Annotated in this window: 45 protein-coding genes (2 of these 45 only partly in view); 27 read left to right on the top strand and 18 right to left on the bottom strand. The window is 74.6% G+C overall.

Annotated features, from left to right (window positions below; translation table 11 throughout):
- Window positions 1–1001, top strand: partial view of a xanthine dehydrogenase family protein molybdopterin-binding subunit gene (locus tag QRT03_RS26755; RefSeq protein WP_286056191.1) — the 3' portion only. 1081 nt of this gene lie to the left of the window's left edge; the window shows 1001 of its 2082 coding nt (coding positions 1082–2082); the start codon falls outside the window, past its left edge; it ends in the stop codon at window positions 999–1001.
- Here QRT03_RS26755 and QRT03_RS26750 read toward each other — a convergent pair.
- The 7 genes from QRT03_RS26750 to QRT03_RS26720 all read right to left on the bottom strand — a co-directional run bounded on the left by QRT03_RS26750 (window position 998) and on the right by QRT03_RS26720 (window position 8935).
- The gene (locus QRT03_RS26750) at window positions 998–1585 is read right to left on the bottom strand and encodes an Rv1733c family protein (RefSeq protein WP_286056190.1); all 588 of its coding nucleotides are present in this window, start codon (window positions 1583–1585) and stop codon (window positions 998–1000) included. The two genes, QRT03_RS26755 and QRT03_RS26750, sit on opposite strands and share 4 nt — an antisense overlap.
- A gap of 79 nt (window positions 1586–1664) precedes the next feature.
- Entirely contained in the window at window positions 1665–2423 is a 759-nt protein-coding gene (locus QRT03_RS26745; protein WP_286056189.1) for a hypothetical protein, read from the bottom strand.
- A gap of 47 nt (window positions 2424–2470) precedes the next feature.
- Window positions 2471–3301: a CBS domain-containing protein gene (locus QRT03_RS26740; protein WP_286056188.1), complete on the bottom strand. Its 831-nt coding sequence runs from the start codon at window positions 3299–3301 to the stop codon at window positions 2471–2473.
- 16 nt (window positions 3302–3317) lie between these two features.
- Window positions 3318–3902 (bottom strand): hypothetical protein, encoded by a 585-nt coding sequence (locus QRT03_RS26735; protein ID WP_286056187.1) that lies wholly within the window; start codon window positions 3900–3902, stop codon window positions 3318–3320.
- Window positions 3903–3932: 30 nt separating this feature from the next.
- Window positions 3933–5540 (bottom strand): hypothetical protein, encoded by a 1608-nt coding sequence (locus QRT03_RS26730; protein WP_286056186.1) that lies wholly within the window; start codon window positions 5538–5540, stop codon window positions 3933–3935.
- A gap of 9 nt (window positions 5541–5549) precedes the next feature.
- A complete protein-coding gene (locus QRT03_RS26725; protein WP_286056185.1) occupies window positions 5550–6992 on the bottom strand; it encodes a sugar transferase in 1443 nt (480 codons plus the stop codon).
- A gap of 122 nt (window positions 6993–7114) precedes the next feature.
- Window positions 7115–8935, bottom strand: coding sequence for an ABC transporter ATP-binding protein/permease (locus QRT03_RS26720; RefSeq protein ID WP_286056184.1), 1821 nt, complete (start codon window positions 8933–8935; stop codon window positions 7115–7117).
- 126 nt (window positions 8936–9061) lie between these two features.
- Here QRT03_RS26720 and QRT03_RS26715 point away from each other — a divergent pair, with 126 nt between their 5' ends.
- Complete coding sequence (locus QRT03_RS26715; RefSeq protein WP_286056183.1) at window positions 9062–9754, top strand: hypothetical protein; 693 nt, start codon at window positions 9062–9064, stop codon at window positions 9752–9754.
- Between the two features lie 631 nt (window positions 9755–10385).
- Here QRT03_RS26715 and QRT03_RS26710 read toward each other — a convergent pair.
- On the bottom strand, window positions 10386–11087 hold the full coding sequence (locus QRT03_RS26710; RefSeq protein ID WP_286056182.1) for a hypothetical protein: 702 nt from the start codon (window positions 11085–11087) through the stop codon (window positions 10386–10388).
- A gap of 375 nt (window positions 11088–11462) precedes the next feature.
- Window positions 11463–14606: an ATP-binding protein gene (locus QRT03_RS26705; RefSeq protein ID WP_286056181.1), complete on the bottom strand. Its 3144-nt coding sequence runs from the start codon at window positions 14604–14606 to the stop codon at window positions 11463–11465.
- A 98-nt stretch (window positions 14607–14704) separates the two neighbouring features.
- On the opposite strand from QRT03_RS26705, the gene QRT03_RS26700 reads away from it, so the two are divergent.
- From QRT03_RS26700 to QRT03_RS26690, 3 genes are all read left to right on the top strand, one after another.
- Entirely contained in the window at window positions 14705–15586 is an 882-nt protein-coding gene (locus QRT03_RS26700; RefSeq protein ID WP_286056180.1) for a hypothetical protein, read from the top strand.
- Between the two features lie 153 nt (window positions 15587–15739).
- A complete protein-coding gene (locus QRT03_RS26695) occupies window positions 15740–16789 on the top strand; it encodes a cellulase family glycosylhydrolase (RefSeq protein WP_286056179.1) in 1050 nt (349 codons plus the stop codon).
- 268 nt (window positions 16790–17057) lie between these two features.
- A complete protein-coding gene (locus tag QRT03_RS26690; RefSeq protein ID WP_286056178.1) occupies window positions 17058–17942 on the top strand; it encodes a helix-turn-helix domain-containing protein in 885 nt (294 codons plus the stop codon).
- Here the strand turns inward: QRT03_RS26690 and QRT03_RS26685 are convergent.
- Window positions 17922–19205, bottom strand: coding sequence for a glycosyltransferase family 4 protein (locus tag QRT03_RS26685; protein ID WP_286056177.1), 1284 nt, complete (start codon window positions 19203–19205; stop codon window positions 17922–17924). The two genes, QRT03_RS26690 and QRT03_RS26685, sit on opposite strands and share 21 nt — an antisense overlap.
- Before the next feature lie 214 nt (window positions 19206–19419).
- Here QRT03_RS26685 and QRT03_RS26680 point away from each other — a divergent pair, with 214 nt between their 5' ends.
- Window positions 19420–20367 carry a glycosyltransferase family 2 protein gene (locus QRT03_RS26680; protein ID WP_286056176.1) on the top strand — a complete coding sequence of 316 codons (948 nt, stop codon included), beginning with the start codon at window positions 19420–19422 and terminating at the stop codon, window positions 20365–20367.
- On the opposite strand, the gene QRT03_RS26675 is transcribed toward QRT03_RS26680, so the two are convergent.
- On the bottom strand, window positions 20328–21854 hold the full coding sequence (locus tag QRT03_RS26675) for a DUF4397 domain-containing protein (RefSeq protein ID WP_286056175.1): 1527 nt from the start codon (window positions 21852–21854) through the stop codon (window positions 20328–20330). The two genes, QRT03_RS26680 and QRT03_RS26675, sit on opposite strands and share 40 nt — an antisense overlap.
- A 44-nt stretch (window positions 21855–21898) precedes the next feature.
- On the bottom strand, window positions 21899–24952 hold the full coding sequence (locus QRT03_RS26670) for a helix-turn-helix transcriptional regulator (protein ID WP_286056174.1): 3054 nt from the start codon (window positions 24950–24952) through the stop codon (window positions 21899–21901).
- A 252-nt stretch (window positions 24953–25204) separates the two neighbouring features.
- Between QRT03_RS26670 and QRT03_RS26665 the strand changes: the two genes are divergently transcribed.
- Together QRT03_RS26665 and QRT03_RS26660 are read left to right on the top strand one after the other, a co-directional pair.
- Entirely contained in the window at window positions 25205–26692 is a 1488-nt protein-coding gene (locus QRT03_RS26665; RefSeq protein ID WP_286056173.1) for a sugar transferase, read from the top strand.
- Window positions 26693–26709: 17 nt separating this feature from the next.
- Window positions 26710–27948 carry a glycosyl hydrolase family 28-related protein gene (locus QRT03_RS26660; RefSeq protein WP_286056172.1) on the top strand — a complete coding sequence of 413 codons (1239 nt, stop codon included), beginning with the start codon at window positions 26710–26712 and terminating at the stop codon, window positions 27946–27948.
- 3 nt (window positions 27949–27951) lie between these two features.
- Here the strand turns inward: QRT03_RS26660 and QRT03_RS26655 are convergent, their stop codons facing one another.
- The gene (locus QRT03_RS26655) at window positions 27952–29097 is read right to left on the bottom strand and encodes a glycosyltransferase (protein WP_286056171.1); all 1146 of its coding nucleotides are present in this window, start codon (window positions 29095–29097) and stop codon (window positions 27952–27954) included.
- Window positions 29098–29176: 79 nt separating this feature from the next.
- On the opposite strand from QRT03_RS26655, the gene QRT03_RS26650 reads away from it, so the two are divergent.
- The 8 genes from QRT03_RS26650 (at window position 29177) to QRT03_RS26615 (ending at window position 41475) form a co-directional block, all read left to right on the top strand.
- Window positions 29177–30226 carry a glycosyltransferase family protein gene (locus QRT03_RS26650; RefSeq protein ID WP_286056170.1) on the top strand — a complete coding sequence of 350 codons (1050 nt, stop codon included), beginning with the start codon at window positions 29177–29179 and terminating at the stop codon, window positions 30224–30226.
- A 102-nt stretch (window positions 30227–30328) separates the two neighbouring features.
- A complete protein-coding gene (locus tag QRT03_RS26645) occupies window positions 30329–31702 on the top strand; it encodes a hypothetical protein (RefSeq protein WP_286056169.1) in 1374 nt (457 codons plus the stop codon).
- On the top strand, window positions 31699–34044 hold the full coding sequence (locus tag QRT03_RS26640; protein WP_286056168.1) for a Wzz/FepE/Etk N-terminal domain-containing protein: 2346 nt from the start codon (window positions 31699–31701) through the stop codon (window positions 34042–34044). The genes QRT03_RS26645 and QRT03_RS26640 overlap by 4 nt, the downstream gene beginning before the upstream one ends.
- A 511-nt stretch (window positions 34045–34555) precedes the next feature.
- On the top strand, window positions 34556–35545 hold the full coding sequence (gene sbnA / locus QRT03_RS26635; protein WP_286056167.1) for a 2,3-diaminopropionate biosynthesis protein SbnA: 990 nt from the start codon (window positions 34556–34558) through the stop codon (window positions 35543–35545).
- Complete coding sequence (locus QRT03_RS26630) at window positions 35542–38067, top strand: Pls/PosA family non-ribosomal peptide synthetase (RefSeq protein ID WP_286056166.1); 2526 nt, start codon at window positions 35542–35544, stop codon at window positions 38065–38067. Before sbnA ends, QRT03_RS26630 begins: the two co-directional genes overlap by 4 nt.
- Window positions 38064–39728: an alpha/beta fold hydrolase gene (locus tag QRT03_RS26625; protein WP_286056165.1), complete on the top strand. Its 1665-nt coding sequence runs from the start codon at window positions 38064–38066 to the stop codon at window positions 39726–39728. The genes QRT03_RS26630 and QRT03_RS26625 overlap by 4 nt, the downstream gene beginning before the upstream one ends.
- A 44-nt stretch (window positions 39729–39772) precedes the next feature.
- Window positions 39773–40771 carry a TauD/TfdA family dioxygenase gene (locus tag QRT03_RS26620; RefSeq protein WP_286056164.1) on the top strand — a complete coding sequence of 333 codons (999 nt, stop codon included), beginning with the start codon at window positions 39773–39775 and terminating at the stop codon, window positions 40769–40771.
- On the top strand, window positions 40768–41475 hold the full coding sequence (locus QRT03_RS26615; RefSeq protein ID WP_286056163.1) for a hypothetical protein: 708 nt from the start codon (window positions 40768–40770) through the stop codon (window positions 41473–41475). Before QRT03_RS26620 ends, QRT03_RS26615 begins: the two co-directional genes overlap by 4 nt.
- Window positions 41476–41562: 87 nt before the next feature.
- Here the strand turns inward: QRT03_RS26615 and QRT03_RS26610 are convergent, their stop codons facing one another.
- From QRT03_RS26610 to QRT03_RS26600, 3 genes are read right to left on the bottom strand one after another with little or no spacing between them, the layout of a single operon-like run.
- Complete coding sequence (locus QRT03_RS26610) at window positions 41563–42843, bottom strand: lipopolysaccharide biosynthesis protein (protein ID WP_286056162.1); 1281 nt, start codon at window positions 42841–42843, stop codon at window positions 41563–41565.
- Window positions 42840–43814: a GDP-mannose 4,6-dehydratase gene (gene gmd, locus QRT03_RS26605; RefSeq protein WP_286056161.1), complete on the bottom strand. Its 975-nt coding sequence runs from the start codon at window positions 43812–43814 to the stop codon at window positions 42840–42842. Before gmd ends, QRT03_RS26610 begins: the two co-directional genes overlap by 4 nt.
- Window positions 43811–44761, bottom strand: coding sequence for a GDP-L-fucose synthase family protein (locus QRT03_RS26600; protein ID WP_286056160.1), 951 nt, complete (start codon window positions 44759–44761; stop codon window positions 43811–43813). The genes gmd and QRT03_RS26600 overlap by 4 nt, the downstream gene beginning before the upstream one ends.
- Window positions 44762–44994: 233 nt before the next feature.
- On the opposite strand from QRT03_RS26600, the gene QRT03_RS26595 reads away from it, so the two are divergent.
- The 8 genes from QRT03_RS26595 to QRT03_RS26560 all read left to right on the top strand — a co-directional run bounded on the left by QRT03_RS26595 (window position 44995) and on the right by QRT03_RS26560 (window position 52912).
- Window positions 44995–45756: an SGNH/GDSL hydrolase family protein gene (locus tag QRT03_RS26595; protein ID WP_286056159.1), complete on the top strand. Its 762-nt coding sequence runs from the start codon at window positions 44995–44997 to the stop codon at window positions 45754–45756.
- Window positions 45757–45835: 79 nt separating this feature from the next.
- Entirely contained in the window at window positions 45836–46423 is a 588-nt protein-coding gene (locus tag QRT03_RS26590; protein WP_286056158.1) for a hypothetical protein, read from the top strand.
- 123 nt (window positions 46424–46546) lie between these two features.
- On the top strand, window positions 46547–47029 hold the full coding sequence (locus QRT03_RS26585; RefSeq protein ID WP_286056157.1) for a hypothetical protein: 483 nt from the start codon (window positions 46547–46549) through the stop codon (window positions 47027–47029).
- Window positions 47026–48225 carry a glycosyltransferase family 4 protein gene (locus tag QRT03_RS26580; RefSeq protein WP_286056156.1) on the top strand — a complete coding sequence of 400 codons (1200 nt, stop codon included), beginning with the start codon at window positions 47026–47028 and terminating at the stop codon, window positions 48223–48225. The genes QRT03_RS26585 and QRT03_RS26580 overlap by 4 nt, the downstream gene beginning before the upstream one ends.
- On the top strand, window positions 48222–50552 hold the full coding sequence (locus QRT03_RS26575; protein ID WP_286056155.1) for a hypothetical protein: 2331 nt from the start codon (window positions 48222–48224) through the stop codon (window positions 50550–50552). The genes QRT03_RS26580 and QRT03_RS26575 overlap by 4 nt, the downstream gene beginning before the upstream one ends.
- On the top strand, window positions 50540–51421 hold the full coding sequence (locus QRT03_RS26570) for a lysophospholipid acyltransferase family protein (RefSeq protein WP_286056154.1): 882 nt from the start codon (window positions 50540–50542) through the stop codon (window positions 51419–51421). Before QRT03_RS26575 ends, QRT03_RS26570 begins: the two co-directional genes overlap by 13 nt.
- Window positions 51418–52236 carry a hypothetical protein gene (locus tag QRT03_RS26565; RefSeq protein WP_286056153.1) on the top strand — a complete coding sequence of 273 codons (819 nt, stop codon included), beginning with the start codon at window positions 51418–51420 and terminating at the stop codon, window positions 52234–52236. Before QRT03_RS26570 ends, QRT03_RS26565 begins: the two co-directional genes overlap by 4 nt.
- Before the next feature lie 10 nt (window positions 52237–52246).
- Window positions 52247–52912 (top strand): type 1 glutamine amidotransferase, encoded by a 666-nt coding sequence (locus QRT03_RS26560; RefSeq protein ID WP_286056152.1) that lies wholly within the window; start codon window positions 52247–52249, stop codon window positions 52910–52912.
- Window positions 52913–52916: 4 nt separating this feature from the next.
- Here the strand turns inward: QRT03_RS26560 and QRT03_RS26555 are convergent, their stop codons facing one another.
- Window positions 52917–53540 carry a maleylpyruvate isomerase family mycothiol-dependent enzyme gene (locus QRT03_RS26555; RefSeq protein WP_286056151.1) on the bottom strand — a complete coding sequence of 208 codons (624 nt, stop codon included), beginning with the start codon at window positions 53538–53540 and terminating at the stop codon, window positions 52917–52919.
- A gap of 128 nt (window positions 53541–53668) precedes the next feature.
- On the opposite strand from QRT03_RS26555, the gene QRT03_RS26550 reads away from it, so the two are divergent.
- From QRT03_RS26550 to QRT03_RS26540, 3 genes are all read left to right on the top strand, one after another.
- Window positions 53669–54073 (top strand): YciI family protein, encoded by a 405-nt coding sequence (locus QRT03_RS26550; protein ID WP_286056150.1) that lies wholly within the window; start codon window positions 53669–53671, stop codon window positions 54071–54073.
- A complete protein-coding gene (locus QRT03_RS26545; protein ID WP_286056149.1) occupies window positions 54070–55206 on the top strand; it encodes an RNA polymerase sigma factor in 1137 nt (378 codons plus the stop codon). Before QRT03_RS26550 ends, QRT03_RS26545 begins: the two co-directional genes overlap by 4 nt.
- A gap of 67 nt (window positions 55207–55273) precedes the next feature.
- The gene (locus QRT03_RS26540) at window positions 55274–56962 is read left to right on the top strand and encodes an HNH endonuclease signature motif containing protein (RefSeq protein ID WP_286056148.1); all 1689 of its coding nucleotides are present in this window, start codon (window positions 55274–55276) and stop codon (window positions 56960–56962) included.
- Window positions 56963–56970: 8 nt separating this feature from the next.
- Here the strand turns inward: QRT03_RS26540 and QRT03_RS26535 are convergent, their stop codons facing one another.
- Window positions 56971–57671, bottom strand: the 3' portion of a protein-coding gene (locus QRT03_RS26535) for an FAD-dependent monooxygenase (RefSeq protein WP_286056147.1). The gene runs 505 nt beyond the window's last position; only the last 701 of its 1206 coding nucleotides appear in the window; the start codon falls outside the window, past its right edge; it ends in the stop codon at window positions 56971–56973.

Here is a 57671-nt window from a genome sequence, read left to right as displayed (position 1 = left end):
TGGCGCTCGACATGGACCCGATCGAGCTGCGGGTGCGCAACGAGCCGTCCGTCCACCCGGAGAACGGGCTGCCGTTCTCCTCGCGCGGACTGGTGGAGTGCCTACGGACCGGGGCCGAGCGGTTCGGCTGGTCGACGTGGGACCGGGCGCCGCGCAGGCGGCTGGTCGACGGCTGGTGGCACGGGGTGGGCGTCGGCTGCGGCACCTTCCCGGCCTTCCGCATGCCGGGTTCGACGGCGGAGATCACCTTCACGGGCGGTCGGTACGTCGTCGCGATCGGGGCGGCCGACATCGGGCAGGGCGCCCGCACCGTGCTGACCCAGATCGCCGCGGACGCGCTGGGGGTCGACGTGGGCTCGATCGAGGTCGAGATCGGGTCGACGTCGCTGCCGGTCGGGTCGATCGCCGGTGGCTCGGCGGGGACGGCGTCGTGGGGCTCGACCGTCGTGGAGGCGGCCGACCGGTTCCGCGACAAGTACGGCGAGGACCCCGACGACGGCGACCACGCCGACGCCGCGACCCCGGACAACCCGTGGGCCGAGGAGTTCGCGATGGCCGCCTACGTCGCGCAGTTCGCCGAGGTCGCGGTGCACGCCGACACCGGCGAGATCCGCGTCCCGCGCCTGCTCGGGACGTTCGGGGTGGGGCGCATCCTCAACCCGACGCTCGGTCGGTCGCAGCTGCAGGGCGGCATGGTGTGGGGGCTGTCGATGGCCCTCCACGAGGAGAGCGTGGTCGACCCGCGGTTCGGCGAGGTGATCAACCACGACCTCGCCGGCTACCACATCGCGGCCAACGCCGACGTGCGCGAGATCGACGCGCAGTGGATCGACGAGGACGACGGCTACGTCAACCCGATGGGCGCGAAGGGCATCGGCGAGATCGGGATCGTCGGGGTGGCCGCGGCGATCGCGAACGCGACGTACCATGCGACGGGTGTCCGGGTGCGGTCGCTGCCGATCACCTGCGACGACCTCCTGACGGACCCGGCGTTCGGCTAACCCGTCGTCCCGCGGTCCCGACGGTGGACGAAGGTCCACCAGTCGGCGTCCCAGGCGCGCATCCGTGCGCGGTCCAGGACGAGCCGCAGCGTGATCAGCAGTCCCGCCAGCACGACGACCGCCGCGACCAGCGCACCGACCGCGTCGACGACCCCCTCGACGACCGCGTCGGTGTCGCTGGCCGGCGGGACCACGGGGCGGTCGCCGGCCGCGATCCACAGCTGCATGCGGTCGCCGGTGCGGACCGACGGGGCGGCGGTGATCTGCGTCGTGTGGCGGGTGAGGTCGGGCTCGACCCACGCGACGTCCACCGTGCTCAGGCCGCCGGTGTACCCCGCCGTCATGCCGGCCCCGGGTGGGGCCTCGAGGACGGTGGCGGTCACGGGATGAGCCTGGGCGCGCGTCGCGGCGGCGTCGGCCGCGGCGTCGTCGGCGCCGTGCCGGCCGAGGAGCACCAGAAAGGGCACCAGGAGCACGAGCAGGACGACGGCGCAGCGCAGCGCCGCGGTCTCGATGCCGTCGGACCGACGGCGGAGGACGCTGGGGCGCGGCAGGAGCGCCGCGCGCATCCGATCGAGTCGCACGATCCGATGATTCCCCGCCCCGGCACGCGGCACGCCGGGGTGTGACCGAACGCAACGAAGGAGCGCAGCGCCGTGACGCTCAGTCGCAGACCCGGACGGAGCGGGACGGGCTGAACTCCTCGTCGTGCTGCGGGAAGTACCACGTCACCCGGCGGTAGGCCTCCCGGCCGTCGCAGTCGCCGAGGTCGAACGCCACGACGGTCGCGCGTTCCTGCGTGACGCGGGTGTCGCCGCCCTCGCCGTCGTCGTCCGGTGTGTAGGGCGCGGTGCCCGTGCCGGTCGCGCGATCCTCGCCCCAGTCCTCCCAGCGCACCCCGACGACGACGGCGCCGTCGTCGCCGTCGATCTCGGTCGGCTGCGCGACGCCCCACCCGCGGGACCCGGCGGTCGTGCGGCCGAGGGCCGGGCCGTCGCTGGCGTTCGGGGTCGTCGACGGGATGATCGGCGGCCCGGCGACCGGGAGGGGCGGGACGGTGGTCGCCGTCGGGGTCGGGGCGGTGGTCGCGACCGGCGCGGCGACGGGGACGGGCTCCGAGACCAGCGTCCCCCGGGCGAACCATCCCCCGGCCGTGCCGAGGACGAGCAGCAGCACGCCCGTCAGCACCAGGGGCCACCGGGAACGCTTGGTCGCGACGACGGGTTGCGGTGCGGTCGCCGGATTGGACGGGGGCGTGACGGTGGTGGCGACGGTGGGAGTGGGGGTCGCCGTGACCGTCGGCTGCGGGCCGGTCGGCGGCATGCGGACGGTCGACTCCTCCTCCGACGGGCTCGGGACGGCGTCGGCCCGACCGCGTTGCTCGACCACCGGCACCTCCCCCGGCTCGTCCGACCGGCTCACGTGTGGCGCGGAGTATGCCGTTCGCGCCGATCCACGGTCGAGAGCCCTCACCGGCCCGGCGGCGCCACCGCCCGGAGCACGTCGCCGCGGCTGATCATCCCCACCACGCGGTCGTCGCGACCCAGCACCGGCAGCGAGCGGAACCGGCGGCGCACCATCGCCTTCGCGACCTTGGCCACCGACACGTTCGCCCGCACCGCCGTCGCCCCCGTCGTCATGGCCTGCCCGCACGTGCGCGGCGCCGGGCCGCGGCGCCCGGAGAGCCGGTCCGCCAGCAGGTCGGCCTCGCTGACCACGCCGAGCAGGCGGTCGTCCCGGTCCAGCACCGGCAGCGCGGTCAGGCGCTGCGCGGACAACCACGCGGCGGCCTCCGTGACCGGGGTGCTCTGGTCGGCGACCCAGCAGCGGTGGAGCGGCGTCATGACCTGACCCGCCGTCGAGCCGATCCGGGGCTCGTCGGGCGGCGGCGCGTCGAGGTCGACCTCCGGCGTCCCGAGGAGCCGGTCGACCAGCGAGCGGCGCTCGGGGGTGCGCAGCAGGTCGCCGCGGGTCACGATCCCGACCAGCACGCCGCCCTCGACGATCGGCATCACCCGCACCTCGCCGTAGCGACGCAGTCGATGGGCGAGCACGCTGACCGGCGAGTCGGGGGTCATCGTCATCGGGTCGCGGGTCATGACGTCGGCGACCCGTGCGCCCGACCGCCCCTCGACCTCCGCGCGCAGCAGGTCGAGCGTCGTCAGGATCCCGACCAGCCGGTGGCCCGTCGAGACCACCGGCAGCCCGGAGTACCGGTTGGCCGTGAGCAGGGCGCGGGCGTCCGCGAGCGGGGTGGACGGGCCGACCGTGACCACGCCGCTGGTCATCACCGCGCTCACCCGCACACGACGAGTTCTACCGGCCGTAGGTGATCGACGCACCCGTCGTCGTGAGCTGGTCGCGGGAGAACGGCACCGTGTTCGCGACGCTGGAGCCCACCCCGACGCGGTACATCCGGTCGTTCGCGGGGACGTCGGTGAACAGGACGTCGAAGCGGCACCCGTCGGCGAACGGCGTGCTCGAGCCCCATTGGTCGACCGCGTAGCCCAGCGACCCGAGCGGGGCGGCCGCCACGAGCCGGCCCCCGGCGTCCCACATCGACACCGACCGGCCGGACACCGGCGAGGAGAGGCACGGCGCCCCGGGGAGCTGGGCGCCCGACGAGACCACCACCACCGACCCCTGCACCGTCATCGTCCGGTTCGCGCGGGCCACCAGCGCCGCCACCAGCGCGATCACCGCCAGCAGCACGATCATCGCCCCCGCGATCCACCACGCCCGACGGGAGTGACGAGGCGACGCCGGGGCGGGCTCGGCCGGCGCCGGAGCGGCGTCCATCCACCGGATCCCGCTCGGCGGCGTCGGCGTCCACGGCTCCAGTGGCGACCGCGGCACCGGGATCTTCACGACGTCGGGTGTGGTGCGGTCGAGCTGCGTCATGGCGCCTCCCCCGAGCAGGTGGGGTCGACGTTAGGTCATGGTGTTGCGCAGGTGCCTGCCGAAGTAGACGACGTGCACCGTGCGGGTGCGTTCGACCCAGGTGAAGTAGATGCGCGGGGCCAGGCCGGCCGACGAGATCTTGATGTGCGACTCGACGATGCGGGGCTCGCCGTCGACGTCGAAGGTGCGGGTGTCGGGCCAGCGGTCCATCACCGACTTCGATTCCCGCATCGCGAGCTTGCGCGGGCTCGCCGGCCAGGCCATCGGGTGCCCGGAGTTCCAGCACCACTGGAAGAAGTCGGCCTCGACGCCGTCGCGGGAGCGCGCCCGGGCGTACCAGGCCAGGGCCCGCAGCGCCCGCCACGCCTGCTCGCCCCACGCCGCGCCGGCGGACTGGCGGTCGAGCAGCTCCAGGTCGACCCCGGCCGCCGTCGGGAAGGAGAGGTACTGCCCGAGGTGCTTGCGGGCGAGGGCCGCCGCGTCGCTGCAGTCGCGGGCGTGCACCGGGGCGACGTCGAGGTCCTCCAGCCCGGCGTCCGCACGCTCGCCGCGCAGGCGGGCGAGGTCGGTCGAGAGCGTGCGGAGCTGGTCGCGCAGGCTCGCGACCTCGTGCTCCAGGTCGCCGTACTCCTGGATCACGCCCTCGGACAGCGACCTCTCGGCCGCGAGGTCCTGCTCGAGGTCGGCGATCCGGGCGGTCGCCTTCTCCAGGGTGGCGCCGACCTCGGCCGGGGCCTGGGCGTCGAGGTGCGCGCGGGCGCGGTCGTAGGAGTCCGGCGGGCGGCGCGCGGTGGACAGCGGCGCGACGAGCCCCGCGACGAGCCGGCCGGCCAGCCCGGGCTTGGTCCAGTAGCGGTCGGCGCGGACGTCGAGGAGGCGGTCGGCGGTGTCGTCGCCGGCGGCCGGGTCGAAGCCCGGGAGGTAGACCCGCAGGCCGCCGGGGCCGATCGGGGCGTCCTCGCCGAGCGCGTCCGCGAGCGCGGACCCGCCGTCGGGATCGACGACCGCGACCGCCGCGAGCCCCGCGACGTCGCGCACGGTGCGCCGGACGACAGCGTCGAGGACCCGGCCCTCGTCGACCGGGACGTCCTCCCCGAGGTCGGCCAGGACGACGACGGGGACGTCGCGGTCGGCGTGCGTCACGAGGTCGGCGAGCTCCTCGGCACCGTCGGGGCCGCGGTAGCGCATCGGGGTCGGGCGCAGGACGACGCCGTGGCGCCCGGCCTTCGTGCTCGTGAGCAGCTCGCTGACGAAGATCGGCGGGCGCGGCACGATCGGCTCGTTGGGGTGGTGCGACGACGCGTCGACGTCGACCCACACCCACGCCCGGGCGCCCTCGTGCTCCGCGGTGCCGCCCGACCAGGTCCGCAGGGTGGTGGTCCACCGGATGCCGTCGCGACGGTTCGCGATGAACACCGCGCGCACGATCGCGGTGATCTTCGTGTCGGTCGGGTCGCGGTGGACGTCGCGGCGCAGCGTGTAGCGGTCCTGCTTGCTGGTGCGGATGCGCCCGGTGTCGGCGAGGGGGCGGTGGTCGCGCTCGGCGGCGCGCTCGGCCCAGCGGGTGAAGGCGTCGTCGGCGAGCTCGACGGCGGCCGGGTCGTCGGAGGCCCAGATCGCGCGGTAGAGCGTGCCCATGCCTCTCCCCTAGTAGGCGCCCCGGGATCCCAGGACCGCACCGACGGTCTTCCACAGGATCGTGGCATCCAGCGCCGGTGACCAGTTCTCCACGTACCGCAGATCGAGACGCACCGACTCCTCCCAGCTCAGGTCGCTGCGCCCGCTCACCTGCCACAGGCCCGTCATCCCCGGGCGGACCAGCAGCTTCCGCCGGGCGTCGTCGGCGTACTGGGCGACCTCGCGGGCCAGCGGCGGACGCGGCCCGACCAGCGACATCGACCCGCCGAGCACGTTGAACAGCTGGGGCAGCTCGTCGAGGGAGAGCCGCCGCAGGACCGCGCCGACCCGGGTGACCCGCGGGTCGCGACGCATCTTGAACAGGGGCCCGGCGCCCTCGTTCTGCCGGTCGGGGACGTGCCGGTCGGCGTCGACGACCATCGACCGGAACTTGACCATGCGGAACGTGCGCCCGTGGATGCCGACGCGTTCCTGCCGGTAGAACACCGGCCCGCCGTCCCGCTTCACGAGGGCGGCGATCACGGCCAGCGTCGGCGCGAGGACCAGCAGGAGCGCCGCGGCGCCGAGCTTGTCGACGACGACCTTGACCGCCCGCGTCGTCCCGGAGAACCGCGGCTCGGTGAGGCGGAGCATCGGCAGCCCGTCGACCGGTGCCACGTGCAGGCGCGGCCCGCCGACCTCCATCAGGCCCGGGTCGACGACGAGGTCGACCCCCGTGCCCTCGAGGTCCCACGCCAGGCGGTGCAGTCGCTTCGGCGTCCAGCCCGGGGCGGGGGCGACCGCGACGACGTCGATGCCGAGGGCCGCGACCTGCCGCGGGACGTCGTCGAGGTCCCCGACGACGGGCGCGTCCGCGGCGCCGTCGCCGGTTGGGGTGCAGGCCGCGACGACCCGCCAGCCGTGCCACGGGACCCGCCGGGTGCGGGCCACCAGGTCCGCCGCGGCCTCCGGGGTCCCGACGACGAGCACGCGGGCCATGCAGGCCCCGTCCCGCCGGGCGGCGTGCAGCACGCGCCGGACGAGCCAGCGGCCGACCAGCACGACGACCGCCGCCGCCGGCAGCACCCCGACGACCCACGGCCGGAGCCACTCGGCCTTGACCGCGAACCCGACGAAGGCGAGCACGAGGGTCGCGCGGACGAACGCGCGCGCGAGCCGGTTGAACTCCTCGCTGCCCTGCCCGACGACCTGGGGGTCCCAGCACCGCAGGCCGGCCAGGAACGCGACCGCGACACCGACGGCGACGGCGCTGCCGAGCGCGGCGTCGAGGGCCACCCACTCGCGGGCGAGCACCCCGACCAGCGCGACGGCGGCGGTGACGGTCACCAGGAGGACCAGGTCGGTCACGACGACGGCGCGGCGCAGGCGGGGACGCCAGCCGTCCCGCGTGGACCCGACCGGCGCGCCGACCGGCGCCGGTGCTCTCGTGTCGGTCCCCGGATCGATGGCCATGCGTGCAGGTCCCCTCGTCGCGGTCGCCCCCCGTAGCGACACCGGTCCACGTGCTCTCACCGTGGACTCCGACGATGCCCCGAACGGGCTATGACGCCGCGCGTGGAGATTGCTCGGTGTGACTACTGCGTGATCGCCTCCAGCTCCCACCGGCCCTCGCCCCGGAGGTCCAGCCTCCGGGCGTGGAACGCCTCCAGGCTCGACCGGTGTCCCACGCTGACCAGGACGAGGTCCGGCAGCTCCTCGCGGACGAGGGTGTACAGGTCGTGCTCCAGCCCCTCGTCCAGCGCGGCCGTGGCCTCGTCGAGGAACACGACGTCGGGCCGGGACAGCACGAGCCGGGCGAACCCGAGCCGCTGCTGCTCGCCGGGCGAGAGGGTGCGCCACCAGAGCTCGTCATCGTCGAGGCGGGTGGCGAGGTGCCCCAGCGCGACCGCCCGCAGGACCCGCGCCGCCTCGTCGTCGGGAACCTCCTCGGGCGGACGGGGGTAGGCGAGCGCCGTCCGGAGCGTGCCCAGCGGGAGGTACGGCTGCTGGGACAGGAACATCGACCGGGGCCCCTCCGGGCGCTCGACCGTACCCTCGGCGTAGGGCCAGAGGTCGGCGAGACTGCGCAGGAGCGTGGTCTTGCCATAGCCGGATCGGCCGGTGATCAGCAGGGTGTCCGCGCCGGCGAGGGTGAGGTCGAGGTCTTCGACGAGGACCGTGCCGTCCGGGGTGCGCACGGTGAGGTCGCGGACCGCGACGCCGTCGGCGCGGTCCTCCGCCGAGATCGTCGGGAGCTCTCGGGCCTGCTCGTCGGCGTCGAGGAGCCCGGTCAGACGGTCGAGGACGGCGCGGTAGCCGGCGAACGTGTCGTACGCGTTGCGGAAGAAGCTCAGCGAGTCGTGGACCTGACCGAAGGCCTGCGCGGTCTGCTGGATGTCGCCGAGGCTGATCTGCTGGGCGAAGAAGCGCGGCGCCTGCAGGATGATCGGGAACACCTGCGAGATCTGGGTGACGATCAGGTTGAAGCCGTTGAACTTCAGCGTCCGCACGACGATGCGGCGGTAGTTCGCGATGACGTCGCGGAACCGACCGTCGAGCGTGCGGCGCTCCACCGGCTCGCCGCGGTAGAAGGCGATGTTCTCGGCGTTGTCCCGCACCCGGACCAGCGCGTAGCGGTAGTACGCGCCGAGGCCCTCGTTGAGGAAGTTGAGCCGGATGAGGGGCTTGCCGATGCGGAAGGCGAAGACCGTGGCGACGATGACGTAGAGGAAGGCGATGAAGGTCATCGCGCGCGGGACCTCGACCCCGAACACCGTGAACGGGCCGGACAGCTCCCACAGGATGATCGTGAACGACGGCAGCGTGACCAGCGCCTGCACCGCCCCGCTCGGCCCGATCGACAGCGAGTAGGACGTCTGCGCGAAGGACGCGATGTCCTCCTGGATGCGCTGGTCGGGGTTGTCGACCTGGGTCTCGGAGAACCGGGAGCGCTGGTAGACGCGGTCGCCGAGCCAGTCGCCGAGGAACCGGTCGGTGAGGTTCTCCCAGAGGCGGATCAGGAAGCGCTGGCCGACGTAGTAGGTCACCAGCGCCTCGGCGACCGACAGCGCGGCGATCACCGAGAAGACGAGCAGCGACCGCCAGAAGGCCCCGGCGTCGAGGTTCTGCAACGCGGTGTACAGGTCGTTCGTCTGGTAGGTGTACAAGATCGTCAGGCGGACCTGGAACACCACGAGCGCCAGCAGGCCCAGCACGAAGAGCACCGGCCGGTACCCGTCGGGCCCCGTGCGCGGACTCATCCACGGGCCGGCCAGACGCCAGAACTGCCGGCCCCACGTCAGGAAGCGCACGATGAGCCCGGCGACGATCGCGAACCCGATGACGGTGGCGACCCAGACGGCCGCGATCCAGATCAGGCTCGAGAACCACTCCGTGCCCCAGTCGACGGACTCCATCGCATTCCCCCTGCAGATCACCTGACCGGTTGGCGCCGGACAGTAGCGAGGGGGTCCGACAGTGCTGCCGCGGGTTCCGGTGTGGGGCAGGCTGTCCCCCCGGGACCGAGCGGGGAGGAGCGAGGCGTGGCGCGATCTCCGTTCGGCGAGCTGCCGGCGCCCGACGACGACGGGTCCTGGGCCGGTGAGCCCACGACGTGGGGCGGGCGCGGCCGGATGTCCGTGGTCGTGGTGCTGGGCGTGCTCGCGGCGGTGCTGGTGGTCGTGCTGGCGCTGACGTTCCTGACCGACTCCGACGCCAGGTCCGGCACGGCCGCGGTCGGTGCGCCGCCGCCGGTGCCGGCCGCCGACGTCGCCGCGGGGACGCCGGTACAGCTGGGCGGGTACGGCTACGAGGTCGGCGTCGGACCGTTCGTGGCGAGCACGCGCGGGGCGCCGGCGGGGTCGCACCTGCTGCTGGCGACGCTGGTCGTGCGGAACTCCTCGGGCGCGCCGGCCCCGAACCCGCTGCGGTCGCTCCGGGTGCAGGTCGGGTTGGCGGCGCTCCCGGAGTCGGTGACGACGGGCCCCTCGGCCGTGCTCTGCCAGAACCGCCCGGCGGTGTCGCCGCTGGGTGCGGGCCCGGCGTCGTACCCGGGACTGGCGCCGGGCTCGTGCGTGCTGGAGGCGCGGACGTCCGGGGCCGGTCCGGCGATGCTGGCGCCCGACGAGGAGGCACGCGGGATGCTGCTGTCGACCCCGGTGCCGGACGCCGTCACCGACACGGCGGCCTCGGTCTGGACGGAGACGACGCCCGGGACGTGGCAGCGGGTGGGGTGAGGGGCCTGGGCGTCCGCATCGGCGACCTCTGGGGGCACCCTGCGCCCATGATCACCGGAACGAGGAGGATCCGAGGCCTGGGCGCCCGGATCCTCGTCGTTCCGGTGATCTTGCTCGGTCCGTGCCGGTGAGTGCGACGTCAGGCCGCTGCGCAGGCCGCGGGACCTGCGTGGCGCAGCTCGCCGACGGGGCCCTCGCGGGTTCCGGACGTCGGGGCGTGTCGGCACCGACATCGTGCGGCCGGCTCCGGGCGGTGAGTGCGACAGGGCGCAGGTTCGCGAGGCGTCGTTCCTGCGTGGTGTCGCACTCGCGCTCGTGGCCGGTCCGGAGGTGGTGCTCCACGCGTGGTGAATGGCGATCTACTGGCACAGGATGCGTGCAGGGCGCCATTCACGCTGGGGCGGTCGGCGCCCGTCGACGGTCGTCCGCGCGCGAGGTCGACGTGGTGGAGGTTCCGGTGCCGCGGGACCTGCGTGGTGTGTCGCACTCGGCGATCGTGCGGCGCCGCGACCGGCGGTCCTGGCGCAAGATCCGGACTTCTGGGGCGTGTCGCACGGTCTGTTGCGCGTGTCGCCACAGAAGTCCAGACCCTGCCCGGCGGGCCGTCCCCCTCGACCGGCCCGCCCATCCATCAGAAGACGACCATCTCCGGGGCCTTCTCCTTGCCGGGCTTCCCGCCCTTGTCGCCCTTGTCCTTGTCGCCCTTGTCCTTGTCGCCCTTGTCCTTGTCGCCCTTGTCCTTGTCGCCCTTGTCCTTGCCGCCCTCGGACTTGTCCTTGCCGTCCTCGGACTTCCCGCCCTTGTCCTTGTCGCCCTTGTCCTTCTCGGGCTCGACCGGGGTCACCGTCACGTCCTCGGGCGTCTCGGTCTCCGGGGTCTCGGCCTTCGGAGTCTCGGTCTCCGGAGTCTCGGTCTCCGGGGTCTCGGTCACCGGCTCCATGTCCTCGGGCGCCATGTCCTCGGAGTCCATGTCGTCCATGCCCGGGAGCACGTCACCGAGGCCGGGGAGCATGCCGCCCGGGTGGTCCGGCTTGCCGTGGTCCTTGCCCCCGTGGCCCCAGTCGTCCTTCTTGTGGTCGTCCTTCTTGTGACCGTCGTGCTTGTCGCCGTGCTCGTGCCCGCAGCCGCAGTCCTTGCCGTGCTCGTGGCCCTCGTCGTGCTTCGAGGACTCGTGCGAGTCGGTGACGTGCTCGGTCGCCGGCAGCTCGCCCGCGAACGCCATCGTGCTGCCCCCGCCGACCAGCGACAGGGCCGCGACGGCGGTGAAGGCACCGCGTCCGGCCAGGCCATTCAGCCGACCGTCGCGACGGCGGGGAGCGCTGTGTGCACCCATGGGAGTCCTCCTCGATGAGACGTGTGCATGGCACGGCAGGAGGACCCGGTGCCCCCCGAACCGGGAAGCGGCGGTCACCGACCGTCGCTGCCACAGATAACGAAGGCATCACGGACGAGTGACGACCCGATCATGGAAATGCACGAAGAAAGCTCTGACCAGCACGGACACTCGAAAGAATGAGTGGTCCGCGCGCTGACGAATCGTCACCACGAGAAGGCGGATCGAGTGGTACCCGAACTCGTTCGGACCCATGCACGATCGGGGGAAAACTTTCCCGACGAGCACGACGGCGGCCCGAGGACTCCGGAAAGGTTGCGGAAAGCCGACCCCGATCCAATGCGTCCGGTGGACACCGGTCGGGGCGGGGAGCTCTCAGAGCGCTCGCCGGAGTCCCAGGGGCAGGACCGGTCCCGGGGTGTCGGAGGGCCGCCCCGGGGCCGTGCCCCCCGTGGCCTCCGCGAAGCCCTCCGCCGCGTCCGCCCACGGGTACCAACCCAGCGCCGTCGCGGTCGCCTGGGCCGCACGGAAGCGTCGGTGGGCCCCGTCCTGCTCGCCACGGGCGGCCAGCGCGAGCCCGCGGTAGAGGTCCAGCGGCCCCAGGAACGCCGCGCCGATCCCGACGACGACCGTCGCGCCCGGATCGTCGGGCAGGGCGGTCAGGACGAGGTCGGCGGTCGCCCGGTCGTCGAGCGCGAAGGCGGCGCACGCGGCCAGGCAGAGTCCGACCCGGTCGAACAGCCCGCCCTCGCGCCCGTGGCGGCGTCGGTGGAACTCGGCGAGCTGCTCGGCGGCGGCGGCGAGGTCGTCCCCCTGCACCGCGTCCACGGCCGCGACCGCCGACCAGGCCGGCTCGCGCGGGTAGTCGGTGGCCGTCCGCGCCGGCAGGCCCCCGAGGACGGGGAGGCTGCCGGTGAGCAGGTGGCGGATCACCAGGTGCGCCCCGAAGGCGCCGAGCGCGTCGGCGATGCCCAGCTCGTGCGCGCGCCCGAACGCCTCCTGCGCCGCCTGGTCGGCCTCCTCGATCTTGCCGCCCGCGAGCAGCGCGGACGCCTCCACCAGGCGCGTCGCCCAGATCGTCCGCGGGCGGTGCCGCCGCTCGGCCTCCGGCCCCAGCTCGGCCGCCACGGCGAGCGCCTCGTCCAACGACCCGGCCCCGACGAGCGCCGCGACGAGCAGCTCGTCGGCCTCCAGGCGCAGCGTCACCGCGTCGGCGGCCCGCGCGAGGGCCGCGGCGCGGCGGGCGGTCGCGACCCGGTCCCTCGCGGGCACCGACACCCCCAGCTGCAGGTAGGCCCGCGTCACGGCGATCTCGGCGGCGAGCATCGGCTCGGCCCCGCCGTCGCCCATCGCGAGCAGCTCCCCGACCAGCGACGCCGTCCCGTCGCCGTCGATCTGCTGCTCCTCGACGACGAGACCGCGCAGCACCCGGGCCCGCTGCAGGTCGGTCAACGGCAGCGCGTGCACCCGGCGGAGCCGCTCCAGGCGCCGCGGCCGGCCCGCGACCGAGGGCCCCAGCGCGTCGTCGCCCAGGGCGGCGGAGACGGAGTCCTCGATCTCGGCGTCGGGGTCGGCGACGACGGCGTCGAACAGGTCCGCCGCCTCGTCCACCCGCCCCTGCACCTCGCGCACGAGGCCCCGCAGCAGGCGGACGTGCACCGGGCGCGACGTCGTCGGCGCCGCGGCGTCCAGCAGCTCCAGGGCCGTCGCGAGCGCCCCGTCACGGTAGGCGGCGAAGGCCGCGGGCAGGTGCGCGTCGGCGACCTCGACCGCCGGCAGGAGCGCCGCGGCCCCCACGGCGTGGCGCAGCACCGTGAACGGCTCCGCGTCGTGCCCGAGGGCGGCCAGGCGCGCCCGGTGCAGCTGGGCGCGCACCACGGCGGGCACCACGTCGAGCACCGCGGCCGCGGTGAGGTCGTGGCGGAACGCGAAGCCGTCGGCGGTCGGCTCGACCAGGGTCATCACGACGGCGGGTCGGACGTCCCGCGCGAGGGTGCGCTCGTCGGTGCCGACGGCGCCCGCGAGTTCGGCCAGCGGCAGCGGCCCGAGCACCGCCATCGCCTCCAGCGCGCTGCGGCACGGCTCGGGGAGCCCGCCGAGCTGGTGGTCGAGCAGCGGCCGCAACCGCGCCGGGACGCGCCGGGTCGCCGCCTCGCGCGACTCGTCGTCGGGAAGGTCCTTCAGCTCCGCGAGCAGCGCGGACAGGTGCAGCGGGTGGCCTCCGGTGCGGCTCCACAGCGCGGCGACGAGCCGCTGGGAGGCCTGGTCCCAGCCCATGGCGTCGACGACCATCGCGCGGGTGCCCGCCTCGTCGAGCTCGGTCAGGGGCAGGCGGACGACGTCGTCGAGCAGGCTGAGGTCGGCCGCCGCGTCGCTCCAGGCCGGGTGCGCGGTGGTGTCCGGCTCGCGCGCCGCGACGAGCACGACCACCCCACTGGGCAGCCCCGCCTGCCCGAGACCGCGCAGGACGTGCAACGACGCCGGGTCGGCGCGGTGGGCGTCGTCGAGGATCACGAGGACCAGGCCCTCAGCCGAGATCGCCGCGAGCCGGCGGCGCAGCGTGCGCCCGGGGGTGGGGTCGCGCAGCGACGGCGGCGCCACGCCCACCGCGTGCAGCGCCTGCACCCACGCGGCGAACGGCGCCTGGTCGTGCTCCCAGAGCCCGCGCCCGACGGTGCCCCCGCGACGGGCGGCCTCCTCGAGGGCGGCCCGCAGGAGGGTCGACTTCCCGATCCCGGCCTCGCCCGCGACCACGACGATCCGCCCGGAGCGGGTGTCGTCGAGCGCCTCCCGGATCGTCGCGAGCGGTGCGCCGCGGCCGACGACGTCCCGGCGACGCCGCTGCTCGGAGTCCAGGACGGCCCGCTCGGCCGAGCGCAGGGCCTCGCCCGGGTCCACGCCGTGCTCGGTCCGCAGGACGGCGCGCGTGGTGGCGAGGAGCTTCAGCGCCTCCCCGGTGCGTCCCTCGGCGTGCAGCGCGAGGGCGGCGACGGACGCGATGCCCTCGTGGTCGGGGTCGTCGTCGAGTACCCCCGCCGTCAGGGCCACGACCTCGCGCGACCGGCCGTCGGCGAGCAGGCACCGGGCGTGTTCCTCGACGACCTCCCGGTGCCGACGCCGTACCCGTTGGCCCTCGGCCGCCAGCCGGGGCCCGGGCCGGCACCCGGGGAACGCCTCGCCGCGGTACTCCGCCAGAGCCTCGGCCGGGTCGCGGCCCGCGGCGTCCAGGAAGCGGCTCAGGTCGACCGCCGACCGCGGGAGCTGCAGGACGTATCCGCCACCGGTGCTCTCCACGACGGCGGGGGCCACCCACTTGCGCAGCCGCGTCACCTGGACGTGGAGCGCGCTCGACGGGTGCTTCGGCAGCGCGGTGTCGTAGAGCTCGTCGATCAGGGTCGCCGTCGGCACCGCGCGGCCGGGATCCAGCGCCAGGTGGGCCAGCAACGACCGCAGGATCGTGCTGCGCACCGGCGGCGTCCCCACCACCTCGACCGCACCGAGCAGACGAACCTCTGTCACCACTCCCCCAGGAGTCACCGCCCGTGACCTCTTATGCCGACCATACGTCCGACGTGGTCATCGACCTAGACCAGGTGTCTGCCGGCGACATACTCCTCGTGACCCCGATCCCCGGCGAACCACTCGGGGACATGATCACCCGGCTGGACGGATCCGGGTTCTCGCACTCCGGGATCGCGACGGGGGACGGCGACGGGCAGATGGCCTCCGCCCACATGTCGTTCTGCCGCACCCGCCCGTTCGACCTCGGCGGGATCCGGGGCGACCACGTGTCGCACTTCTGGGAGCTCGGCCAGTCGGTCTACCGGCTCGCGGTGCGCCCGGAGGTCCCGCGCGACCCGGCCCTCGAGCGGCTGGCGTCGTTGCGCAGCCCGGACGACGACGGGACGTTCTCCGTCCCGAAGATCGTGATCGTCGCGATCGCCCTCGCGACGTTCGCCCGCGACCTCGCACCGGAGAGCGCGCTCGAGGTCCGCCGGCTCGCCTTCGAGGCCGCCCGGGCGTGGGAGGGCGTCCCGGACCGGCGCCAGTTCTACTGCGCCGAGCTCGTCGCCCGCCTCTACGACCGCCCGTTCGCCGTGTCCGCGCTCGAGCCGGTCGACCCGCAGCGGCCGGCGCCGGGCCCGCCGGCCCAGGAGGGGTTCCTGGACTCCCTGCTGGTCCGGACCCTCGGCTGGCTCACCGACGACGACCTGCAGGCGCCCTACGACCGGATGCTCGCCGCCGTCGAGAAGGCCATGCCGACGTTCCTCGACCAGGCCGCCGTCGACATCCTGCTCAGCCCGTTCCTGCACGACGGCGGGCCCGCGCTCGCGCAGGGACGGCGGACCCCGGTCGACCGCCCCGACGACCCGGCCGCGGAGCGGCTGCCGTACTCGCTGGTCACGCCACGGATGCTGCTCGACGCCCCGTGGACCGCCGACCACGTGGAGCGCATCGTCGGCCCCGACGCCCCGCTCGCCCCGCCGTCGGGACCCTGACCGGGCCCGCGAGCAGGGGATGTGACCCGCCGGAGGCGGGACCGTTACCTCGTTCGGCGCCCTCGCACCTGATGGGGTGGATTGACGCCGGTTCGTTCCGCCGCGCTCGTACGTTGGGACGCCCCGGCACTCCACCGAAAGGACGAGCGCACCGTGCGTCGCCTCCCCCTGCTGATCGCCGCCGTCGTCGCGATCGTGCTGGCCTCGCTCGTGCACGGCACCCCGGCCCCGACGCCCGCGACCGCCGCCCCCGCGGGGCGCGCCGGCTTCTCCCCCGGCGGGTCGTTCCTGTTCGCCGACGCGGCGACGCAGGCCTCCGACGTGCAGACGATGAAGGCCGCCGGCGCCCGCTGGATCCGCCTGGACATCGACTGGTCCGCGATCGAGACCTCGCGCGGCTCCTACTCGTGGACCCGGACCGACCAGGCGGTGCGGGCCGCCGTCACCGGGGGCCTGCAGGTGATCGGGCTGGTCGGCTACACCCCGGCGTGGGCCCGCCCGTCGGGCACCTCGAACCGCCGCCCACCGAGCAACCCGGCCGACATGGCCGCGTTCGCCTCCGTCGTGGCGAAGCGCTACGGGCCGTACCTCGACGTGTGGGAGGTGTGGAACGAGCCGAACCTCGCGAGCGCGTGGAACCCGTCCCCCGACCCGTACGCGTACATCAAGCTCCTCAAGCCGGTGTCCGCGTCCCTCAGGGCCGCCGACCCCGGCGCGACCGTCCTCACCGGAGGGATCTCCTCCGACGGCGACGACGGCGCCCCGGGCCACTACGCGACCGCCGCGTGGATCTACGCGCTCTACCAGGGCGGCGCACAGTCCGCCTTCGACGGGATCTCGTTCCACCCCTACTCGTTCCCGACGATGCCCTCGAAGACCGGGTCGACCGGGTTCGCCGCGGTCCCGACGTTGCGCAACTACATGGTCGGACGCGGCGACTCCGCCAAGGGCATCTGGATCACGGAGTTCGGGTCGCCGACCCTGCCCGCCCCCGGCGTCGTCACGAACGAGCAGCAGGCCGCGATCCTCGCCGACGCCTTCCGGCTCGTCGCGCAGTGGCCGTACGTCCGGACGTTCCTCGTCTACAACCTCCGCGACGGGCTCCCGACGTCGAGCCGCGAGCAGCACTTCGGGCTGCGCACGCTCACCGACCAGCCGAAGCCCGCGTGGACGACGTTCACGGGCAACGCGCCGAATCTGTAGGGGATACGCGGAGTTGTCCGGCGGCCGGACCCGGATAGGACGGCGGAACGGGCGGTTGTCCGGTTCTCTTCCCCCGAGATCATCCGCCCCGTATCCCTCTTCTCCGTGACCATCCCCGCGCCCGTGTCGGGGCCCGGGTTCCGGGGTCTCGAGGGGCATCCCGGAGCACGTGGCCGGGGGCGGGGGTGGTCACCCGGACGGGTAACGGTCAGGCCCGTGGATCTCGATGGTTGAAGAGACCACGTTCCCCGTCCCCCGGAGCCCGACCGTGCCGCGACCCCAGCGTGAGCTCGACCCCGCCGGTGGTCCGCTCGTGGAGTTCGCCCGCGACCTGCGCGCCCTGCGCGAGGCCGCCGGCAGCCCGAAGTTCACGACGATGGCGCGGCGCACCGGGCGCTCGAAGACCGCGCTGGCCGACGCCTCGGCCGGGCGGCACCTGCCCCGCTGGGAGACCGTCGAGGACTACGTCCGCGCGTGCGACGCCGACCCGGCGCCCTGGCGGGCCCGGTGGGATGCACTGCGGTCCGGGGGCGCGACGCCGGCCGCCGAGGAACCGTCGTCCGACGTCAGTGATGTGCCATCGCCGGCACCCGGGGACGACCAGGCCGCACGTGCGAGTGGCGCCGTCCTGACGTCAGGTGGCAGCACTGCGTCAGTGCCGGCACCGGCACCCCGGAGCCGCCGCCGCGTCGTGGCGGCGGTCGCCGCCACCACCGCCGTCGTCGCGATCGCCCTGGGCTTCGTCCTGGGCCGGCTCACCGTGCCCGCTCCCCCGGTCGAGCCGCAGACGGTCGAGGCGATCGAGGTGCAGAACAAGGTGGCCCTGGGCGCCGACCGGCTCGTCGAGGACCGCACGCCCGCCTACCTGTCGACCGAGGCGCTGTCCTACTGCGCCTCGCCGAGCCGCTCGTGCAAGGTGCCGGGGACCGAGATGGTCTCGGGCGCCGCCGTCGTCGCGAACTGCTGGACGACCGGCCAGATGATGTGGAACGTCGACCTCGCCGACCCCGACCAGGCCCGCAACCCCGACCGCGTGCAGTCCGACCTCTGGTACCGCGCGTCGTTCCCCGACGGGCGCACCGGCTACCTCTCCGAGGTCTACGTGGTGCGCGGCGATCGCGGCGGACGCGGTCTACCGCGCTGCACGCCGTAGCGACGCCAGCTCCTCGACCCACGCCACGTAGGCCGCGTGCGCCCGGCCGGCGCCGAGCGCGTCCTCGGCGTAGCGCCGGCCACGCTCCCCGGCCGCAGAGTCCTCGGCCGTCGTCCGGATCGCCGCCAGCAGGGCCTCCGGCTCCCCCGGGTCCACCCGGACGCCCGCGTCGGCCCGCGCGAGCTCCGCGGACGCCGCCGAGCGCGCCCAGGACGCGGCCACCACGGGCCGGCCCGCCGCGAAGTACGAGGTCAGCTTGGACGGGGCGCTCATCTCGGCGACCGTCTCCGCCTCGTTGACCACGAGCACGTCGGCGGCGGCGAGGGCGTCGGGGAAGCGGTCGCCCGGCAGCGGGTCGACGAAGGTCAGCCGCTCGATCCCGGCGCCGAGCGCTTCCAGGCGGGCCCGCTGGTTGCCGTCACCGAGCAGGACGAAGCGCACCGGGGAGCCGACGGCGTCGGCGTGCCGTGCGGCCTCGACGACGTTCTCCAGGCCCTGCTTGACGCCCATGTTGCCCGCGTGCAGCGCGACGACCTCGTCGTCGCGCCAGCCGAGCTCCCGGCGCACGGCGGCGCGGTCACCGGTGGGCGGGGCGATGTGCGACCAGTTCGGGATCGTCGTGATGCGCCCGGCGTCCACGCCCAGTCCCTCGAGGGTGGACGAGAACTGCGGGTGCACCACCGCGACGCCGTCGGCCCGCGCGAGCAGCGAGCCCTCGAGCCGGGCTCCGAGCGAGGCGACCCGCGACGACGTCATGCCGGTCTCGGTCAACGCGCGGGAGTACAGGTCCTGGGTGACGACGCCGAGCGCGGTCCGGCCCTCCCGCCGCCAGCGCAGGCCGGCGGCCACGGTGAGCAGGACGGGGCTGACCGCGATGACGACGTCGGGGCGTGGTCCGCCGATCGCGGCGGCGTGCGCGGTGAAGGCGGCGTCCATGACGATGCGGCGGCGCGCGTCGGGCACGGCGGGGACCGGGTGCCGCACACGGGTCACGGGCACGCCGTCCAGCACCTCGTGGCGACGCAGCCCGCCGTACCCGGCGGTGATCTCCCAGGCGGGGTAGTGCGGGTAGCCCGTGACGACGCGGACCCGGTGCCCGGCCGCGTGCAGCGCCGCGACCATCCCGGTGGTGTAGGGCGCGTTCCCGGTGTGCTCGGGGGCGTAGTGCATGCCGATCACGAGCACGTCGAGGCCGGTCGTCGCCGCCGCCCGCCGTCGCTGGGGGCGCTCCGGAGCGCCCGGCCGGCCCGGGGCCAGCGCCATCGTCCACCCGCTCTCGTCCGACGATCGTCCGGCCCTCGATGATCGGAGCCGGGAGCGGTACGGCGCCCTGGGCACAGTTCCCAGGGTTCCCAGGCGTGGGCCACACGGGGGAGGTGTCACGTGCGCCATGTGTCCGATTGGTCCGTTGACGGTGACGTCGGATGACGCGGAGGATGGTCCGGTGTCGCCCGAACGCTCCGTCGCTGCTGCACCGATGACTCAGCGTGACCCGGTCGGTGTCCCCACGACTCCCCGGGTCTCGGTCGTGGTGCCGCTGTACCAGAAGGAGCGCTACATCGGCCGGACGGTCGCGAGCGTCCTGGACCAGACCTTCACCGACTTCGAGCTCGTCGTCCTGGACAACGCGTGCACGGACTCCTCGGTCGACGTGGTCCGCGGCTTCGACGACCCGCGGGTGCGCCTGGTGCACAACGACGCCACCATCCCGGCGCCGGAGAACTTCGACCGGGCGGTGCGGCTGGCGCGGGCCCCCCTGGTGAAGGTGCTGATGGCCGACGACCTCGTGGGGCCGACCCTGCTGGCCGAGCAGGTCGCGCTCATGGAGACCGACCCGTCGCTCTCCCTCGTGTCCTGCCGCCACGACCTCGTCGACGACGACGACCGTGTGATCGTGTCCGGCCGCGCGCTGGGGGCGGCGGACCTCATCGGTCGTCGCGACGGCGCGACCGTGCTGCGGCGCATCGTGCGCCACCGCGGCAACCCGATCGGCGCCCCCGGCAACATGCTCTTCCGCCGGGCGGCCTACGAGGCGTGCGGCGGGTTCCCGGCCGACACCTACGTGCTCGACGTCGGGCTGGCCGCCCGGCTCGTGACCCAGGGCGACTTCTACGGGATGCCCGCCAGCCTCGCGTCCTTCCGGCTCGCGTCCGGTTCGATGACCTCCGCGCACCGCCGCGCGAACACGGGGACGCAGCACCGCTTCCTGCGCACCCTGCGCCGCGAGCACGCGGACGTCGTGCGTCGCCGCGACATCGTGGCCGGGATGGCCCGCGAGCCGCTGACCTGGCTGCGCTCGCAGATCATCGCGGCCGCCTCCACCGACCCGTCGTCCCGGCGCCACCGCCTCGCGACGGCGGCCCTCGGACGACGGCCCGGCGGGCGTCAGCGCGGCGTCGCGAACACCACCACGTTGTCGCGGTAGTTCAGCGACCCCTCGTCGAACGGGCCGCCGCAGGTCATCAGCCGCAGGGTCGGCGTCGTCGTCGGCCCGTAGACCCGCTCGGTGGGCACCCCGTCCTTGGCGAACGTCTCCACCGAGTCCACGCCGAAGCGCGCCGTCCCGCCGTCGGAGCGCCCGACCTCGATGAGGTCGCCCGGCTTCAGGTCGTCGAGGGCACCGAACACCGCGGGCCCGCGACGGGTGTCGATGTGCCCGACCATCACCGACGAGCCCGGGTCGCCCGGCACCGCGGACGAGCTGAACCAGCCGACCTTCGAGAAGTCCGTGGGCACCTGCAGCGCGCCGCGGTAGTCCACCCGGAGGTCCACCGGGTCGTCGACGTCCAGGTCGATCGCCGGGATGGACAACGACGTCGGGTGCGGGCCGCCGGGCGGCGGGGCGGTCGCGATCGCCAGCGGCATCTTCACCGCCGGCGCGACCCCCTCGAGCACGGAGTCGTCCCCGCCACCGAACCAGCCGGAGACGGTGTCCCAGATCCCGCCGGCGGCCAGCCCCGTGTGGCTGAGCCCGCCGAGGCCCGCGCCGATCCCGCCCGACGGCGGGCTGGGGGCCTTGGGGGCGGGCGGCGCGGCGGACGTGGTCTCGGCGCTCGAGGGCTGCGGCGGGGCCGGGGAGCCGGGCGCGACCGGCGGCACCGAGGACTCCGCGGTGCGCGGCGCCTCGCTCGGGGTCGGCGCGGGGGCGCCCGGGGCCGGAGCGGGCGCGGCGGCGGCCGACGCGGCATCGGCGACCAGCTGGGTGGCGAGGCCGCCGTCGGCGCCCCGGGTCACCACCAGGGTGGCGACGGACGTGCTCGTCACCGGCACGTCGATCGTGGCGGACTTCCCGCTGCGGCTGGTCACGCGCAGCTCCCACGGCTTCGCCGCCACGGTCGCGTAGGGGGTCGCCGAGCCGTAGAAGAGGGTGCGGGCGAGCGGGATCTCGGGCGAGTCGCCGCTCGGGTCGGCCGCGAGGACGTCGACCGGGCCCACCTCGGCCGCCGCCTGGACGATCCGCAGGCCGCCGGAGCCGTTCGGGGCCGGGGCGGTCTCGTCGTCGAGCACCTGGGCCTGGGTGGCGCCGTTCGGGCCGATGTCGACGAAGGTCGCGGTCTGCGCGGACCCGGCCGGGACGTCGACCCCGACGTCGAACAGCGGCGGGTCGGTCGCGGGCGCGCCTGCCGGGCGGCCCTGGATGCGGTAGGTCCCGGCGGGCTCGGTCAGGTACGGGCTGACGGCCCGGTAGGCGACGTCACCGGCCACCTTGGTCAGCGGCAGGTTCGCGCCCTGCGCGTACATGTCGACCGCCGGGGTGTTCGGCGAGAGGTGCGCCAGCCGCAGCATCCCGGTGCCCGGGTCGGCCGTGGCCTCACGGACCCCGATCACGGTCACCGCACCCACCGCGACCACCACGGCGGCCGCCGCGGCACCCAGCACCCACCACACCCGTCGTCGGGAAGATCCGGCCATGTCGCTCCTCTACCCCGTCCGGGCTACACCTATGTGGGGGTGCGTCAGTCGAACGTCCGACCCCACAACTGCCGTCGCGAGGTCACGCCGAGCTTGGCGAAGACGTTGCCGAGGTGATAGCTGATCGCCTTCGGCGTGACGTAGAGGGCGGCCGCCACCTCACGACTGGTGAGGCCCTGCGCGACGAGCTTGACCACCTCGCGTTCCCGGGGGGTCAGCGCCTGCAGGTCGGCCGACGAGGACGATGCCGCCTCCATCGACGCGGCCGGGAGGGTGTCCGGGCTCCGGCGCATCGGGACCGGGGTGTTCTGCGGGCGCATCGGACCGGTCGTGGCCGGTTCGCCGTGCGCCAGCTCCGCTGCGCGGCCCTCCTCCGGGTCCTCCCCCTCGGCGAGGAATGCGCCGGCCAGGTCGTCGCCGGGCGTCCTGGCGGGAGGCGCCCCCGCTCCGTCCGGCACGACCCCGTACATCCCGGGGACGCCGGCGTCGATCTCGGCGTCCACCTGCGCGACCCAGCGCTGCGCCCCGAGCGCGGCGAACAGCCGTCGGGCCGCGGTCAGGTCCTCGGCCGCGGAGGCCCACCCCTGCCGGCGGGCGAGCGACCCGGCGGACGCGTGCAGGGACCCCACCTCCAGCGGGCACGTGGAGGCGCCCTCCGGGTCCGCGGCGACCAGGTCGAGAGCGCCCCGGTAGGTGGTGCGGGCGCCCTCGACGTCCCCGCGGGCCTCGGCCATCCGGCCGAGCAGCCGGTGCCGGGTCAGCACGAACCACAGCGGCGTCCCGGCGACCGGCCAGCCGTGCACGATCGGGTCGGCGATGCTGACCCACCCGACGTCGAGCGCGGCCTCCGCCTGCAGCGCCCGCCACGGCGCGGTGGGGCTGGCGAGCAGGGCCGGGATCGGCTCGTCGGCCAGCCCGCTGAGCAGCCGGTGGGCGCGCTCCACGTCCCCGGAGGCGTGCGCGACCAGCGCGTCGCCGACGCTCACGGAGAACAGCCCCAACGCGTGCGGGGACCGTCCGAGGTCGGCCCGCGCCCGCTCGAGGTGGGCCCTCGCCTCCGCCCCGGCGCCGCGCACCGCCGCGATCACGGCCCACGTCGCGCGGGCGGACGGACCGATCCACGCGGCGCCGGGCTCGGCCTCCGTCGTCGCGCCGACCCGTGCCTCGGCCTCCGCCTCGTCCCACCGCCCGAGCCGGAACGCGGCCTCGGCCAGGTAGAGATGGACCAGCCGACCCATCGTGGTGGCCGTCCCGCCCCGGATCCGGTCGAGGCCGTCGTGCAGGCGGGCGTAGGCCTCGACGATCCGGCCGTCGGCCAGGAAGAGCCGGCCGGCCACGATCGCGGGATCGGGTCCGTAGGCCCCCGGGAGCCGGTCGAGGAGCACGTCGAGCCCGGCGGCCGGACCCCACTGCTGGCCGCGGCCGCTCGCCTCGACGACGGCGGCCTGCTCCAGGAGTCGCGGGTCGTCGGACAACGCCGGGACCCGGGCGATCGCGTCGACCGCCCGCGCTCCGCGTCCGTGCTGGACGTGGTCGTGCCCGAGGCGGACCGCGGCGAGCGCCAGGACCTCGTCCGCACCCTCGCCGTCCGATGCCGCCTGCAACAGCACGTGGGCGTCGGGGTCGCACGCCTCGGAGGCGAGGACACCCAGGACGAGGTCGCGAGCCGCACCCGCCGGCGCCTGTCGCAGCTCCGGTTCCAGCTCGCGCAGCCGGGCGACCGCCCCGGACCGGACGAGCCGGACCGCGGCGTCCAGCAGGCGGCCCTGCCGGTCGGCTCCCACGGCCGAGAGCTCCGCCGCCCAGAGCAGACGCGTCGCGGCCTCGTCGTGGTCGGCGACCTCGGCCCGGGCCGACTCCTCGAGCGCGTCGGCCATCGCGGGATAGGGATGGCCGGCCGCCCCGGCCACGGCGTGCGCGAGCGCCGTCCGACCACCGACCACGAGCCCGGCGGTGCAGTGCAGCTCCGCGACCCGACCCGGCGGCAGGCGGTGGTACACCGCGTCGCGGACGAGACCGTGCACGAACCGCAGGACCACGGCGGGGCCGTCCGTGGCGCCGACGACGAGACCCGACGCGACGGCGGCGTCCACGGCGTCAGTCGGGGTCGAGCCGGGCGCGGTGCCGGCCACCTGCTCGAGCAGTGCGACCGACGCCGGGGTCCCCAGCACCGCGAGCGCGCCGAGCAGGCGTCGGGACGCCGACGGCAACGCCTCCAGCGCCGTGGCCACCTCGGCGGCGAGGCTGCGCCGCGGCGGCGGGGACACCGTGCCCGCCAGGACCTCGTCCGGCACGGTGCGCAGGAGGAGTTCGAGGTGCACGGGATGGCCGCCGGTCGCGGCCGCCAGGTGCTCCGCGACGTCCGGCCCCGGGACCGGCGCGGCGGGCCGGCGCGTGGCCACGAGCGCTCCGATCGCCCGCGGGTCCAGGCCGCCGATCGTGACCGTGCGGACCTCGGTCGGGCGGCGACCGGGGATCTCCCCGCTGACCGCGTCCGGGGAGAACAGCCGCGGCCACCAGGCGCGGGTGCCCGCAGGGAGGTGCGCGGGATCCGTCGCGGTCGCGAGCACCAGGATGCCGCCGGAGTGCAGCCGACGCAGGAGGTCGGTGAGCACCTCCGCCGAGGCGGGGTCGACGTGCTGGAGGTCGTGCAGGGCGAGCACGACCGGGCGGGGCCGGTCCCCCGCGAGTGGGCGGCGCATCGCCACGACGGCGTCGTGCAGGGCCATCGCGGAGCGGCTCGCCGTCGTGCGGGGGCCGGCGCTGTGCGCGTCCAGGGCCCGGGCGAGCTGGTCCACCGCGGAGAAGGCGACCGGGGTGGCCGACCGGGCGGGGACCGGCTCGGCGGCCACCATCTCCACCACCACCGCGTCGTCGCCCGTCCCGGCGAGCTGGGCGCAGAAGACGTCCGCCAGGGTGGTGGTGCCGATCCCGGACTCACCGGTCAGCAGCACCCGGGCGGACCGACCCCGACGGACCCGGTCCACCTCGTCGTGCAGACGGGCGATCTCGTCGCCGTGACCGACCGGGACCGGCCGGATCGTGCGGTGCTCCGGTTCGACCACCCGCGTCCCCGCCAAGCCCGCCTCCCCGGTCACGCTCCGCTGTCGTTGCCACGATCGGCGCACCGACAAGTCGACCCTAGCCGGAGAATAGAGATCCAGCCATCTCCGCAGGGTAGCTTACATTCACTCTACCGGGCTAGTCCGAGACATTTGTCCTCACGATGGAGTGACGCAGACCGACCACACCCTGGGAACTCTTGCCAGGGTCCGGGGACGATCCGGTCCACCACGATCCTCCCGGCGATGGTCCGGGGTCGGTGCGTTCGTGGAGAGGTGATCCGTCTGATGTCGGTGACGTCGGCATCCGAGCTCGCGACCCGGACGGCGGACCCGTCCCCTTCTCCGTCCGTGGCGTCGGCCCTGCCGCTGCCGCGGCCCACCACCGACCACACGACCCCGGGCGCGCCGCTCGACCCGCGGCCGGCGCGACCCCTGTTCGGGCTGCGCCGTTCGGGATCGATCCAGGCGTGGATGCTGGTCCTGCCCGTCGACGCCCTGGCGGCCGCCGCCCCCGCCCTGTGGACCCCGGACTCCTGGAAGGCCTTCGCCGCCCTCGCGGTGATCACGGTCGCCCTGGTCTGCGGCGGCGGGCGCTACCGGGCACGTCTGCACCTGTCCGTGCTGGACGAGCTCCCCGGGCTGCTCGGCCGTCTCCTCGTCGCGATCGCACTCGTCGCGGCCGTCTTCGCGGTCCGCCACGACGACGTCGGCGTGACGGAGTTCGTCATCGCCTCGCTCGCCTCCGTCGGCCTCGTCGTCCTGGGCCGGATCCTGACGACGGCGCTCGTCCTGACCGCCCGCCGGCGGCGCGTCGTCGCCCACCGCACCGTGCTGCTCGGCGGCGGCGACCTCTCCGACGACGTGGCGACGCTGCTGGACCGCTACCCGCGCTACGGCCTGGCGGTGGCCGGCTACATCGACGTCGCCCCCGGTCCGGCCTCGGCGCGGATCCCGTGGCTGGGCGGCCTGAACGTCCTCGACGACCTGATCGCCGACCACCGCGTCGACGTCCTGATCGTGGGCGACGGCGGGCTGGACGAGAGCGAGCTGCTGGATCGCGTCCGCACGCCCGCCGCGGCGCACTGCGACCTGCTGGTGGTCCCGCGCCTGCACGCCTTCGCGACCCAGAACGGCCACACCGACCACATCGGCTCGCTGCCCGTGATGCGCATCCGGACCCCCGCACTGGACGGGCCGGCCCGGGCGCTCAAGCGGCTGTTCGACATCGTCGCGAGCGCGATCGCGATGGTCCTGCTCTCCCCCGTGCTCGCGGTCTGCGCCGCGGCGGTGCGCTGGGAGGGAGGGCCCGGGATCCTCTTCCGCCAGGAGCGCATCGGCCGCGACGGGCGGCGCTTCGAGTGCCTCAAGTTCCGCTCCATGCGGCCCGCGTCCGAGACCGAGTCCGCGACGCAGTGGACGGTCGCGCGGGACCCGCGCGTCGGGCCGGTCGGGCGGATCCTGCGGGCGACGTCCCTGGACGAGCTGCCCCAGTTGTGGAACATCCTGCGCGGCGAGATGACGATCGTCGGGCCACGCCCGGAGCGACCGCACTTCGTGGAGCGCTTCTCCGCCGAGCACCCGCGCTACGGTCAGCGGCACCGGGTCCCGACCGGGCTCACCGGCCTGGCCCAGGTGTCCGGTCTGCGCGGGGACACGCCGATCTCCGACCGCGCCCGTTTCGACAACTACTACATCGAGAACTGGTCGCTGTGGCTCGACGTGAAGGTCCTGCTCCGCACGGTCGGCGAGGTCGTGCTGGCCCGGGGCCGCTGATCCCGTCCCGACGGCGGGTGCTGCTCGCCGCGGCCGCGCTGGGCACGACCGCGGCCGGGATGGCGGCCTGTGGCGCGGCGCCGGGACCACCGGCCGCGGACGACGACCTCCCACGGCCCTCCGGCGCGCCGCTGCGTCGGGGCACGGTCCACGACGTCCGGGTCGCCGGCGCGCGGGGGGACGGGGTCACCGACGACGCGGCGGCCTTCGCCCGGGCCCTCGCCGCGGCGCGCGCGGGCGACACGGTGTTCGTCCCGGCCGGGACGTACCACCTCGTCCCCGACCGTCCGCTGCTGCTGCCGGCCGGGGTCCTGCTGGCGGGCGAACCGGGCCGCTCCGTCCTGCGGATCACCCCGCGCGGGATCGCCGCGATCGAGGTGGACGGGGCCGACGCCGCCGTAGACGGGCTCGAGCTCGCCCGGGCCGGGGACGTGGAGACCGTGCTGCTGCGGGTCGGCCAGGTCGACCGGCTGACGCTGTCGCGGCTCGTGTTCTCCGGGGCCACCGACACCTACGACGCGTTCTGCCACGGCATCCAGCTCGGCGTCGCCGGGGACACCTCCACCCGGCTGACGCTGCGCGACTCGGTGTTCCACCGGCTGACCTACGGGCTGTACCAGGCGAACGAGTCCCGGGCGGTGACCGTCGGGATCGACGTCTCCGGGTGCACGTTCGCCCGCAACGCGAACACCGACCTCGAGTTCAACAGCCCGTCCGGCTCGTTCCGCGACGTGCGGGTCACCGGATGCACCTTCCGCGACAACGACTCCCCGGGCTTCGCGGTCGGCATCGCCTACTGCGCGCGCGTCGAGGTGCGCGGCAACCGCATGACGAACTACCGGATGGAGGCGCTGCACGTCGAGGACTGGTCGTCCGACGTGACGATCGAGGGCAACACCATGACCGCGTGCGGACTGACCGAGTTCGCGTACGTGCAGCTCATCCAGGGCGTCACGCGCGTCGTCGTGCGCGGCAACGTCTTCGACGCGACCTCGAACACCGAGGAGATCGCCGTCGTGCACGCCCTCGCCGGCGGTCGCGGGCTCTCCGCGGGCGGACGCCCGGTGGTGCCCCCGACCGCGGTCACCGTCACCGGCAACGAGTTCCGCTGCTCCGACGCCGTGCGCGCGGTGAGCTTCGAGGGCGTCACCGGCGGCTCGGTCACCGGGAACCGTGTGAGCGGACTCGCGGCGCAGGACGCCGTCGAGGTCACCGGCTCCACCGGCATCACCGTGGCGTCGAACGCGGTCGGCTGACGCTCAGGCCAGGGCGCGCTGGGCTGCGGCCAGGACGTCGTCCGCGGTGCGCTTGGGCGACGCGGCGTCCTCCGGGATCTCCTCGGTCCACCCGGTCCACGCGGCCCGGGCCGCCTCCAGGCCCGACCGCAGCCCCTCGGCGTCGGGCTCGACGACCCACGCGCCGGCGACGTCGGTCAGGTTCTCCGCGATCCCGGCACGGGCCGAGACCACGACCTGCAGCCCCGCCACCTGTGCCTCGAGCGCGGTGAAGCCGTAGACCTCCTCGGTGGAGGGCAGCACCAGCGTCTGCGCCCGGGCCAGCACCTCGACCACCCCCGGCTCGTCGAGGAAGCCGTGGAAGTGCACCCGGTCCAGCACGCCGAGTGCGCGCGCCTGGTCCTCCAGCGGCCCGCGCTCCACCCCGTCGCCGGCCACGTCCAGGGTCGGCGACCCGGGGAGCCGGGCGAATGCGTCGAGCAGGCTGTGCACGTTCTTGCGCGGGATCAGCTGACCGACGACCGCGAACCGGTGGTGCTCGGCGTCCGGGCCCGTTCCGGCGCCGGCCCGCAGCTCCCGCGGGCGCGTCCCGAACGCCTCCAGGTCGATCGAGTTCACCGACTCGACGATGCGGTCCCGCTCGACGCCGGTGTGGAGGGCGGCGTCCCGCGCGGACGGGCCCGGCACGACGACGGCGCCCGCGCGCGTGAACAGGCGGGTCCGCAGCCACGCGACGGGCCCCCGGTCGAACTGCCGGGAGTCGAGGGTCGACTCCGAGAAGATCACGTACGGGACCCCGGCCCGGTGGGCGCGGAGCATCGTCCACGCGCTGGCGGCCTGCGCCCAGGTGGGGATGACGACGAGGTCGGCGGCGGCCAGCAGCCGGCGGGTGTGGCCGGGGCGCAGCACGGTCTGGTACGAGTCCAGACGCCGGGCGATCCGCGTCGGCAGCGGCACGTGCCGCGACGGGAGCACCCCCGAGGAGTACCCGGGGTGGGGCCGGTACACGAAGTGCCGCTCGGGCTCCTCGGCGAACAGGAAGTGCACGTGGAAGTCGCAGCGGGCCGCGAGCTCACAGAACAGCGGTTCGCGATACGGGGCCTGTGCGTCCGTGAGCCACGCGATCTTCATGCCGACGCCCCGCGCGTCGTGACCTACGGTCGTTCCCACGCGGAGCAGTATCGTTCTTCCGGGGGACACGGACCATGGGAATGTGGGTCATCAGGCTGTGAGAAAACCCGTAGCGGTGATGGAACTCGACCCGCTGGGCCACCGTCTGAGGTACGTCCGGCTCCTGATGGCCGCCGTGGAACCCTCCGACCGGCTACTCCTCGTGCCGAACGCCGTCCGCGACTCCCCCGAGTTCGCGGAGCACCTCGCGGACCTCGACGCCCGTGTCGTGATCCTTCCCGACGGCCGACGCGACGCGGTCGCGGCCGCCGTCGACGTCGCCGGCGAAGCCGGGGCCCACCTCGTGATCCCCGACGGCGACAAGAACGTCGCCCCCCTGCTCGTCGCCCTGGTGCGGGCGGGCCGCCGCCGTCCGCCGGTCTCGCTGCTGCTGATGCGGACCACGCTGCCCGGCGGCCCCGAGCGCGCCACGGCCGGCATGGTCCTCAAGCCCCCGCTGGCCTGGCTGCTCGCCCGGTTGCCCGGGGTGCGGATGCGGTTCCTGACCGACGCGTTCGGGGTCGTGGTCCGCCGGCGCGGCTTCCCCGGGGTGCGTCCCGTGCGGGACCCGGTGACGGTGCCCGACGACGTCGCGGCGTCCCGCGCCCCCGGTGGTCCGTTCCGGCTCGGGGTCTTCGGGGTGATCACCGCCCGCAAGAACGTGCCCCTGCTGCTCGCGGCCCTCGAGGGGACGCCCGGGGTGCATCTCGTCGTCGCCGGCCGTTGCGACCCCGGCGTCGCGGCCACCCTGGCGGACTCCCCGCTCGCCGACCGGTTGGAGGTGGAGGACCGGCTGCTGACCGAGGAGGAGTTCGACGCGGCGGTGGCCGGGGTGGACGCGGTCGCGGTGCTGCACGACAACGACGCGCCGAGCGGCATCGTCGCGGAGGCCGCCGCCCGGGGGGTGCCGGTGCTCGGCCCCGCCCGCGGCTGGGCGTCCAGCATGGTGACCGGCACCGGGATCGGCGAGGTCGCGGACCTGGAGGCACCCGACCCGGTCGCCGAGGTCCGCACGGCCCTGACCCGGTTGATCGCGACGCGGGAGCGGCGGGTGGCGGCCACGCGACGAGCCGCCACCCGATTGGGCGTCACCGACTTCGTGAGCGGCCTGCTCGGCGACGTGACGTAACCGTTCACCGGTGTGGGTTTCCGAGATCTTCACGGACTGGTTAGGCTGTCCGGCGCAACGACACCGCCTGTGAGCACCGAGAGGGAGGTGACCGCGCCCGCCATGACCTCGACTCTCGTCACTCAGCGTGGCACGGCCACCACGCCCCGCCTGCCCGCGGCGCTCCCGGCCGGTCTGCTGCTGGCGTCCCTGCCGCTCCTGCGGCCGGGGACGTTCGGCGAGTACACCGCGCTCCTGGGGTGTGGGCTCGCGCTGGCCGCCGGGGTCATCGCGATGCTGCGCCGCGAGCACGCCCCGGCGCGGCCGGTCCGCGCGGTCTCGGTGTTCCTCGCGCTGCTGGTCGCCGCGTACGTCTGGGTGGTGCTGCACTCGGTGTGGGTCGACGACCTGCTCCGCATCCGCAGCCAGTTCCAGGACTTCGTGCTCACGGTCGGCTCGGTCGTGGCCGCCGTGCTCGTGATCTCCGACCCACGCGCCCGGCTCGCGCTCAGCCGGGGCTTCGTCGTGCTGCTCTGCGCGATCGGCGCCCTCTGGCTGGTGACGGTCGCGTGGTGGGCGGTGGCCGGCATCGGTACCGGCCAGATCGCGATGGTGCCGGTGGGGACGGTCGGCCCTCAGCCGGTCTATCTGCCCTTCACCATCAGCTACTCCACCTCGTCGGTGTTCGGGATGGACGTCCCGCGCCTCACCGGGGTGGGCCGGGAGTCCGGCTGGATGGCGATGTTCTGCGCCGTCGGCTGGTTCCTCTCCGACGCGGTCGGCTACCGGTCGCGGCTCGTCAAGGTCCTGCTGCTCTGCGGCCTGGTCGGGACGCTGTCAACGGCGGGTTTCGGGGTGTTCGTCGTCGTCCTCGCGATCGACGTGTTCCTGCGTCCGCGCGGCGGCATCGGGCTCGGCGGGTTCCTCCGCCAGATCGCCGGGCTCGGCGCCGGGTTGGGCGCGGCCTGGGTCGCGCTGTACGCCCCGGTCTTCGGCCTGCAGGCCAAGCAGACCTCCAACGAGGCGTCCCTGGACGAGCGCTCGGACGCCACCGAGGAGGGCCTGCGGGCGATCACGCAGAAACCCTTCGGCGGCCAGGGCAACGAGAAGCAGGCCGGGATCAACCTGATCTCCGACATCGCCGTCAACGGCCTGCCCTTCGTCCTGCTCGTCACGGCCGCCCTGCTCGTCCCGCTGCTGTTCCTGCGCCGCGACCCGGCGTCGAGCACCCGGGGCCGCGCGGCCCCGGTGGTGTTCGTCGTCTTCGCCACGCTGCTCGCGTCCCAACCGGCCGCGGCCTCCACCTGGGTGTTCGTGCTCGTCGCCCTCGCACTCGCCTGCGACGAGCTCACCGACGCCGAACGCGCCGCTCCCGGCGCCCTGCTCCCCCACCGCGTGCAGCGGTGGCTCGGAGTGCCCCTCGACCGGTCGCCGTCGACCCGGTCGCTCCCCTCCTCGTCACCACCGCCCCCGTCCGAGGGAGAGGCATCGTCGTGAATGCTCGCGAGTACTGGACCGTGCTGCGGGAGGACCGCTGGCTCGTCGGAGCCGTCGTCGTGGTGTGCGTGGCGATCGCCGCCGCCGTCGCGGTCCTCCTGCCGCGCACGTACACCTCGACCGCCGTGTTCTACGTGGCGTCCCCGCAGACGACCACCAGCTCCACGGACTCCTACCAGGGCGCACAGCTCTCGACCGAGCGCGTGAAGTCCTACACCGAGCTGGTGACGGGGCCCCGGGTCGCGGCGGACGCGGCCGCCCTGCTGGGCGGGCGCCCGACGGCGGACGAGATCCAGGGCTCGGTCAGTGCGGACGCCGTGGCCGAGACCGTCGTCCTCAACGTCGGGGTCACGCAGCCGACGCCGGAGGAGGCCCAGCTCGTCGCCCAGGCGGTGACGACCTCGTTCACGCGCCTCGTGAACTCGATCGAGTCGACCGGACAGCCGGTGAACCGCCCGATCGTCTCGACCGAGGTCATCTATCCGCCGACGCTGCCGATCTACCCGGCCGGCCCCGGGACGACGATGCTCGTGGCCGCCGGCCTGCTGGCCGGAATCGTGCTCGGCGTCGGCGCGGCCCTCGCGCGTCGCTCGCTGCGTCGGGCCGTCGACACGCCGGACCTGCTCACCGCCGGCCTCGACGCGCCGGTCCTCGCGTCCGTGCCCGCCCTCCCCCGCCGACCCGACCGTCCCGCCCTGCTGGCCGAGCCGGCCCCGGGGCGTCGGGGTCGACGCGCGTCCCTCGCCCGCGAGCGCGCGGCAGCGGTCCGTCGACTGCGCACCGCGACCTGGGCGACCGCCGGTGCCCGACGGTGCCTGGTCGTGACCGGGGTCCGGTCGGGCCAGGGCACGACGACGGCGGCCGTCGATCTCGCGGTCGCGCTCAGCGCGGCCGGGGAGTCGGTCCTGCTCGTGGACGCCGACCTCCGGCGCCCCTCGGTCGCCGCGCGGCTGGGCCTGGACGCGGCGCCGGGGCTGGCCGCCGCGGTCGTCGGGGCGGCCGAGCCGCCGCGGCTGGTGCAGCACTGGGCGCCCGGCCGACTGGACGTGCTCGCCTCCGGGCCGGAGATCGAACGGCCCGGCGAGGTGTGGGGCACCGAGACCGCCCGTGCCGTCATCGGTGACCTCCGGTCGAGCTACACCTGGGTGCTGCTCGACACCGCGGACGTCCCGGGCCACCCGGAGACCGTCGACCTGGCCGCCCTCGCGGACGGTGCCCTGGTCGTCGCCCGCCGCGGGTCGGCGCGCCCGGAGGACCTGGACGCGACCGCCTCCGCGCTGGGTCTCGTCGGGGTGCCGGTGGTCGGCGCCGTGCTCACCTTCGCCGCGGACGTCCCCGCGACCCCGGTCGAGACGCCGCGCGCCCTCCCGCCGGGTCCGAGCGCGTACGCCTCGACGACGGCGGATGCCGAGACCTCCGGATCGGAGGCGGCGACCGAGCCCGCCACCAGCGAGCCCGCCGCGGAACCCGGGGCGGCGGAGTCCGGGTCGGGCGCCTCGGCCGACCCGGCGACCGAGACCCCGGCGACCGAGACCCCGGCAGACAGCCCGAAGGCCCCGGCCGCCTCGAAGCCGCGCCGGACCCGGGCGACGACCTCCACCACCGGGGCCGGCGCATCGTCGGCGACGACGACCAAGGCCCGCGCCACGAAGGCCGCCGCCAAGAGCACGGCGGCGGCGACCGCGGAGGACGGTGCGAGCACGGCCTCCCCGGAGGGCACCACGTCGCCGGCGAAGTCCCGCTCGACGACCAGGGCGGCCACCGCAACGAAGGGCACGCGGACCCGCTCCACGACGAAGACGATGGACGGCACCGGGTCCGACACACCGGCAGCGGCGTCCACAGCGCCCGCGACGGGCACGACCCGGAAGCGCCCGAGCCGCGCGGCCGCCGCGAAGGCGGCCACGAGCGACGCGCCCGACGCGGACCCGACGCCCACCGCCGAGCCGGTCGAGCCGACCGCCGGGTCCGCCGCTCCGTCTGCCGCCGCGTCGGCTGCCGCCGAGCCCGCCGCGCCGGCTGCCGCCGAGCCCGCCGTCGCCGACTCGACCACGGAGCCGACCACGGAACCGACCACGGAACCGACCACGAACTCGAGCACCGCGTCGACCGGGCCGTCCACGGAAGAGCCCGCCGCACCGGAGGAGAAGGCCGCGCCGGAGGAGAGCGCCGCGCGCTCCGAGACGAACGGGTCGCGGACCTCCTCCGGGACGACGTCGCGCTCCCGGTCGCCCCGGCGTGCGAGCCGGTCCACCCCGGTCCGGCCGGAGTCCACGACGCCGAGCGGCACGAGCCCGTCCCGCCCGACCCGCAACGGACTCTCCCCGACCTCCGGGAGCTGATCCCCTCACCGCCGAGTGCGACGTCCGCCCCGTGACCGCGACCGGGGCGCGACGTCGCGCCCGGCCGACGGCGACCTCCCGTCCGCGCGCCGAGGCCCCTCGTCCGGCACACACGCCGCGGAACCGGGCATTTCTCCGCCCGGCCCGGATTGTGTCGCCCTCTCTCGATGAATTCTCGCTGACCGCCCGACGGCGACACTGCATGCGTCGGGTGAATCGTCGGTCTTCGGACGATTCGATGATGGTGGCGCCGATCACCCAGGGTCACCGCGAGTGAAGAGACGCTTACTAACCCTGGAAACATCCTGGTAACCCAGTCACCCGGAAAGCGCATCCGTTTCCGGTTTCTGCCCCATAGATTCCCTGCTGCTGGCTCACCGCGCGGGCTCCGGACCTGAGGGCGCGCGGTATCGGACGGACACAACCTCACGATCCGTCACAGCGAGAGAGGGTCACACGGGACCCTGCACCGGGCCCCGTCTCCACGCGCCGACATCACACAGGGGGCACGGTGCCGGTCATTCGCGCGCCGCAGGAATTCAACACCGACGACTTGTTCGTCGACCTCCGCGAGCTCCTGGGGCGCCGCCTGTTCCTCAAGTGCGAGGGATTCAACTTCGCCGGCTCGGTGAAGCTCAAGGCCGCCGCGGCCATGATCGACGCCGCGGAGAGCGAGGGACTGCTGGACCGGGACTCGATCCTCGTCGAGTCGTCGTCGGGCAACCTCGGCGTCGCCCTCGCCATGATCGCCGCCAACCGGGGCTACCGCTTCCTCTGCGTCACCGACCTCCGCGTCAACGAGGCCACCCGCAGCCTGATGGAGGCCCTGGGGACCGAGGTGCACACGATCGTCGAGCCCAGCAAGGACAACGGTCTGCTCGGCGCCCGGCTCGACCACATCGCCGCCCTCCAGGCCGCGGACGAGAGGGTCGTCTGGCTGAACCAGTACGCCAACCACGCGAACTGGATGGCGCACTACCGCACCACTGCGCCGTCAATCGCCCGTCGCTTCCCCGAGCTCTCCGTCCTCGTCGTCGGGGCCGGCACGACCGGCACCCTGATGGGCTGCGCCCGCTACTTCCACGAGCACCACCCGGAGGTCCGACTCGTCGCGGTCGACGCGGTCGGGTCCGTGAGCTTCGGTGGGGCCCCGGCGCCCCGCCTCATCCCGGGTCTCGGCATGAGCGTCCCGCCCCCGCAGCTGGACACCGCCTACGTGGACGACATCATCCACGTCGCCGAGGTCGACACGGTGCGCACGTGCCGCACCCTGGCCGCCCACGGGTTCCTCTTCGGGGGGTCCACGGGAACGGTGGTCAAGGGCGCGCTGACCTGGCTGGACGCCCACGCCACCCGCTCGACCACCGCCGTCGCCATCGCCCCCGACCTCGGCGAGCGCTACCTCTCCACGATCTACGCCCGCACCTGGGTGGAGGACAACTACGGGGTGGACGACGACCGGGGCGCCCTGCCCGCGCAGGTCGCCGGGGCACTGCGATGACCGCCGCCACGGACGCCCCCGAGATCGCCCCGCTCACCGACCCCGCGGCCGTCGCGGACGCCTTCGCCGAGGTCCTCGCCGGGGTGCTCAAGCGCGACGACGTCCCCGTCGACGAGCACTTCTTCGAGGTGCTCGGAGCCGACTCGATGGTGATGGCCCGGTTCTGCGCGCGCGTGCGCAAGCGCCCCGGGCTCCCGGCCGTCGCGATGCAGGACGTCTACGCGCACCCGACGCCCGCGGCCCTCGCACTCGCGCTCACGCCGTCCCCGGAGGACGCCGAGGACGCGGCGGCCGAGGTCGCGAGCGTCCCCTCGTCGGTCGCGGACGAGGCACCGGCCCCGGACCCGGGCCGCCCCGGCTCCCCCGCGCTGTGCGGCACGCTGCAGGCGATCGTCTTCCTCGGGTACACCTACGTCGCGGCCGAGGTGATCAGCCGCGGCTACGACTGGCTCGCGACGACGGGCGGCACCGGCGGCGGATACCTGCTCGATCTCTACCTGCGCGCCGTCCTGCTCGGCGCCGGCGGCTTCGCGGTCCTCTGCGTGCTGCCGATCCTCCTGAAGTGGGTGCTGGTCGGGCGCTGGCGCGAGCAGCAGGTCCCGGTGTGGACGCTGCGCTACGTGCGGTTCTGGACGGTGAAGACGCTGATCCGGACGAACCCCCTGGTGTTCTTCGTCGGTTCCCCGCTCTACGTGGCCTACCTGCGGGCGCTCGGGGCGAAGATCGGACGCGGGGCGGTGATCCTCTCCGAGCACGTCCCGGTGTGCACCGACCTGCTGACGGTCGGGGCGGGCACCGTCGTGCGCAAGGACGTCCACCTGTCCTGCTACCACGTCTCCGACCGGGTGATCCGCACCGGCCGCGTGACCCTCGGCGAGGACGTCTACGTCGGGGAGACCACCGTCCTCGACATCGACACGTCCATGGGCGACGGGGCCTCCCTCGGGCACACCTCCTCGCTGCACCCGGGACAGGTGCTGCTCGGTGGCGAGCGCGCCCACGGGTCCCCGGCGCAGCGGACCGAGACCGACTACCGCATGGTCGAGCCGCGCCGCTGCGGCCGCGTGCGGCGCACGGCCTACACCCTCGTGCAGCTGGCGCTGACGGTGTTCGTGGCGTTGCCCGTCGCCGTCGGCGCGCTGACCCTGCTGCTGCGGCTGTTCCCGTGGGCGGCGGCGCTGATCGACCCGCCCGCGGGTGCCATCGGCACCGCGTGGTTCCACCTGGAGACGCTGGCGCTCGCGACCACGATCGTCGTCGGCGGCACGGTCCTCGGCGTCGTCGGGCTCGCGCTCGGCGCCCGCCTGCTCGCCCTGCCCCTGCGGACGGGCCGGACCTACCCGCTCTACGGCGTGCACTACTGGTTGCACCGGACGATCTCGACGATCACGAACGTCGTCGCCTTCACCGCCCTCTTCGGTGACAGCTCCGCGATCGCGCACTACCTGCGCGCGGCGGGGTGGCGGCTGCGGCCGATGGCCCAGACGGGCTCGAACTTCGGGATGGCGGTGCGGCACGAGAGCCCGTTCGCCGCCGAGGTCGGGCGCGGCACGGTCGTCGCGGACGGGTTGTCGGTGATCAGCGCGGACTACTCCAGCACGTCCTTCCGGGTCACGCGGGCGAGGATCGGGGCCTACAACTTCCTGGGCAACAGGATCGCCTACCCCGCGCAGGGTCGCACCGGCGACAACTGCCTGATCGCGACCAAGTGCATGGTCCCGGTGGACGGCCCGGTGCGCGAGGGCGTCGGGCTGCTCGGCTCCCCCAGCTTCGAGATCCCGCGCACGGTCGCCCGCGACACCGAGCTCGCGTGGGGGACCCCGCTGGACCGACGCCGCTCGCTGGCCACGAAGAACCGGCACAACACGGTGTCGATGCTCCTGCACCTCGCGGTCCGCGTCGGGCTGACGGTCGGCATCGGGGTGCTCGTGGCCGCGATGGCGACGGTCGACATCGCCCTGGGCGCCCTGGAGATCACGATCGTCGAGGTCGCGATCCTGCTGTTCGTCGTGGGCTGGAACGCCCTCGTCCAGCTGGCCGTGACCCGGCTGCAGGCCCGCGCCCCGGAGGGTCTCTCGATCTACGACCCGCGGTTCTGGCGCCACGAGCGGTTCTGGAAGGTGCCCGCCCCGGACTTCGTGCAGCTGTTCAACGGCACGCCGTTCAAGAACGTCGCGTGGCGCCTGCTCGGGGCGCGGGTCGGTCCGGGCGTGTTCGACGACGGCGCCAACCTCACCGAGAAGTCGTTCACCACGATCGGCGCCCGCACGACGCTCAACGAGGGCGTGGTCGTGCAGTGCCACTCGCAGGAGGACGGCGCGTTCAAGTCCGACCACGTCGTGTTCGGCGACGACGTCACGCTCGGCGTCAACGCGTTCCTGCACTACGGCACGACGATCGCCGACGGCGGCTCGCTCGCGCCGGACAGCTTCCTGATGAAGGGCGGCGAGATCCCGCCCGGCGAACGCTGGGGCGGCAACCCGGCGCGGCCCATGACCGGCACCCCCGGAGGACACGCGTGACCCGGGACGCCATCGACACCCGGCCCGGGGCCGACGTCTGGCGGGACGTCATCGGCACCGGGGCCCTGCCCCTCCCGTCCTGGGTCGCAGCCCCCGTGGCGCCCGACGTCCGGTGGGAGCAGGTCCCGGTGCCCGGCGACCTCGGCGCCGCGCTCGACGCGACCGCCGCGACCCTGGGCGTCGAGCCGGCCGCCCTCGTGCTCGCCGCGCACGCCCGGGTGGTCGCCGCCATGACCGGCGACCCCGACGTGCTCACCGGCGTCGTCGCCGCACGGTCCCTCGACCACGCCGTCCCGTGCCGGGTCGACACCGCGTGCGGATCGTGGGCCGCGCTGGTGCGCGCGGTCGCGGGCACGCTCGCCGTCCGCGTCCCGGACGTCGACGACCCTCCGACCGTGCCCACCGACCCCGCCGCGCCCTGGTTCCGCACGGTGCTCGACACCTCCGGGTCCGACGACGGCGAGCTGCACGGCGCGGACCTGCGTGTCCACGTCGACCGGGACGCGGTCACCGTCCACGGCCGGACCTCGGTGGCCGACGAGGCCGCTCTGCGCCGGGTCGCGGGCTGCCACCTCGCCACCTTGCAGGCCCTGCTCGATGACCCCGCGGGCGACCCGGGTACGACCCCGCTGCCGGACGAGGCCGCCGCACCCGCCACGGTGGACACCGGACCCAGCCCGTCGCAGCGGCGGGTCGCGGACGCCTGGGCGTCCGTGCTCCGCGTGGACGCGGCGACCCTGCGCCCGGACGACGACTTCTTCGCCCGCGGCGGCAACTCCCTCTCCGCGGTCAAGGTCGCGCTGCGACTGCAGCGGCAGGTGGCCCTGGCCGACCTGCTGCGCCACCCGGTCCTGGCCGACCAGGCCGCCCTGCTCGACGGCGCCGCGCCCGGCACCGGGGCCGCGCTGCTGCAGCCGTTGGGCACGACGGACGCTCGGACGCTGCTCGTCGCCTTCCCCCATGCCGGCGGGCACCCGGTCGGCCTGGAGCCGTTCGCCCGCGCCCTGGCCGACGCGGCCCCCGGTCGCGTGCGCGTGGTCGCGGCCTCGCTGCCCGCCCACGACCCCACCGGCACCGACACCGGGTTCCTGCCGCTGGCGGAGGTCGTGGAGCGGGCGGTGTGGGAGATCGTGGGGCTGGCCCCGCGGGAGGTGGTCCTCTGGGGACACTCCTCGGGGTCGGTGACCGCGCACGCCGTCGCCCACGCCCTGGCCACCCGGAGCGGGGCACCGCCGGTGCGGGCCGTCGTGGTCGGCGCCCACCTGCCCCGCAGCGCGGCGGAGCACCGGTCGGCCGCGGACGAGGCCGGCATCCAGACCGACGACGAGGCCATCGCGCGCCTGTCCGCGATGGGCGCCCCCGGCCTGGACACCCTCGACCCGCAGGCCGCCGCCCGGGTCGGCGCCGCCTACCGCGCCGACGTCGTCGCGGCCCACCGCCGGCTCGCGGAGGCGCTGGACGACCCGGCGTCGCACCGCGTCGCGGCCCCGCTGACCGTGGTCCTCGCGGCCGACGACCCGGCGACCGCGGGCCGCGCCGCGACCGCCTGGTCCGCGCTCGCCGAGCAGGTCGAGACCCGCGAGCTGCCCGACGGCGGCCACTGGTTCCCCCGCACCCGACCCGCCGCCGCGGCCGCCGTCGTCGCGGGCCTGCTCCCGTGACGCCCGCCCCCGAGTCCCCCGCCCGCACGACCTGGAGAACGACGATGCCCTCCGCCCCCACCCGACCGAGCGCGCCGCTCGAGGTCCGGCTCGCCGACGACGCGCCCGCCGTCCTCGCCGTCGAGGAGCCCGACGATCCCGCGGACTGGGCCTTCACCCACCGCGAGGCCCTGCGCGCGACGGTCACCGAGCACGGCGCCGTCGTCGTCCGCGGCCTGGGAATCGCCGACGCGGCCGGGTTCGCCCCGGTCGCGCGGGCCCTCGCGGGCGGTGAGCTGATGACCGAGGTCGAGGCGTTCGCCCCGCGCAGCGCGGTGGACGGGGTGTACACCGCGACCCCGTGGCCGGCCCACGAGCAGATGTGCCAGCACCACGAGCTGAGCTACCTGCGCACCCCGCCCGGACTGATGATGTTCGCCTGCACCGTGGCCCCCGCCGACGGCGGCGCGACCCCGGTCGCGTCCGCCGCGGACGTGCTCGCCGACCTGCCGGCCGCACTCGTCGACCGGTTCGAGCGCGAGGGCTGGCGCCTGGAGCGCAGCTACACCGACGAGGTCGGGGCCTCCTGGGCGGACGCCTTCGGCACCGCGGACCGCGCCGCGGTGGAGGCGTACTGCACCGCCCAGGGCATCGAGTTCGCGTGGCAGTCCGGCGGTGGGCTGACGACGAGCCAGCTCCGTCCGGCGGTCGTCACCCATCCCGTCACGGGCCGTCGCGGGTGGGTCAACCAGATCGCGTTCCTCAGCGAGTGGATCCTCGACGAGGACGTCCGTGAGTTCTTCCTGGACGAGTACGACGCCCGGCCCTTCACCACCCGCCACGCCGACGGCACCCCGGTCGCCGAGGAGGACGTCGCGACGATCAACGAGGTCTACGCGCGGCACACGCGCCGGCTGCCCTGGGAGGGCGGGGACCTGCTGCTCGTCGACAACCTGTCCACGTCGCACGGGCGCGAGCCCTTCAGCGGCCCGCGCGAGGTGCTCGCCGCCCTGGCCGAGCCAGTCGTGGTGGACGACTCCCACGAGCTCCGGCGGCACTCGTGAGCGGCGGCCTCGGACCGCGGTGGCCGCGGCGGGCCCGCCGGCTCGCCGGTGTCGTCCCGCGCGACCTGCCGCGCTCGTTGCTGCGCCCGGACGACGACGTGCCGGCCCTGCTCACGCGGCTGCACGCGGGCGCGGTCCGGGGCCGGGCCCGGGTGCACGTCGTCCAGCTGACCGAGCCCTGGGCGTGCGACCTCGGGGTCGAGATGGTCGTGGCGGGCGAGTTCGCGGGAGATGTCCTGCGGCACGTCGAGGCCACCCCGGACGCTCCGCCGCCCGAGCCGGACGCGCTCACCGGTCGGGTGCTCGGGACGGGCGTCGAGGTCGCCGGGGAGATCGTGAGCCTGCGCCGCCCGTCCATCGACGGACGGGCGCTGGCCGCCCTACGCGGGGCGACGGGCGCGGTGCTGGTGGCGGACACGAAGCGGGTGCGGGCCCGCGACCTGGCCGTCGCGGTCGACATGCTCAGTGGTCTCGACATCGGGCTGCTGGGGCTGGTCGTCTGGGAGGGCCGCATCCCGCGCGACCCGAACTGGGCGCTCGGGGGGTCCCGTCGGGACACGCCGCTCGACGCGGGCCGTCCCCTGGCCGCCCTGCCGCCGGCCCCGGTCGTCGAGGTCGCGCCGGAGCCGCCGGCGGTCCCTGCGACACCGGCGACGAAGCCGCGTCGACGGCGGAGCCCGGCCACGGACAGCGCGTCCGCCTGACACACGCCCCGCCTGACACGCCCCGCCGAGTGCGACGTGACGCAGGGTCCGCCGCGCGCGGACCTGCGTCACGTCGGCCTCGGGAACTCAGCTGATCTCCGGGCCCTCCGGCACCGGCCCGACGGGGGCGACGCCGCCGACGCCGTCACGGCGGGCACGGCGGGCGGCGAGGCCGAGGAGCACGAAGATCACGACCTGGCTCACGACGTACCCCACGGCCGCCCACACCGCGCCGCCGAGCCACGACAGCACGAGGGTCGCGACGAGGCCGACCGCCAGTCCCACGGCGATCCCCACGGCCACGGCGTGCTGCCGGCCGCGGTTCTGGGCGATGACGGCGAAGGGCTGGTTCAGGGTCACGACCGCGGCGCCGACCGCGAGGATCGCGAAGACACCCCCGGAGCTCCGGTACTCCTCGCCGAGCAGCCACGGGATGAGCGGCGGCCCGACCAGCGCGGCGACGAGCGGGGCCAGGCACAGCGCCGCGCCGACCCGCAGCACCCGGCGTTCCTCGGCGCGGAGGGCCTCGTCGTCGGCGCCGGCCCGCGCGAGCCAGGGTGCGGCCACCATGCCGAGTGAGTTCGCGAGGAACGTCAGCGGCCCGAGCAGTCGACCGCCGGCCGCGTAGAGGCCGGACTGGAAGGCGCCCGCACCCGCCGTCACCAACGGGGTGTCGAGCTGCTGCGCGGAGGCCGCGAGGTTGGCCAGGCCGAACCCCAACGACTCGCGGTGGTGCCCGACGAGCTCTCCCACGGGCCGGCGGCGTTCGCCGGCCGGGCCGATGAACACGCGGGCGACGACCGACTCGAGCAGGAACGACGCCGGGATCGCGACGGCGAGGGCGAGACCGCCGATGCCCGCGACCGCCAGCACGAAGGCGACGACGAGGCCCCCGACCCGGCCGGAGAGCTGCGCGGTCGACGCCTTCGCGAACCGCTCCTGCGCGCGCAGCAGGCCGTTGGCGTTCTGCGCCTCGAACATGACGACCCCGACGACGGCCAGCGGGATCGCGGACGCCGGGTCCGGGGCGAGCAGCGCACTCGTGACGATCCCGACGACGAGCAGCAGGCCCGCGGCCCACGGCCGCTTCCCGGCGACGATCGCCCGCGCCCGGGCGCTGTCGATCCGCTCGGCCGCGGTCTCGCGTACCAGGTAGTTGATCAGCCCGACGTCGACCACGGTGGCCGCGACCTGTCCGATCGCGGCGCAGGTCGCGATCAGGCCCAGCGTGGCGGGCGAGATGGAGCGGGCCCCGACGACGTAGGTGACGCCGAGGACCAGCTGCCCGACGACGAGCGCCCCCGCCACTCCCCCGATCCGCCCGAGGAGCAGCGAGAGGGCGCCGCCCCCGGACGTACGGGGGGTCATCGGCTACCGGTGAGCTCCGCCTCGACCATGATCCGGGCGAGCTCGTCGGGCATGGTCTGCGCCTTCCAGCCCAGGATCTTCTCGGCCTTGGAGGCGTCGCCGATCAGGGCGTCGACCTCGGTCGGGCGCAGGTAGGTCTCGTCGAACCGCACATGCTTCTCCCAGTCCAGGTTGACGTGGTCGAAGCAGTACTGCACCCACTCCCGCACCGTGGTCGCGGTCCCGGTCGCCAGCACGTAGTCATCGCCCTGCTCGGCCTGCAGCATCCGCCACATGCCCTCGACGTACTCCGCGGCGTAGCCCCAGTCCCGGATCGCGTCCAGGTTCCCCAGGTAGACGTACTGCTCCTTGCCCTGCGCGATCGCCGCGGCGGCGCGGGCGATCTTGCGGGTCACGAACGTCTCCCCGCGCCGCGGGGACTCGTGGTTGAACAGGATCCCGTTCACCGCGAACATCCCGTGCGCCTCACGGTAGTTCCGCGCCATCCAATAGCCGTAGACCTTCGCCGCCCCGTAGGGGCTGCGCGGGTAGAACGGGGTGTCCTCGTTCTGCGGCGGCGGGGTCGCCCCGAACATCTCCGACGACGACGCCTGGTAGTAGCGGGTGTCGATACCCACCATGCGGATCGCCTCGAGCAGCCGAGTGGTGCCCACCCCGGTGGTGTTCCCGGTGTACTCCGGCTCGTCGAACGACACCCGCACATGGGACTGCGCGGCCAGGTGGTAGACCTCGTCGGGCCGGACCTTCTCGATCAACGTCACCAGACGGCTGGAGTCGGTCAGATCCCCGTAGTGCAGCACCAGACGCTGCTCCGGGTCGTGCGGATCCTGATACAGGTGCTCGATCCGGCCGGTGTTGAACGTGCTCGACCGGCGGATGATCCCGTGGACCTCGTAGCCCTTGCCCAGCAGCAACTCGGTCAGGTACGACCCGTCCTGCCCGGTGATCCCGGTGATCAACGCCCGCTTCATCGACCGGCCTCCACGTAGTTCTCCAGGTACCATTGATAGGTCGAGGCCAGCCCCTCGGCGAGCCCGATCCGCGGCTTCCACCCCGTCGAGGCGATCTTCGAGACGTCCAGCACCTTGCGCGGCGTCCCGTCCGGCCGCGACGTGTCGTACACGATCTCCCCGGAGAACCCCACGGTCGCCGCCACCAGCGACGCCAGCTCCGCGATCGTCACGTCCTCACCGGTCCCGACGTTGATCGGCGCCGGATCGTCGTAGGCCTCCAACAAGTGCACACACGCCGCCGCCAGATCATCGACGTGCAGGAACTCCCGCCGCGGCGTCCCCGTCCCCCACACCGTCACCGTCGCATCACCCGCGACGTGCGCCTCGTGGAACTTCCGGATCAACGCCGGCAGCACGTGCGAGGACTCCAGATCGAAGTTGTCCCCCGGCCCGTACAGGTTCGTCGGCATCGCCGAGATCCACCGCCGGTCGTACTCCCGGCGATAGGACTGCACACCCATGATCCCCGCGATCTTCGCGATCGCGTACGCGTCGTTCGTGGCCTCCAACGGCCCCGTCAGCAGCGAGTCCTCCCGGATCGGCTGCTCGGCGAACTTCGGGTAGATGCACGACGACCCCAGAAACAACACCCGCGACACGTCCGCCGCATGCGCCGCGTCCAGCAAGTTCGCCTGGATCCGCAGGTTGTCGTGCAGGAACTCCACCGGCCGCGCGTTGTTCGCCGCGATCCCACCCACCCGCGCGGCCGCATCCACCACCACGTCGGGCCGGGCCGCCGTCACGAACTCCCGCGCCGCAGCCGCGTCCCGCAGATCCACCTGCGCCGACCGCGCCCCCACCACATCCGAGAACCCCGCCGCCCCCAACGCCCGCACCACCGCCGACCCCACCAGGCCACCCGACCCGGCCACCAGCACGCGTGCGGAACGATCCAGCTCGTCCATGCCGCAGAAGGTAGCGGAGCGTGGCGGGATCTCCGATGGCTAGGCCATCCGAACCGCGTCACACTTCGTGAGCACGCCACCGCCCGCGCACGGCCGTTCACCCTGAGCCTGCCGGCCCAGCTGCACCCGGCCTCATCACTAGGCCGAACGGCGTAACGAGGGCGACGAACGACGCGATCCTCCCTGCGAGACGGGCCACCCGGCCCGTTCCGTCGTCCCCGAGGGAGCACTCCTTGTCCCGCCCCCGTCGCCGGCTCCGCCGTGCCGTCCGTCGCCTGCGCCACGGTCGCCTGCCCCTGCTCGCCGCCGCGGTGGCCGCCGTGATCGTCGTCGTCGCGATCGTCACGACCGGCCACGACGTCTCGCGCAGTGTCGCCCCGGCCGCGGCCTCGGGACCGGCCGCCTCGAGCACGGCCCCGTCCGACGGGTCGCGGTCGGTCGCCGTCCTCGGCGACAGCATCAGCGAGGGCACGCCGTTCGGTGGCAAGGGGGCCGCGAACTGGACGCAGCTCGTCGCGGCGCAGCGGCACTGGACGGTGACCAACACGGCCGTCGGCGGGACGGGCTACGTCTACGCCGGGTCGTCGAGGCCCTTCGAGGAGGCGCAGCTCGAGCGCGCGGTCGCCGCCCGGCCGGAGCTCGTCGTCATCGAGGGCTCGCGCAACGACATGGGGACGCCGGTGGATCAGATCCGAGCCGCGTCCACACACCTCTACCGCGCGCTGCAGGCCCGCCTGCCCGGGGTGCGGCTCGTCGTCGTCGGGCCGTTCTGGAACGCCGGGTCCTCGCAGAAGGCGTTCGCCACGCGCGACGCGCTCGCCGACTCCGCGCGCGCCGCCGGCGCCTCCTTCGTCGACCCGATGGCCGAGAACTGGTTCACGGGCGCCTACGACGGCGGACCCCTCATCGGCGCCGACCACGTGCACCCGACCGACGCCGGCCACGCCCTCTACGCCCAGCGGCTCGGGGCCGCCCTGGATCGCCTGCAGCTGTGACGAGCCGTGAGTTCGGCGTGATCTTCGTGAACGCGGGGTAGCCGATGCGCAACCAGGAGTGCGCACGGCGGGAGGGCCCATGTCGGCCGGAGAGTTCGCTCGGGACGAGTCCGCGTGGGAGGACCTGCACGGCCTGAACCGGGTCCCCCTCCCCCCGCTCGAGCGGGTCCCGCGGGAGCGGTTCGACGTCCCGGGGACGCGCGGCCTGCGCCTGCGGGCGCGCTGGTGGCTGGTGACCTGCGGCCCGACGAGCCGCCCGTGGACGGCCTTCGTCCTCTGCCTGCTCGGTATCGCCGGCCTCTTCCTGCCGATCGCGCACACCGGCGACGGATCGGCCCCCACCCCGTTCGACCTGGCCCTCGGACCTGCCGTCCTGACGCTCGTCGTCTTCGCGGTGCTCACCCTCCTGCCCGTGGTCGACCTCGTCCTCGGACGCGAGCGATTCACCCCGTGGCTCGCCTTCCCGGCCGCCCTCGGCATGCAGGTGACCCTGGCCCTCGTCGTCGTGGCCGGGGCGCAGGGCGGCGGGGCGCTGCACCCGCGCCTGTCCGACCACGGGAGCGGCCTCGGTGTCGGGGCGCTCGTGCTCGGCGGGGTCGAGCTCGCGCTGGCGGTCGTGGGCGCGGTCGGGTTCGTGCGCCGCGCCGCGCGCCGCACGCTCGTCTGACACCCGACGTACCGGGAGCGTCCGCCCGTCACAGTCCGATGACATCCAGCCACTCGCGGTAACGCATTGCTCCGTTCGGCCGAACAATGGCTCGACGGAGCAAGGCAGCGCGAGGGGGACGACGTGGCGGTGCACGGGGCGGTCGCCGGTGGGCGGCTGGGACGACGTCGGGTGTGGATCGTCAGCACGGCCCTGGCCGGGCTGCTGCTGGTGCTCGCCATCGTGCAGAGCGCGCCGGGGGCCCGGCTCACGACGTGGCTCGGGCTCACCCCGCCGCCGCAGTCGTTCACCGAGGTCTTCGCCGACCCGGCGACCCCGCTGCCCGCGGTGCTGGCGCTCGGGTCGAGCGTCGTCGTGCCCGTGACCTTCACCCTCGGCAACGGTGGCGCCGACCCGGCGTCGTACCGCTGGAGCATCGGCGAGACGACGAGCGCCGGCCCGCGGACGCTCGCGACCGGCACCACCGACGTCGCGCCCGGCGCCCGCCGCCCGCGCACCGTCCCGGTGACCGTCACCTGCTCCGAGCCCCGGATCCTGCTGACGATCGCAGTCGCCGGGGTCGCGCAGCCGGTCACCCGCCACGTCGCCTGCGTGGCCCCGCGATGACCCGCCCGGTGCTCGCGACCGTCACCGACGCGATCGCGCCCTTCCACGCCGGCGGCAAGGAGCAGCGCACCGCCGAGCTGACCCGGCGGCTCACCGACCGGTTCGACGTGCACGTCCACACGATGCGCTGGTGGGGAGCCGGCACGTGGCGCCACGAGGGAGTCACCCACCACGGCGTCTGCCGCCCCCACGCGATGTACGTCGGGGGCCGGCGGTCCATTCGGCAGGCGGTGGCCTTCGCGCTCGGGTGCCTGCGCCTGCTGGTCGCCCGGTTCGATGTGCTCGAGGCCGACCACATGCCCTACCTGCACCTCCCGGTGCTGGCGCTGGTCGCGAAGGTGCGCCGCCGGCCGCTGGTCGTGACGTGGCACGAGGTGTGGTCCCGCGACTACTGGCGCGACTACCTCGGCCCCGCCGGCACCCTCGCCTGGGCGTTCGAGCGGTTCACGATGCGCCTGCCCGACCTCGTCGTGGCCGCGTCCGCCGAGACCGCGCTGCGGATCGGGGAGGTGGTGCGCGTCCCGGTCGTCGTCGCCCCGAACGGCGTCGACCTCGCGTCCGTCGACGCGGCCCTGGCCGGGACGGACGACGTCCCGACGGTGGACGTCGTCACCGTCGGCCGGCTCCTCCCCCACAAGCGCGTGGACATGCTCCTCGACGCCCTCGGTGGCGGGGTCTCCGCCCGCGTGATCGGCCGCGGCCCGCAGGAGGGGTTCCTGACGGCGAGGGCGGCCGAGCAGGGTCTCGACGTCACCGTCCACACGGATGTCGACGACCCGGCCGAGCTCTACCGCCTGGTCGCCGCAGCCCGGGTCTTCGTCCTGCCGTCGGCGCGGGAGGGCTTCGGCATCGTCGCCCTCGAGGCCGTGGCCTGTGGGCTCCCCGTGATCACGACCGCCGCCCCCGACAACCTCGCCCGCCACCTCGTCGCCGACGCCCCGGGCGGGGTCGTCTGCGCCGACGACGTCACCGCCCTCGCGCACGCGATCCGCACGACCCTCGACGACCCGCCCGACCGCACCGGCGCCCCCGCCTGGCTCGCCCACCACGGGTGGGACGGCACCGCGGACCGGGTGGCCGCCGCGCTGGGCTCGGTGCTGCCCCGCGCCGTCGTGTCCGCTGCGCCCGCTGTGCCCGCCCTGCCCGCCGTCGAGCCCCTGCCCCTCGCTCCTCCGACCGTCGGGATCCCGTCATGACCACCTTCGTCGACCTCGTCCCCCGCCCGAACGCCCACCACCGCGACGAGGGACCGCCGCGGCCGGGCGACCTGCTCTCCGCCCGCCCGGACGTCGTGCTCGCCGCCGCCGGACTCGCGGCGCTCGCCGCGCTCGTCCCGGTGCGGGGCGTCTGGGCGGCCCAGGTCGTGCTCGTCGTGCTGGTCCTGACGCTGCCCGGCGTCCTCCTCGTGCGCGCCCTCCGGCTCCCGACGGCGCTGACGGTCCCGTTGACCGTGCCCGCCTCGCTGCTCGTCCTCCTGATCTCGGGGCTGGGGCTGAACGCCGTCGGGCCGTACGTCGGGGTGGCGCAACCGTTGCGCACCGGGCCGGTCCTGGTCGCGCTGGAGCTCGTCTGCCTGGTGCTCCTCGTGGTCGTCGCGACGCGGCGCCGGTTCGAGTCCGCGGACGTCGTGCACCCCTTCAGCCGGCACAGCTGGGCCCGGCTGCTCGGGCGCTGGGACCTGCTCGCGCCCGCCGTCGTGCCGCTGGTCGCCCTCCTCGGCGCGCTGCGGCTGAACGCCGCGGACAGCACCGGGCCGGCCACGTCGGGAGCGGTCGCCGCGGGCACCGTCGTCACCGGGTCGCTCGCCGTGGCCGGTGCGGTGCTCGTGCTCGTGGCGCTGGTCGGCGGGCTCGTCGTGGCCGGCCGCGCCGACGACGTGTTCCTCGGCGCGACGCTCTACGCGGCCGGCCTGGCCGTGCTGTGGTCGTTCAGCCTGCGGGCGGAGTCGATCTACGGCTACGACGTCATGACCGAGTTCCGCAAGATGCTCGAGACCATCGATGCCGGCTGGTGGGACTCCTTCCGCCCCGGCGACGCCTACGGCGCGATGCTCTCCGTGACGGTGCTCCCGGCGCAGCTGCACGCCCTGTCCGGGGTGTCCGCGGAGATCCTCGTGAAGGTCGTGTTCCCGGCGGTCTTCGCGACGACGCCGGTGATCGTCTACGCGCTCTGCCGCCGGTTCCTCCGGCCGCGGTGGGCGTTCCTGGGCGCCGCGCTGCTCGTCGTCCAGCCGAACTTCGGCCAGCAGATGCCGGGCCTGGCCAAGCAGGAGATCGGGTTCGTGCTGTTCGCGGCGCTGCTGCTCGTGCTCGTCTGGCGGTTCAGGTCCCGGGTGCCGCAGGCCGTCATGGTCGTGGCGCTGGCGCTCGGCGTCGTCGTCACGCACTACTCGTCGACCTACTTCGGCATCGTCATCCTGGGTGGCGGGTTCGTCGTGACGGTGCTGGCCTCGGCGGTGCTGCGGCGCTGGCAGCAGGTGACGATGGTCGGCCTCGCCACGCTGACCCTGGTGCTCGGCGCCGGGCTGTGGAACTCGACGGTCACGCACTCGTCGTCGAACCTCTCCGACGCCGCGCTCGGCTTCGAGGTCTCCGGCTTCGACCTCCTGCCGAACCGCGCCCTCGGCGACGACCTGCTCACCGGCTACATCAAGGGCAACACCACGCCCCAGGTGTCCGCGCCGGAGTACCAGCGGCTCGTCACCGACCTCTACGCCGCCGACCGGCGCTACATCCTCCCCGTTCCCGACGCCGGGTCGTACCCGATCGCCGACGTCGGCCCGGCTCCCCCGGTCTCGATCCCCCAGCTTCTGGTCGGCTTCGGGCTGCAGCAGGTGGCGTACCTGATGGCGGCGGTCGCGGGGCTGGTCCTGACGCTGCGGCGGCGCTCGTCGCCCACCGAACGGCTCGTGGGCGCGATGATCCTCGGCTCGGTCGCCGCGCTCGCCATGCTGCGGCTCTCGGGGACGCTGGCACAGGCCTACAACCAGGACCGCGCGCTGCTGCAGGCGCTGATGGTGCTCGTGGTCGGGGTCGGGTGGTCGGCGCAGGCCCTGGCCCGACATCGACTGAAGGTGGTCACGGCGGGCGCCGTCGTCATGATCGGGGCGCTGTTCGCGCTGAACTCGTCGCTGCTGCCCGCGATCTCGGGGGGCGGGCGGATCAACCTCGCGGGCGGCGGCGAGGACTTCCAGCGCTTCTACACCTACCGCGCGGAGGTGACGGCCGCGCGCTGGCTGGGCGACCAGCCGTCGTCGCGACGGCAGGTGGTCTACGCCGACCGCTACGGCACGCTGCGCTTCCTGCTGGGGACCGGCCGGCAGGTCGGGGTGTTCCCGGAGATCGTGCCGTCGGTGATCGACAAGTCGGCGTGGATCTACGGCACGTCGGCGAACATCCGGGAGGGCGAGGTGCGCTCGCAGACCTCCGGGCAGATGGCCACCTACCGGTTCCCCCGGGAGTTCCTCGACGCGCACTACGACGTCGTCTACACCAACGGCACGTCCACGGTGTGGCACCGGTGATCGGGCGGCTGCCGGAGTCGGCCCGGCGACGGGTGGCCGACGTGGTGCTGCGGGTCGCGCCGTGGGTGCTGGTGGAACCGGTCGTCGACGTGCTCGGGTGGGCGATCGCGACCGGGATGCGGAGGCTGCGCCGACCCGGCGTCATGAGGGCCCGGGAGAACCTGACCGTCGTGCTCGGGAGCGAGGTGCCGGAGCGGGTGCTCGCGGCGTCGTTGCGGCAGTACTACGAGCACTGGGTCTCGATGCTGCGGATGCCGGCGCTCGGGGTGGCCGGGGTGTCGGCAGCGGTCGACCTCACGGGCGTGGAGAACCTCCCATCGGACCGCAGTGCGGTGCTCGTCAGCTGCCACATGGGCCGCTACGAGTGGGGCAGCGCAGCGCTCTCGACGGCGATCCGGGAGCGGACCGGGCGTGGGCTGCTCGGCGTGGCGCGGGTGTTCGGGTCGCCGGTGACGGAGTCGGTGATCCACCGGGTGCGCGCCGCGGGTGGGAACTCCGAGATGGAGTGGGTCGACCCGTCCGCACGGTCCCGGACCGCGGCCGCGCTGATGACGCGGCTGCGGGAGGGCGGCATCGTCGGGATGATGATCGACCGCTACTCCGTGGGCGCGACCGTCGAGGTGCCGATGTTCGGCCGCCGCGTGGCGCTGGCCGCGGCGCCGGTGGCGCTCGCCGTCCGGACCGGCTCGGCCCTGCTGCCGATGACCTGCTGGGTCGCCCGGGACGGCCGCGTGCACTTCGACGTGCACCCGGAGATCTCGACGTCGGGGACGGTGCCGGAGGTCCTCGAGAGCGTCGCGGCGGTGTTCGAGAAGGAGATCGCGGCGCACCCCGAGGCGTGGCACGTGACGTCGCCGGTGTTCCGGTGACGCCGCCGCGAGCGGCGGTGGTCGTGCCGGTCGGCCCGTCGGTGCCGGCGGAGTTCGTGGACGACACGCTGGCCTCGGTGGAGCGGCTGGGGGTGCCGACCACGCTCGTCGTCGTGAACGACTCCGATCGTTCCCGGTGGCCCGCGTCGACGGTGGTCGTGCCCGCCCCGGTCGGTGCGCCGGGCGGTCAGGGCGGGCTGTTCGTCAAGCTCGGCGCGGGGATCCGGCGGGCGCTGGCGGACGACTGGGACGTGTTGCTGCGCCTGGACACGGACGCGCTGGTGCTCCGGAGCGGGCTGGTGTCCTCGGCGGTGTCGCGCTTCGCGGCAGACCCGTCGCTCGGGTTGCTCGGTGCCGTGCGGGTGGGTCCCGACGGCGGGGCGCGCTCGTTCGGGCCGGCTCGTGCCCTGCTGCGCGCGGAGGCGGGATGGCGGGGGCTGCGACGGCCGGCCGTGCGGCGGGCGGTCCGGGCGTTGCCGCGGGACGGGGTGCACGGGCTGGGTGGGGCGTACGTGCTGTCCCGTCGCTGTGCTTCCGCGCTCGACGCGGCCGGGTGGCTGTCGTGCGCCGCGCTCGCGGGCTCGCGGGCCGGGGAGGACCACCTGATGGGCGCGGCGGTCCGGGCGTGCGGGTTCTCGCTGGGCGAGTTCTCGCGGCCGGGCGACCCGCTCGCGGTGCGGTGGGTAGGCCTTCCGGCGTCGCCGGCGTCGGTGTGGGAGTCGGGAGCCGCCGTCACGCATTCGGTGCGGTCGTGGGGATCACTCGGCGAGGCCGACGTCCGGGCGCAGTTCCGGGCGCTCGCCCCCGTGGGGTAGACCGGACGATGTGAAGCAGGCCCTGGTGATCGGCCACGACCACGTCGCCGGCCTCGAGCACCTCGGGACCGACCTCGAACGCCGCGGGTTCTTGATCTCCGCATTCACGGTCGTCCCGGAGGACCGCTTCACGCGTCCCGACGTCGTCGTGACCTACCCCGACCCGCTCGCGTGGGACCTCGTCGTGACCGTCGGCGCGCCCTGGCCGCGCAGCGCGATCGACGGCTGGGCCCGCCGCGAGGTCGAGTTCCTCGCCCGCCGCCACGAGCACGGGCGGCCGACGCTGGGTCTCTGCTTCGGCGGGCAGCTGCTCGGCGAGGCGCTCGGGGTCGCGACGACGCCGCTGCCCGCGCGTCGCGTCGGCTGGCACCCCGTCGACCCGGTCGTCCCGGAGATCGACGCCGGACCGTGGTTCCAGTGGCACGCCGAGCAGCTGACGGCGCCCGCCGGGGCCGAGGTGCTGGCGCGTTCCCCCGACGGCGTCGAGGCCTTCTGTTCCGGTCGGTCCGTCGCCCTGCAGTTCCACCCGGAGATGACGCCGCGCCTGCTGCGCCGGTGGCTCACGCTGCCGGGGGGCCACGGTCTCGACGACCCGGACTCCCTGGAGGCCGACACCCGTCGCCATGCCGACGGCGCCGCGCGGGCAGCGCGCTCGCTGCTCGACCTCCTCGGATGACGGGTCAGGGACGCGCGGCCAGCGTCGCCAGCCCGGGGCCCGTCAGCTCGTCCAGGGCGGCGGCGCGCCCGGCGATCGCCATCAGCAGCGCCTCGGCCGGGCCGGACACCTCGTCGCCCTCGCCGGTGCTCCAGTCGAGGTCGGTCGCCCGGAGGCGGAGTCCACGGATGCGAGCGCTGGATCGCAGGGGCGGTGCGCTCCGGGCGAAGTCCAGCACCGCGGTGAGTCGTTCGGCGGGGATGGTGCGCGGTCGACCGAGCGACCGGCGGATGTCCTGGTGGTGGATCGTGCCGTCGGTCAGGGCGATGCGTCCGCCGAACATCGTGGTCAGGCCTCGGGGCCGGCGGCTGCGGTCGAGCAGCGCCAGGAGCTCGTCGGGCCCGTGGTGCGCGTAGTCGGCCATCGCGACGTCGTTGGCCCGGTCGAACGAGCCCCGGCCGCGCGCGAAAGTCCGGACCACGTTCGCCGGGCCGCGTTCCTCGTAGCTGAGCACGTGCGCCACGACGTCGCGGACGGTCCAGCCCTCGCACAACGTCGGCTCGCTCCACTCCGCGGGCTCGAGGGCGTGCAGCAGCTCCGCGAGGTCGTCGCGTTCCTGCTCGGCGAGTGGCATCACGCTCGCGGCCATGGGCGGACTGTAGGGCCCGACCCGCCGTCGGGAAAATTTCTGCCGCGGGTGTCGAGACGGTCGGTCCGGCTCCGTCCCCGGGGTACGAGCGGCCCGCACGGGCCGCGCCGACGACGAAGGAGACCGTCATGAAGTACCTGCTGCTGAAGCACTACCGCGGTGGCCCGACCCCGGCCACCGACCAGCCCTCGATGGACCACTGGACCCCGGAGGAGATCGACGCGCACATGGCGTTCATGCGCGACTTCGGCGCGCGCCTGGAGGCCAACGGGGAGTTCGTCGACGCGCAGGCGCTCTCGATCGAGGGCACGTTCGTGCGGTCCGACGGCGAGGGACGCCCGCCGGTGACCGACGGCCCGTTCGCGGAGACGAAGGACCTCATCGCGGGCTGGTACGTCATCGACGTGGAGTCGTGGGACCGGGCCGTCGAGCTGGCCGGGGAGCTGTCCGCGGCGCCGGGTGCGGGCGGGAAGCCGATCCACGAGTGGCTCGAGGTCCGGCCGTTCCACACCGGGACGTCCCTGTTCGAATGAACGACGAGCTGCTGCGGGAGCTGGTCCCGTCCGTCATCGGTGTCCTCGTCCGGCGCGGAGCGGACTTCGCGTCGGCCGAGGACGCCGTGCAGGAGGCCCTGATCCGCGCCGTCGAGACCTGGCCGGACGACCCGCCCCGCGACCCGAAGGGCTGGCTGGTCGCAGCGGCGTGGCGGAAGTTCCTGGACGCCGTCCGGTCCGAGTCGTCACGACGCGGACGGGAGGAGGCGGACTTCTCGGCCTCGGCCCCCGTCGAGGTGTCGGACGTCGACGACACGCTGCGCCTGTACTTCCTGTGCGCGCATCCGTCCCTGCCCGCCGCGTCGGCCGTCGCGCTGACCCTGCGGGCGGTGGGTGGACTGACGACGCGCCAGATCGCCGAGGCGTCCCTGGTGCCCGAGGCGACGATGGCGCAGCGGATCAGCCGGGCGAAGAAGCGGATCGCCGGGGTCCGGCTGGACCAGCCCGGCGACCTCCCGACCGTGCTCCGCGTGCTCTACCTCGTGTTCAACGAGGGCTACGGCGGCGACGTCGACCTGGCCGCCGAGGCGATCCGCCTGACCCGCCAGCTCGTCGCCCTGACCGAGGAGCCCGAGGTCGCGGGGCTGCTCGCGCTGATGCTGCTGCACCACGCGCGGCGGTCCTCCCGGATGGAGGACGGGCGGCTCGTGCCGCTGCGGGACCAGGACCGGGCGCGGTGGGACACCGCCCTGATCGCCGAGGGCGTCGTGGTGCTGCAGAACGCCCTGGCCCGCGACCGGCTGGGCGAGTACCAGGCTCAGGCCGCGATCGCGGCGCTGCACGCGGACGCCGCTCATGCTGCGGAGACGGACTGGCCGCAGATCGTGGAGTGGTACGACGAGCTGCTGGCGCTCACCGACAGCCCGGTGGTGCGGCTGAACCGGGCGGTCGCCGTCGGGGAGGCGTCCGGCCCGGCCGCGGGGTTGGCGGCGGTGGTGGAGGTCCCCGACGACGTGCCGCGTCGGGACGCCGTCCTGGCCTACTTGCACGAGCGCGCGGGCGATCTGGAGCGGGCCGCGGAGCTGTACGTGGTGGCCGCGCGCGCGGCGGCGAGTGTGGCCGAGCGGGACCACCTCACGCGCGAGGCGGCACGGGTGCGGCAGTTGCTGTAGGCCGGGCCCTGGGAGATTGCTCCGAACAGCTCTTGATCTTCTCGAACACGTGTTCGACGATGGGTGCATGACGGCAGCAGTGTGGACCTTCGACCCCGGCAAGGGGTCGTGGTTCACCCGCGCCGACCGGCCGCCACCACCCGGGGAACCCCCCGAGCGCCTGGCCAGAGTCTTCGGGCTGCCACCGCGCCCGGAGGAGACCTCGTGGACGGTGCCGGGTCTGGAACACGGCGAGGCCGACCGGGACGAGGACGGGCTCTCGCGGGCGTCCAGTGCAGCGCTGGCGGAGATGGCGGACGCCGTGCGCGCGTACCGGTTGGCGGGGGCGCGGGTGTACCGGGCGCTCACCGCGCTCAAAGCCAGCGACGCGCTCGCCGAGTCCGGCTACCGGCACCTGTCACGGCTGCTCGCCGACCACGTGCGCCTCGACCCCGCCGAGACCAACCGCCTCGCCCGGCACGCCGCGGCACTGCACGAGACCACCAGCCCGTCCGGGGCAGTGGTGCCCGCCGACCTGCCGGCCACCAGCTCGTCCGTCGATGACGGCACCGTGGGTGACGGGCACGTCGAGGTCATCCGCGACACCATGCGCCGGCTCTCGACGGTCGAGGACCTGGACCCCGAACTGCTCGCGGTCACCGAACAACAACTCGCCGCGCTCGCCGCGACGCACTCCCCGATCGCGCTCAAGGGCGCGGCGTCGGTGATCGCCGACCGGCTCGACCCCGACGGGGCCGCTCCTTCGGAGGACCCGCCGGCGCCGGACGAGCTGAGCTACACCCGGCGGCGCAACGGGGAGCTGCGCGCCAAGGTGATCCTGCGTGACCCCGTCTCGGCGGAGTTGTTCGACCAGGCCATCCGCGCCGCCACCCTGCCCCCGGAATCCGCCGCACTCGCCGACCCCGACACCGGGGCTGCCCCAATGTCCGCGGACGGCGAGCGGGGTGAGGCCCCCGAGGTCGAGGCCGACCAATCCAAGCCCGCCCGGCAGGCCGCCGCCCTGATCGACCTGATCAACGCCGGCCACACCGAAGGCCTCGACGAACCCCACCCGGGCGAGGACGGTCAGCCGCCGCTGTGGGACCACGACAGCGAGGACGACCGCCGTGAGTTCGGTGGCCCTGACCCCGACTTCACCCCCGACCCCTGCGCCCACGACGGGAGCGAGGAGGGCACCGCGGCGTCCGACATGGGCTCGGCCACGGGCCCGCCACCGGAGCCGGAGCCGCCGCGGCGTTCCTCGAGACGGCGGAAGCCCGGGGACACCACCCCGATCCAGCTCACCGTCACCGTCGACTACGACACCCTGCGCGACCAACTCGCCGACCGCAGCAAGGCACTGGCCCTGCTCAACGACACCACCTGGATCCGCCCCGAAACCGTGCGCCAACTGGCCTGCGACGCCGAGATCATCCCCATCCTCCTCGGGTCCAAGGGCGAGGTCCTCGACGTCGGCCGCAAGAGCCGCACCCCACCCGCCGGGCTACGCCGCGCCATCTGGGCCCGCGACCGGCACTGCGCCTTCCCCGGCTGCCGCCGCAAACCCCGCCTCTGCCAGATCCACCACATCCACCACTGGGGACACGGCGGCGACACCGACCCCGACAACCTCACCGGCGTCTGCACCTTCCACCACGGCCTGGTCCACCGCTCCGGCTGGCAGATCGTCATGCACGACCACCTGCCCTGGTTCATCCCTCCGAAGTGGCTCGACCCGACGCAGACACCCCGCCACAACCGGCCCTGGACCCTCTGAACCGGCTCCTACACGCCGGCCGTGGCTCGAACCGGGTAGTCGGGCAGCGTCAGCACGTCGACGGGCGGGGGCGGGACCTGGCGACGGACGCGGCCGACCGCCCGGCCGATCGGCCCGCCCAGGACCCGGAGACCGGTCCGCAGCAGGGTGCGGTGCCACTCCACGCGCGGATGGCCGTTGCGCGGGACGAACGTCTGGGCGAGCTCGGTCATCGGCCGCAGGATGCTCTCGTAGCGGGCGAAGGCGCCCGGCACGTCGTCCGGCGTGGTCCCCAGCTCACCGGCGAGGACGTACGCGCCCGCGAGAGCACTCGTCGTCCCCGTGCCGAACGGGCCGGCGCACCACGCGGCGTCCCCGAGCACCGCCACCCGCCCCCGATGCCAGGTGGGGAGGCGGACCTGGGCGATCTGGTCCACGTAGAGCGAGTCGTCGTCGAGGTCGGCCAGGATGCGCGGGGCCTCCCAGCCCACGTCGGCGTAGGTCGCGCGCAGCAGGGCCACGGCGTTCTCGCGGTCGAGGTGGTCGAACCCGCGGAGGTCGGTGTAGAGGCTGAGCATCGCGCGGGTCGACCCGACGTCGTCCGGCCGCAGGTGGACCAGCCGCCCCCGGCCGGCGAAGAAGATGCGCCACTGCCGGTCGTCGGACGCCGTCCGCGGGATCGTCAGGTACGCCCCCACGAGGCCGAGCTCGTCGAGCACGGCGTCGGGGA

The organism is Actinomycetospora termitidis (genome assembly GCF_030286555.1).
GTDB lineage: Bacteria > Actinomycetota > Actinomycetes > Mycobacteriales > Pseudonocardiaceae > Actinomycetospora > Actinomycetospora termitidis.
The sequence above is the reverse complement of the archived record's forward strand: the minus strand, read 5'-3'. Positions and strand labels throughout refer to the sequence as shown.

What these genes read in the sequence shown, in the direction of transcription:
- QRT03_RS26735 (WP_286056187.1), bottom strand. Translation starts at nt 3,902, where the DNA reads ATGACGCAGCTCGACCGCACCACACCCGACGTCGTGAAGATCCCGGTG.
- QRT03_RS26730 (WP_286056186.1), bottom strand. Translation starts at nt 5,540, where the DNA reads ATGGGCACGCTCTACCGCGCGATCTGGGCCTCCGACGACCCGGCCGCC.
- QRT03_RS26725 (WP_286056185.1), bottom strand. Translation starts at nt 6,992, where the DNA reads ATGGCCATCGATCCGGGGACCGACACGAGAGCACCGGCGCCGGTCGGC.
- QRT03_RS26720 (WP_286056184.1), bottom strand. Translation starts at nt 8,935, where the DNA reads ATGGAGTCCGTCGACTGGGGCACGGAGTGGTTCTCGAGCCTGATCTGG.
- QRT03_RS26710 (WP_286056182.1), bottom strand. Translation starts at nt 11,087, where the DNA reads ATGGGTGCACACAGCGCTCCCCGCCGTCGCGACGGTCGGCTGAATGGC.
- QRT03_RS26685 (WP_286056177.1), bottom strand. Translation starts at nt 19,205, where the DNA reads ATGGCGCTGGCCCCGGGCCGGCCGGGCGCTCCGGAGCGCCCCCAGCGA.
- QRT03_RS26680 (WP_286056176.1), top strand. Translation starts at nt 19,420, where the DNA reads ATGACTCAGCGTGACCCGGTCGGTGTCCCCACGACTCCCCGGGTCTCG.
- QRT03_RS26675 (WP_286056175.1), bottom strand. Translation starts at nt 21,854, where the DNA reads ATGGCCGGATCTTCCCGACGACGGGTGTGGTGGGTGCTGGGTGCCGCG.
- QRT03_RS26665 (WP_286056173.1), top strand. Translation starts at nt 25,205, where the DNA reads ATGTCGGTGACGTCGGCATCCGAGCTCGCGACCCGGACGGCGGACCCG.
- QRT03_RS26650 (WP_286056170.1), top strand. Translation starts at nt 29,177, where the DNA reads ATGGAACTCGACCCGCTGGGCCACCGTCTGAGGTACGTCCGGCTCCTG.
- QRT03_RS26645 (WP_286056169.1), top strand. Translation starts at nt 30,329, where the DNA reads ATGACCTCGACTCTCGTCACTCAGCGTGGCACGGCCACCACGCCCCGC.
- QRT03_RS26630 (WP_286056166.1), top strand. Translation starts at nt 35,542, where the DNA reads ATGACCGCCGCCACGGACGCCCCCGAGATCGCCCCGCTCACCGACCCC.
- QRT03_RS26620 (WP_286056164.1), top strand. Translation starts at nt 39,773, where the DNA reads ATGCCCTCCGCCCCCACCCGACCGAGCGCGCCGCTCGAGGTCCGGCTC.
- QRT03_RS26610 (WP_286056162.1), bottom strand. Translation starts at nt 42,843, where the DNA reads ATGACCCCCCGTACGTCCGGGGGCGGCGCCCTCTCGCTGCTCCTCGGG.
- gmd (WP_286056161.1), bottom strand. Translation starts at nt 43,814, where the DNA reads ATGAAGCGGGCGTTGATCACCGGGATCACCGGGCAGGACGGGTCGTAC.
- QRT03_RS26600 (WP_286056160.1), bottom strand. Translation starts at nt 44,761, where the DNA reads ATGGACGAGCTGGATCGTTCCGCACGCGTGCTGGTGGCCGGGTCGGGT.
- QRT03_RS26590 (WP_286056158.1), top strand. Translation starts at nt 45,836, where the DNA reads ATGTCGGCCGGAGAGTTCGCTCGGGACGAGTCCGCGTGGGAGGACCTG.
- QRT03_RS26580 (WP_286056156.1), top strand. Translation starts at nt 47,026, where the DNA reads ATGACCCGCCCGGTGCTCGCGACCGTCACCGACGCGATCGCGCCCTTC.
- QRT03_RS26575 (WP_286056155.1), top strand. Translation starts at nt 48,222, where the DNA reads ATGACCACCTTCGTCGACCTCGTCCCCCGCCCGAACGCCCACCACCGC.
- QRT03_RS26555 (WP_286056151.1), bottom strand. Translation starts at nt 53,540, where the DNA reads ATGGCCGCGAGCGTGATGCCACTCGCCGAGCAGGAACGCGACGACCTC.
- QRT03_RS26550 (WP_286056150.1), top strand. Translation starts at nt 53,669, where the DNA reads ATGAAGTACCTGCTGCTGAAGCACTACCGCGGTGGCCCGACCCCGGCC.
- QRT03_RS26545 (WP_286056149.1), top strand. Translation starts at nt 54,070, where the DNA reads ATGAACGACGAGCTGCTGCGGGAGCTGGTCCCGTCCGTCATCGGTGTC.
- QRT03_RS26540 (WP_286056148.1), top strand. Translation starts at nt 55,274, where the DNA reads ATGACGGCAGCAGTGTGGACCTTCGACCCCGGCAAGGGGTCGTGGTTC.